This window comes from Paenalicyclobacillus macrosporangiidus (assembly GCF_900116805.1).
Classification (GTDB): domain Bacteria; phylum Bacillota; class Bacilli; order Alicyclobacillales; family Alicyclobacillaceae; genus Alicyclobacillus_H; species Alicyclobacillus_H macrosporangiidus.
In genome coordinates, this window is sequence record NZ_FPBV01000010.1 from 1 (window position 1) to 57671 (window position 57671).

At 58.9% G+C, this 57671-nt stretch carries 48 protein-coding genes, 1 pseudogene and 1 riboswitch (1 of these 50 running past the window's edge); of the genes and pseudogenes, 33 read left to right on the top strand and 16 right to left on the bottom strand.

Translation table 11 applies throughout. The features are described 5' to 3' along the window. Nucleotides 1–133: pseudogene (locus BM357_RS19315) on the top strand (IS256 family transposase); the annotation flags it as partial. A 197-nt stretch (nt 134–330) separates the two neighbouring features. Here the strand turns inward: BM357_RS19315 and BM357_RS09780 are convergent. Next, complete coding sequence (locus tag BM357_RS09780; RefSeq protein ID WP_245783932.1) at nt 331–846, bottom strand: ATP-binding protein; 516 nt, start codon at nt 844–846, stop codon at nt 331–333. Continuing rightward, nucleotides 843–2345 (bottom strand): IS21 family transposase, encoded by a 1503-nt coding sequence (gene istA, locus BM357_RS09785; protein WP_074952334.1) that lies wholly within the window; start codon nt 2343–2345, stop codon nt 843–845. Before istA ends, BM357_RS09780 begins: the two co-directional genes overlap by 4 nt. 315 nt (nt 2346–2660) lie before the next feature. On the opposite strand from istA, the gene BM357_RS09790 reads away from it, so the two are divergent. Further along, a complete protein-coding gene (locus BM357_RS09790; RefSeq protein WP_175511498.1) occupies nt 2661–4124 on the top strand; it encodes a tetratricopeptide repeat protein in 1464 nt (487 codons plus the stop codon). A gap of 210 nt (nt 4125–4334) precedes the next feature. On the opposite strand, the gene BM357_RS09795 is transcribed toward BM357_RS09790, so the two are convergent. The 4 genes from BM357_RS09795 to BM357_RS09810 form a co-directional block, all read right to left on the bottom strand. After that, the gene (locus BM357_RS09795) at nt 4335–5891 is read right to left on the bottom strand and encodes a DHA2 family efflux MFS transporter permease subunit (RefSeq protein ID WP_074952340.1); all 1557 of its coding nucleotides are present in this window, start codon (nt 5889–5891) and stop codon (nt 4335–4337) included. Between the two features lie 92 nt (nt 5892–5983). Beyond that, nucleotides 5984–6457: a MarR family winged helix-turn-helix transcriptional regulator gene (locus BM357_RS09800; protein ID WP_074952342.1), complete on the bottom strand. Its 474-nt coding sequence runs from the start codon at nt 6455–6457 to the stop codon at nt 5984–5986. 68 nt (nt 6458–6525) lie between these two features. Next, a complete protein-coding gene (locus tag BM357_RS09805) occupies nt 6526–8475 on the bottom strand; it encodes an HlyD family secretion protein (protein ID WP_074952345.1) in 1950 nt (649 codons plus the stop codon). A 39-nt stretch (nt 8476–8514) separates the two neighbouring features. Then, the gene (locus tag BM357_RS09810) at nt 8515–9171 is read right to left on the bottom strand and encodes an HlyD family efflux transporter periplasmic adaptor subunit (RefSeq protein WP_074952348.1); all 657 of its coding nucleotides are present in this window, start codon (nt 9169–9171) and stop codon (nt 8515–8517) included. A 363-nt stretch (nt 9172–9534) separates the two neighbouring features. Between BM357_RS09810 and BM357_RS09815 the strand changes: the two genes are divergently transcribed. From BM357_RS09815 to BM357_RS09825, 3 genes are all read left to right on the top strand, one after another. Continuing rightward, nucleotides 9535–10134 (top strand): tetratricopeptide repeat protein, encoded by a 600-nt coding sequence (locus BM357_RS09815; protein ID WP_074952351.1) that lies wholly within the window; start codon nt 9535–9537, stop codon nt 10132–10134. Nucleotides 10135–10543: 409 nt separating this feature from the next. Next, nucleotides 10544–12358 (top strand): efflux RND transporter periplasmic adaptor subunit, encoded by a 1815-nt coding sequence (locus BM357_RS09820; protein ID WP_074952353.1) that lies wholly within the window; start codon nt 10544–10546, stop codon nt 12356–12358. 11 nt (nt 12359–12369) lie between these two features. Continuing rightward, on the top strand, nt 12370–15504 hold the full coding sequence (locus BM357_RS09825) for an efflux RND transporter permease subunit (protein WP_074952356.1): 3135 nt from the start codon (nt 12370–12372) through the stop codon (nt 15502–15504). A 100-nt stretch (nt 15505–15604) separates the two neighbouring features. On the opposite strand, the gene BM357_RS09830 is transcribed toward BM357_RS09825, so the two are convergent. The 3 genes from BM357_RS09830 to BM357_RS09840 are packed head-to-tail and all read right to left on the bottom strand — an operon-like array spanning nt 15605 to nt 18356. Then, the gene (locus BM357_RS09830) at nt 15605–16378 is read right to left on the bottom strand and encodes an ABC transporter ATP-binding protein (protein WP_074952359.1); all 774 of its coding nucleotides are present in this window, start codon (nt 16376–16378) and stop codon (nt 15605–15607) included. Between the two features lie 5 nt (nt 16379–16383). Further along, nucleotides 16384–17400, bottom strand: coding sequence for a FecCD family ABC transporter permease (locus tag BM357_RS09835; RefSeq protein WP_074952363.1), 1017 nt, complete (start codon nt 17398–17400; stop codon nt 16384–16386). Next, nucleotides 17397–18356, bottom strand: coding sequence for an ABC transporter substrate-binding protein (locus BM357_RS09840; protein WP_074952366.1), 960 nt, complete (start codon nt 18354–18356; stop codon nt 17397–17399). The genes BM357_RS09835 and BM357_RS09840 overlap by 4 nt, the downstream gene beginning before the upstream one ends. 118 nt (nt 18357–18474) lie before the next feature. Then, a riboswitch (cobalamin riboswitch) is annotated at nt 18475–18654 on the bottom strand. A 232-nt stretch (nt 18655–18886) separates the two neighbouring features. Between BM357_RS09840 and cobT the strand changes: the two genes are divergently transcribed. The 10 genes from cobT to BM357_RS09890 all read left to right on the top strand — a co-directional run bounded on the left by cobT (nt 18887) and on the right by BM357_RS09890 (nt 29817). Continuing rightward, nucleotides 18887–20647: a nicotinate-nucleotide--dimethylbenzimidazole phosphoribosyltransferase gene (gene cobT / locus BM357_RS20260; RefSeq protein ID WP_074952369.1), complete on the top strand. Its 1761-nt coding sequence runs from the start codon at nt 18887–18889 to the stop codon at nt 20645–20647. Next, nucleotides 20648–21214 (top strand): cob(I)yrinic acid a,c-diamide adenosyltransferase, encoded by a 567-nt coding sequence (locus BM357_RS09850; protein WP_074952371.1) that lies wholly within the window; start codon nt 20648–20650, stop codon nt 21212–21214. It begins immediately after the preceding gene. A 151-nt stretch (nt 21215–21365) separates the two neighbouring features. Next, nucleotides 21366–21896 carry a bifunctional adenosylcobinamide kinase/adenosylcobinamide-phosphate guanylyltransferase gene (gene cobU / locus BM357_RS09855; protein WP_074952608.1) on the top strand — a complete coding sequence of 177 codons (531 nt, stop codon included), beginning with the start codon at nt 21366–21368 and terminating at the stop codon, nt 21894–21896. Nucleotides 21897–22045: 149 nt separating this feature from the next. Next, a complete protein-coding gene (cobS, locus tag BM357_RS09860; protein ID WP_074952374.1) occupies nt 22046–22792 on the top strand; it encodes an adenosylcobinamide-GDP ribazoletransferase in 747 nt (248 codons plus the stop codon). 146 nt (nt 22793–22938) lie between these two features. Continuing rightward, nucleotides 22939–25041 (top strand): cyclic di-GMP-binding domain-containing protein, MshE-related, encoded by a 2103-nt coding sequence (locus tag BM357_RS09865; protein ID WP_074952377.1) that lies wholly within the window; start codon nt 22939–22941, stop codon nt 25039–25041. Beyond that, on the top strand, nt 25025–26650 hold the full coding sequence (locus BM357_RS09870) for a glycosyltransferase family 39 protein (RefSeq protein ID WP_074952380.1): 1626 nt from the start codon (nt 25025–25027) through the stop codon (nt 26648–26650). Before BM357_RS09865 ends, BM357_RS09870 begins: the two co-directional genes overlap by 17 nt. Nucleotides 26651–26787: 137 nt before the next feature. Further along, the gene (locus BM357_RS09875) at nt 26788–27621 is read left to right on the top strand and encodes an N-acyl homoserine lactonase family protein (RefSeq protein ID WP_217647685.1); all 834 of its coding nucleotides are present in this window, start codon (nt 26788–26790) and stop codon (nt 27619–27621) included. Nucleotides 27622–27792: 171 nt separating this feature from the next. After that, on the top strand, nt 27793–27990 hold the full coding sequence (locus tag BM357_RS09880; protein WP_245783933.1) for a transposase: 198 nt from the start codon (nt 27793–27795) through the stop codon (nt 27988–27990). A 184-nt stretch (nt 27991–28174) separates the two neighbouring features. Beyond that, nucleotides 28175–29335 carry an ImmA/IrrE family metallo-endopeptidase gene (locus BM357_RS09885; protein ID WP_074952386.1) on the top strand — a complete coding sequence of 387 codons (1161 nt, stop codon included), beginning with the start codon at nt 28175–28177 and terminating at the stop codon, nt 29333–29335. Nucleotides 29336–29355: 20 nt separating this feature from the next. Further along, a complete protein-coding gene (locus BM357_RS09890) occupies nt 29356–29817 on the top strand; it encodes a DUF4411 family protein (protein WP_175511499.1) in 462 nt (153 codons plus the stop codon). Between the two features lie 150 nt (nt 29818–29967). On the opposite strand, the gene BM357_RS09895 is transcribed toward BM357_RS09890, so the two are convergent. Further along, nucleotides 29968–30966, bottom strand: a complete 999-nt coding sequence (locus BM357_RS09895) for an ABC transporter substrate-binding protein (RefSeq protein ID WP_083430374.1) — start codon at nt 30964–30966, stop codon at nt 29968–29970. Between the two features lie 267 nt (nt 30967–31233). On the opposite strand from BM357_RS09895, the gene BM357_RS09900 reads away from it, so the two are divergent. The 3 genes from BM357_RS09900 to BM357_RS09910 are packed head-to-tail and all read left to right on the top strand — an operon-like array spanning nt 31234 to nt 34149. After that, nucleotides 31234–32250, top strand: coding sequence for a FecCD family ABC transporter permease (locus BM357_RS09900; RefSeq protein ID WP_175511500.1), 1017 nt, complete (start codon nt 31234–31236; stop codon nt 32248–32250). Continuing rightward, complete coding sequence (locus tag BM357_RS09905) at nt 32247–33311, top strand: FecCD family ABC transporter permease (protein ID WP_083430375.1); 1065 nt, start codon at nt 32247–32249, stop codon at nt 33309–33311. The genes BM357_RS09900 and BM357_RS09905 overlap by 4 nt, the downstream gene beginning before the upstream one ends. Continuing rightward, nucleotides 33292–34149: an ABC transporter ATP-binding protein gene (locus BM357_RS09910; RefSeq protein ID WP_074952396.1), complete on the top strand. Its 858-nt coding sequence runs from the start codon at nt 33292–33294 to the stop codon at nt 34147–34149. Before BM357_RS09905 ends, BM357_RS09910 begins: the two co-directional genes overlap by 20 nt. Before the next feature lie 218 nt (nt 34150–34367). Here the strand turns inward: BM357_RS09910 and BM357_RS09915 are convergent, their stop codons facing one another. Then, entirely contained in the window at nt 34368–34583 is a 216-nt protein-coding gene (locus BM357_RS09915; protein WP_074952399.1) for a hypothetical protein, read from the bottom strand. Here BM357_RS09915 and BM357_RS09920 point away from each other — a divergent pair. From BM357_RS09920 to BM357_RS09930, 3 genes are all read left to right on the top strand, one after another. Then, nucleotides 34573–34824: a hypothetical protein gene (locus BM357_RS09920; RefSeq protein ID WP_074952402.1), complete on the top strand. Its 252-nt coding sequence runs from the start codon at nt 34573–34575 to the stop codon at nt 34822–34824. The genes BM357_RS09915 and BM357_RS09920 overlap by 11 nt on opposite strands. Nucleotides 34825–35170: 346 nt before the next feature. Then, the gene (locus BM357_RS20485; protein ID WP_074952405.1) at nt 35171–37654 is read left to right on the top strand and encodes a diguanylate cyclase; all 2484 of its coding nucleotides are present in this window, start codon (nt 35171–35173) and stop codon (nt 37652–37654) included. A gap of 10 nt (nt 37655–37664) precedes the next feature. Then, nucleotides 37665–39380, top strand: a complete 1716-nt coding sequence (locus tag BM357_RS09930; RefSeq protein ID WP_074952620.1) for a methyl-accepting chemotaxis protein — start codon at nt 37665–37667, stop codon at nt 39378–39380. Here the strand turns inward: BM357_RS09930 and BM357_RS09935 are convergent. Then, entirely contained in the window at nt 39355–40362 is a 1008-nt protein-coding gene (locus BM357_RS09935) for a substrate-binding domain-containing protein (RefSeq protein WP_074952407.1), read from the bottom strand. The genes BM357_RS09930 and BM357_RS09935 overlap by 26 nt on opposite strands. A gap of 309 nt (nt 40363–40671) precedes the next feature. On the opposite strand from BM357_RS09935, the gene BM357_RS09940 reads away from it, so the two are divergent. From BM357_RS09940 to rbsD, 7 genes are all read left to right on the top strand, one after another. Continuing rightward, the gene (locus tag BM357_RS09940) at nt 40672–42186 is read left to right on the top strand and encodes a sugar ABC transporter ATP-binding protein (protein ID WP_074952410.1); all 1515 of its coding nucleotides are present in this window, start codon (nt 40672–40674) and stop codon (nt 42184–42186) included. Nucleotides 42187–42193: 7 nt separating this feature from the next. Beyond that, nucleotides 42194–43183, top strand: coding sequence for an ABC transporter permease (locus BM357_RS09945; protein WP_217647686.1), 990 nt, complete (start codon nt 42194–42196; stop codon nt 43181–43183). Nucleotides 43184–43228: 45 nt separating this feature from the next. Beyond that, complete coding sequence (locus BM357_RS09950; protein WP_074952413.1) at nt 43229–44251, top strand: ABC transporter substrate-binding protein; 1023 nt, start codon at nt 43229–43231, stop codon at nt 44249–44251. A gap of 101 nt (nt 44252–44352) precedes the next feature. Further along, a complete protein-coding gene (locus BM357_RS09955; RefSeq protein ID WP_074952416.1) occupies nt 44353–45210 on the top strand; it encodes an SDR family NAD(P)-dependent oxidoreductase in 858 nt (285 codons plus the stop codon). After that, nucleotides 45207–46040 (top strand): amidohydrolase family protein, encoded by an 834-nt coding sequence (locus BM357_RS09960; protein ID WP_074952420.1) that lies wholly within the window; start codon nt 45207–45209, stop codon nt 46038–46040. The genes BM357_RS09955 and BM357_RS09960 overlap by 4 nt, the downstream gene beginning before the upstream one ends. Nucleotides 46041–46065: 25 nt before the next feature. Then, the gene (locus tag BM357_RS09965; RefSeq protein WP_074952423.1) at nt 46066–46260 is read left to right on the top strand and encodes a hypothetical protein; all 195 of its coding nucleotides are present in this window, start codon (nt 46066–46068) and stop codon (nt 46258–46260) included. Beyond that, entirely contained in the window at nt 46257–46643 is a 387-nt protein-coding gene (gene rbsD / locus BM357_RS09970; RefSeq protein WP_074952426.1) for a D-ribose pyranase, read from the top strand. Before BM357_RS09965 ends, rbsD begins: the two co-directional genes overlap by 4 nt. A 93-nt stretch (nt 46644–46736) precedes the next feature. On the opposite strand, the gene BM357_RS09975 is transcribed toward rbsD, so the two are convergent. After that, nucleotides 46737–47126, bottom strand: coding sequence for a VOC family protein (locus tag BM357_RS09975; protein ID WP_074952429.1), 390 nt, complete (start codon nt 47124–47126; stop codon nt 46737–46739). A gap of 281 nt (nt 47127–47407) precedes the next feature. Here BM357_RS09975 and BM357_RS09980 point away from each other — a divergent pair, with 281 nt between their 5' ends. Beyond that, nucleotides 47408–48793: an amino acid permease gene (locus tag BM357_RS09980; RefSeq protein WP_074952433.1), complete on the top strand. Its 1386-nt coding sequence runs from the start codon at nt 47408–47410 to the stop codon at nt 48791–48793. A gap of 1423 nt (nt 48794–50216) precedes the next feature. Here the strand turns inward: BM357_RS09980 and BM357_RS09990 are convergent. The 3 genes from BM357_RS09990 to BM357_RS10000 all read right to left on the bottom strand — a co-directional run bounded on the left by BM357_RS09990 (nt 50217) and on the right by BM357_RS10000 (nt 53110). Continuing rightward, nucleotides 50217–51068: a DUF3825 domain-containing protein gene (locus BM357_RS09990; protein ID WP_083430380.1), complete on the bottom strand. Its 852-nt coding sequence runs from the start codon at nt 51066–51068 to the stop codon at nt 50217–50219. 335 nt (nt 51069–51403) lie between these two features. Continuing rightward, complete coding sequence (locus tag BM357_RS09995) at nt 51404–52291, bottom strand: R2-like ligand-binding oxidase (protein ID WP_074952439.1); 888 nt, start codon at nt 52289–52291, stop codon at nt 51404–51406. 255 nt (nt 52292–52546) lie between these two features. After that, on the bottom strand, nt 52547–53110 hold the full coding sequence (locus tag BM357_RS10000; RefSeq protein ID WP_175511501.1) for a PilZ domain-containing protein: 564 nt from the start codon (nt 53108–53110) through the stop codon (nt 52547–52549). Between the two features lie 355 nt (nt 53111–53465). Here BM357_RS10000 and BM357_RS10005 point away from each other — a divergent pair, with 355 nt between their 5' ends. From BM357_RS10005 to BM357_RS10020, 4 genes are all read left to right on the top strand, one after another. Continuing rightward, nucleotides 53466–55625 (top strand): acyltransferase family protein, encoded by a 2160-nt coding sequence (locus BM357_RS10005; RefSeq protein ID WP_074952445.1) that lies wholly within the window; start codon nt 53466–53468, stop codon nt 55623–55625. 179 nt (nt 55626–55804) lie between these two features. After that, on the top strand, nt 55805–56233 hold the full coding sequence (locus BM357_RS10010) for a HEPN domain-containing protein (protein ID WP_074952448.1): 429 nt from the start codon (nt 55805–55807) through the stop codon (nt 56231–56233). Nucleotide 56234: 1 nt separating this feature from the next. Beyond that, on the top strand, nt 56235–57641 hold the full coding sequence (locus tag BM357_RS10015; protein ID WP_245783938.1) for a tyrosine-protein kinase family protein: 1407 nt from the start codon (nt 56235–56237) through the stop codon (nt 57639–57641). Beyond that, nucleotides 57631–57671 carry the start of a P-loop ATPase, Sll1717 family gene (locus BM357_RS10020; protein WP_074952454.1) on the top strand. It continues 1441 nt past the right edge of the window, so only the first 41 of its 1482 coding nucleotides appear in the window; the start codon lies at nt 57631–57633; its stop codon lies off the right edge, out of view. Before BM357_RS10015 ends, BM357_RS10020 begins: the two co-directional genes overlap by 11 nt.

The window sequence follows — 57671 nt, forward strand, 5'->3', positions numbered from 1 at the left end:
CCTAATGGGGGCCATATTGCAGGAGCAGCATGAGGAGTGGATGGTATCTCGACGCTACTTCAGCCTGGAGTCTATGGCGAGACTGAAGCCAGACCAAACGCTACTGGCCGCAGAGGCAGTGCTGCAGAAATAGCAACGAGGAGGTGGGCGTGTATGCCACACGCAAACCTTGGCTTTGTCCCCTAAGTGCTCAAATTCGACCGGCAGGGGCGACGTCAAGGGCGTCCGACAGGACGAGCGCAGCGCCCCTTGACGGAGCGACGACGGTCGATATAATCCCCCCAACGGGGCAAAGCCAGCGACGTCACAAATTAGACACAAACGGTGAAATTACACCACTTGACGGGACACTACCAAGCCCATTTCGTCCAGAATGAGCAGCTCTGCCTTTTGTAGCTCCCTCAGAAAGCGGCGCAGCGTGCCGGCTTGGTATTTCTCCTGCAGCGTGGCCACCAAATCATGTACCCGGAAGAACCTGACCTCATGGCCTCGCCGACAAGCCTCCATCCCCAGGGCAATCGCTAAGTGGGTCTTGCCGGTTCCCACCTTCCCCAGCATAAGGACGTTCTCTTTTCTCTCTAGAAACGCCAGGTCTGTGAGCAGTTCCTTACTGCAGTGCGGCGGGAACGTCACGGCCCGAAAGTCATATCCCTCCAGTGTCTTCGCTTGTGGAAACCGGGCCTTTTTCAGCAGCCTGCGGATGCGGGATAACTCCCGGCCTCGCAGTTCTGCGTCGAGTACCCCCAGGAGATACTCGGTCCGGTCGTTGAAAGGAATGTTCTCATACGCCTGCATCACGTACCCTAGATGCAAACTCTTGCATGCGTCCGCCAATGCCTGTTTCATGACCTGCTCACTCCCAGAATGGCGTCATACTGTCGCAAGTCGGGCATGTGCCCGTTAATCTCCACCGGGGTGTGTGACTCCACCAACGGTTCAGGCCGAAACTCGGGGTGTTTCATGGCGTATAGGGTGTGCTCGAGGACAGCCTCCGGGCTGAAATGGCCCGCCAGCGTATCGAGTGCAGCACCAATCTCGGACATCTGGTGCGTATCCAGCAGTCGACGAATCAGGGCAATGCGAGACTTCCTCAGCTCGACATCCTCCACCTGTACGAACGTGCGCACGGAAGCGGGCATGAATTTCGCCAGGTCCGAGTACATCACCGCCCTTGGCTTTCTCCGGTAGCCGTCGAACACGGCCGGCCACTCAATCGGAATTGCTTTCTCCGTATACGGCCGAGGCAGCGTCGCCAGGAGTCGATACTCCCCGTCGCTAGACAGAACCTCGATCTCGTCCCACTTCACTTTGAGCAACACAGTCTCCAGCGCACGACACTGCGGCAGCGGATACGTGGTCGTCTCGAACCGGAGTTCCCGGTATTTGTTCAAGCGGGCCGGTTCGAGACGGAAGACCTCAAATGGAACGGTCGGCAAGGTCAAGAGCTTCTTGCGTTCTGCCTCCCAGAGGTCAGCAATGCGCTCCTTCTTGGCATAATGAGGACGATCCATGTCCGCTTCTGCCATTTGGGCCAGGTATGTCTCGAGCCCAGCATCCGTGTCGCATACGGGTGGCGGGACGAGCCAGTTGCGCCGGCCGTATCCGACCTTGTTCTCCACATGCCCCTTTTCATGACCGCTGTATGGGTTGCAGAACTCCGGGGTGAACCGGTAGTGAGCTGCGAATCGCAGGAACTGGTCGGTAAACGTCCGTCCCCCATCCCTGTCAATCGAGACGACCGCCGCCGACAGATTGTCGAACCAGATCTTCCTCGGTACACCTCCTATCCGCTCGAAGATGCGTTTCATCGCCTCCAGGAAGCACTCCGTGTTCTCTGCACGGACCGGGAAGGCGAAGGCGGCATTGCTGAACGGAAACGACATCACCAGCACTTTCCGCTCCACAAACTGCCCAGCTTGTCCCACGTAGGCCGTCCCAAAGTCCACCTGCGCCTCGCCACCCGGGTGCTCCAGCCGCTCGTAGGATTCGGCACGCTCGAATTTGAGCTCCTTGCGACGTTGGGCCACGTACCTCTCGACGGTCCGACGGCTGCCCTCGAACCCGTGCTCCTCACACAGCCGGTCAAAGATTCGCTTGGCTGTGTACCGCTGCTTGCGGGGCAACGCCTGCTCCTCCGTCAGCCATGTATCGATGATGTCAAGGTACGGACCGAGAATGGGGTACCGTTTCCGGCGCTTCCTCAAGGGCTCATTCCAGTCGTCCTTGATAGCGTACTTCTTGGCGGTACGCCAGTTGATTCCCAGAGACTTGGCAATTTCGGAAATCGAACAGTCCCCATTCTCGTAGAGAAACTTGATATACTGCTGCTGTGGCACTTTCAACATCCTCTCTCATCCCCCCAGGTGTTCTTTGCCAAACCCTAGGGTAGAGTTGGAAGAGTGGTGTTGCAAGTGCCTATTCACTATCCGCAGGCACCGCACCGAGTCTGCATTTTTACGTTGCGGTGTTCTGCACTTTTATTATGCGCTATACAGATGACGGGATAGGGTTCGATCCAACAAATATTCCGCCTGGCCATTATGGCATAATTGGGATGAAGGAACACGCGGCATATCTTGGTGGTTCGTTAGAGATTGACTCTGTCGAGGGCAAGGGGAGTACGTTCACAATTCGCGTTCCTGTGTACCATGGGTGACATGATGGGTTGGACTGAGAGGCTGGAATGGGGAAAAAAGCTGATCTCTCAAGGTCTGTTTCATGCAGCATTGGATCACTTACATGAACTGGAGAGGGAGGCCAGTTCACCAGAGCCCGTTTGGATGGGTGAGTTGTACAACGAATTGGGGAAAGCGTACAGCTTTTTGACGGATTATCGGGAAGCGGTAAGCCAGTTTACCAAAGCCATATCACATGCACTGGATAGAGACGGCTGGGCAAAATATAATGTCAATCTAGCCTACGTATACAGGCGGATGTCTGAGTTTGACACCAGCTATCGCTATTTGTCCCTTGTATATGAGTTTGTGGAAGAACTTTCACCCCTGCAACAGGGGCACTTGTTATTGAATTTGTCTGCGATTCATGGCCTCAATGGCTTTTATGAACAAGCGATTGATTGTGCTCGAAGAAGCCTGGATGCGTATTCGGCGGCAAATACCCACCACTATGACGCCCGCCTCTATGGGAATCTGGGGCTGGCTTACCGAGAATTAGGGAACTATGACAAGGCTGAAAGATATTTGGAAATTGCGATGCAACTTTCGGGCGATAGGTGGATCGGTGTTTTTCCGGAACTTGGGTTTGTTTATTTGCTTCAAGGTGAGCTTGACAAAGGTCTTGCATGTGCTCAACGTGCATTGAGGATCGTTTGGTCATCTCTCATCAGTTATGATAAAGAAGACCTCGCTATTTTGTGCCGTTTTTTAGCTCAAATCGCGAAGCAGTCGAACAAAACCCAATTGGCCATTCGCCTTGCTGAGAAGGCCCAAGTATTTTATGGACAAATTGGAATGTGGCGGAAATGGCAAGATCTCGACTCCGAGATGACCGATTTGTTACAGAACTCTCCACCATCCAATCTCATTGACGGCAGTGCGCTCTCGTTTTCCGAAATATCTACGTTTCTGAACTGCCTTGATGTGGTAAACTCACAAGAGATTATTCACAAAAACATTTCAAATCTGCTCGATATGCGGGTTCACTATACAAAGCTTCTTGCGACTGCGTTGAGATTATCGGAACAAGACCAAAACGACCTGGTGTTGGCTGCACGATTCTCAGATTATGGTCTCACCGCTTTAGAGAGCGAGGTGGTTTTGAATCCCCACCGTTCTCCGCAGGCATTCGAACAATACAAACAGCACCCAAATTTGAGCGTACTCATGCTCAGGACGTTCAATTTACCTGAGCGCATCTTGGATATCGTTGCTGACCATCACGAGAATTACGACGGAACAGGCTTTCCAATGGGAAAGAAACAGGGTGAAATTCATTACCTTGCAAGAGTGCTGGCTGTTGTAGACAAATATGTCTCCCGAGTTGTAATGGACGAAATGAGACACTCTGAGATAGTAAAAGAAATCGTTGGACAAAGTGGAACGGTGTTCGATCCAACCGTTGTATCCGCCTTTCGAAAGCTGTTTGAGATAGATGGAATGCCATAATCGAGGGCATATCCATCCGGGAACTGGCTATCGCGTACTTCATGCCGGACGGATCGCCAACGTTGGACGTGTCCAAGCGAGTACCCCTCAGCCGTCCAATAACGCGGGCTGGGGGCTGCGGGGTACGATTTGAGTGTACGGAAAGTGGTGGGAGACACTTACCTGCTGGCGGGCCCATGAAGGCCCGCCTTCACCGTTCAGTTGCCGGGCTCACTGCCCCGCCTTGTTCGGCCGCCCGCGCAGCAATGCGGAGAGAACCAATGCAACGAGGGCAAGCAAGGTGGCCACTCGGAATGCGTCGTTAATCCCTTCAATGGTGGCGTTCATGGTGACGATTCGATTCCAGAGGGCACGTGCCACTTCTGTGCCCACGCCTAGCGGGGCGCGCATCTGATGCGCCATCCCGGCCGCCACCGAATTGAACCCGACGGAGAGCGACTGATTTCCGACGTTCATCATGTTGGCGTAGGCGTCAAAGTGCGCCGTGGTCTGAGTGGACATAATGGACACCAAAAGGGCCGTGCCCAGCGACGAAGCGACCATCCGGACGGTGTTGGAGGCGGCGGTGCCGTGACTCACCAAGTGCCGTGGCAGTGCGTTTAGGCCGGATGTCATGATGGTCATCGCGATAAACGACATGCCAAACATGCGGACGGTGTACAGAAGCATCACGTAGCTGTACGGGGTGTCCACGCCCAGCTTGGTATACATCCACGTCGTCACGGTGGTGATAGACAGACCGATTAACGCAAGCACCCGGACCCCGTATTTGTCCATCAGGATGCCTGAGATCGGGGACATGATGGCCATCACAATCGAACCTGGCAGCATCAACAGGCCGGATTGCAGGGCCGTGTAGCCGCGGATGTTTTGCATGTAAATCGGTATCAGCAGGGCCCCGCCGAAGATGGCCATATTGAGAACGGAGCTTACGACGGAAGTGATGGTGAACTGGGGCTCCGTAAACACCCGGAGATTCAGCATAGGTGCATCGTAAGTGAGTTCCTGAATGACGAACAGGATGAGAAAAAGCACGCCGCAGGCAATGGACAACTCGACGACCGGGTCGGTCCAGTGTTTGCTGCCCGCCTCACTGAACCCGTATAACAGCGTTCCGAAGCCCACCGTAGACGTGATGAACCCCACCGTGTCGAATCGCATTCGTCTCGGTTCCCCGACGTTGGTGAGAAACAGAAACGCCAAAATGAGATCGACGATTCCAATCGGAATGGTGACATAAAACAACAGGCGCCATGACCAGTTCTCAATCATCCATCCAGACAGTGTGGGACCGACCGCAGGGGCGAAAAACATCGAAATACCGATAACCCCCATCATCTTTCCCCGCGTCTCGGGAGGATAGATGGCCATAATGACCGTCATCATCAACGGCATCATCAATCCTGCGCCAATGGCCTGCACCACACGCCCGAACAGCATCACGGAAAACGTGGGAGAGATGCTGCAGATCACCGATCCAACGGTGAAGGTGAGCATGGCGCCGAGGAACAGTGTGCGCGTCGTCAGCGTGGCAATCAGAAACGCCGAGATGGGGACCACAATACCGTTCGTTAACATATATGCGGTCGATAGCCACTGCACGGTGTCGGCGTCGATCCCAAAGGCATTCATCAAGTGTGGAATTGCCACATTCAACAAGGTCTGATTCAGCAGGGCGACGAAAGCCCCCAAAACCATCACCGCGACAATTGTGCCGCGGTGGACGGTCACGTCCCCTCTTTTCGCCGCAAGGGCGATTGACGTCATACGTTTCACCTTTCTTCCGATCATCCGTTGTCTGCGAACGGAAGTGATGTGGCACCACGGACAGAGCGACTCGGTCCGTGGTGCGAAGAGATCTATCCTTGAAGCCCACTTATTGACTGAAACAAACCAAGTTCACGCTGCAGGTTACCGAGCATGCGTTCATTCAGTTGCATGAGAAATTGGGCTTCCGGTTCCGTCAAATCAAACACCTGCGATATGATCTCGTCAAACTGAGACCCTTCTCCCATGACATGGTGCAGGAATTGTGCACCCTCCGTTCGCAGCCGAAGGACCAGTCGGCGACGGTCTTCTGAAGACCGAACGCGATTGACCCAGCCACGGGTGACCAGTTCGTCCACGGCAATGCTGGCCATGCTTTCGGACACACCCGCCAGCTCCGCCAACTGCCTCAAGCTGATCTCCTGGTGGCAAATCAACATGGACAGCAGAAGCAGATGAATGTCCGCGCAGCCGTGTATCTCAGAAATCGACTTGATGAGCGCCTTAAACTGCAGTTGCAACCGCCTGTACGACATCATCAGTTCAATCCGCAAGTTCCGATCCAACGTCGGACCCCGTCCTTTCGCACGCAGCTCCGGGGAACCACCGCCTGTGCGGTCTGGGTGACTTGGCATCAGTCGTCTGCCTCCGGCGGCCGGGTGCCGTCCTGGCCGACGGTGAACCGGGCTGCGCCGAGAAGTACCTGGTCGCCAGGACGCAGACCGGCCGTGACCTGAACCTGCGCATTCCCCTGGTAGCCAATGCGAACAGGTTGAAAGTACACGCCGTCAGGCAACTGCGCATCAATTTTATTCAGCTCATTCTCTGGCACCGGCGGCACACCGGCGGCGGCGGCGTCCGTTCCGCGGTCAATCCGTTTGACGCCTTTGCGCGCCACTTCATACACGCCATAGTAACCATCCACATTCTGAAGTGACATCGCAGGGATCATCGTGCCTTGATGCTTGAGATTGGTATGAATGGTGACCGTACCGTTCATCCCCGGTTTCAGCTTGCCGTTGGCAGAGCGGTCGAGGGACGCTTTGACGCGGTACTCGGTCATGCCCGAGGCCCCATCGATGGGCTTCGGATCGATCTCGAACACGGCTCCCTTGAATGTTTGTCCCGGCAGGGCGGAGATGGTCATCTCAATCGGATCGCCCACTTCCACGTAGCGCAACTGCGCCTCCGAGACGGCGACGAACACGTGCAGTTCGTTCACATCCATGGTGAACACGGGCTGTCCGGGCTGCACGACGTCTCCTATAGAGACGTTTTTCGCCGTGATGACGCCGTCCACTGGCGCTTTGAGTTGAGTGAATCCATCCTGCACCTGCAGTTGTTGGAGCTGCGCCTGGGCAGCCTGCACGCCGGCCTGCGCGGTGCTCACGCCCGCCTGGGCAGAGTGAATATCCCCAGGGCTTTGCGGGTGCAGCACCTGTTCGAGTTGTGCCTTAGCCGTCTGTAACTGGGCTTGCGCCTGCTGGACCGCGTTGGCGGCTTGGTCGACGGCCGCTTGCTGCTGCGTCCGGTCGTCATACGCTTCCTGCGCCGTCTGCAGGGCGTTGAGGGCCGCCTGGTACTGCGCCTGGAGATTCGATACGCTCGACTGCGCCTGGGTCAGCGCCTGCTGCGCCTGGGCCACGGCGGCCTGGTCCGCCTTCACGGCGTTCTGGTCCGCCTGCAGCTTGTAGTACCCGGTGCTGTCACTCTGATACACCTGCTCTGCAGTCTGAAGTTCTTGCTGATACGGATTCGCTCCGCCGAATGCTCCGTGCTGCCAGGACTGGAAGTGAGACAATGCGGTCTGATACTCCTGGTATTCGCGCTGGACTTGTTCAAGCGTGATGTTGCCGTACAGGGCTTGGTCGGTTTGCAAATTTTGTTGGTCGATGGCGAGCTTGTTTTGAGCTGCTTCAAGCGCCTTCTGGGCCGACTCGATGGCGGACTGCTGGTTCTGTTGGGCCGTTTCCAGGGCGGTTTTCGCCTGGTTGACCGAGTTCTGAGCGGCGACCAGTTGTTGTTTCTGGGCCGTCCGGTCATTGTACTGATTCAACGCATCCTGGTACGCCTTTTGCGCGTTGGACAGCACCGTTTCAGCTGCCTTGACCTGCGCTTGGGCCACTTGCACGGTCTGGGGGGTTGGCCCATCCTGAACAATCTGCAGATGCGCCTGGGCCTGCGCCAGGTTCCCTTGCGCCACTGCGACGTTGGCCTTCGCCGCTTCCATCTGCGCCTGAATCGCCGAATCGTCGAGGACGGCCAGCACCTGACCAGCTTTGACGTGATCGCCGACGTCCACGTTTAATTTCTTCACGATGCCGCCGACGTTTTGGAACGCCAGTTGCGACTCCGACTTGGACTCCACCGTCCCGGTGGTCTGAATGGTTGTCACCTGTTGACCGGAGGCGACCGTGTAGATGTCTGCCGGCGGAATGACGGGGGCTGCTTGCACCGCGCGCAACGTGACGGCGGTCCCTGCGCCGAGTACCACCACCACGGCGATTCCTGCGGCCACCCAGCCCTTACGAGACAGGGTTCGCTTTCCGCCGGTGGACTCCATGTTCAATCCTGCTTCCGCCATCGTATATCCCTCCGATTTCATGAATTACGGTGCGACCGTTCACGCATGCTTGTGGATGCGGACTTCCACGCTCAGCCCGGGCACGAGGCCGAGACCCTGATATCCATAGAGGGCGATTTTGACGGGCACGACCTGCTGAACCTTTGTGAAGTTGGCGTTGGTGCTCTCCGTGGGCAGCAGAGCGAATGTGTTGGCCGTCGCCAAGCCGATGCGTACCACTTTGCCGTGCAGCACCAGGTGCGGGTACGCGTCCACCGTGATGTCCACCGGATCGCCCACGGCGACCGTATGTACCAGTTTTTCTTTGATGTTGGCGGTCACCCACAGGTCGTTCATGTTGTACGCGTACGCCAGCGGCGTCCCCACGGCGACGAATTCCCCGTTGACTGCGTCATTCTGTACGATGGTTGCATTTGCCGGGATCGGGACAGGCACGGATGAAGACGCATCTCCCGTGCGGGTCACCACTTGGCCGACGGTGCTACCTTGTTGGAATGTGTTTCCAACCTGTCCGGTCCATCCTTGCAATTGACCGGACGCTGGTGCGGCGACAACGATTTGTTGCCCGTCTACGTACGCATCGTCAGTGGACAGATAGAGTTGAGATTGACGGTAGAGCCAGGCGCCGATGCTCCCACCGACCACTATTACAACGGCGAGAATGGACAAGATAATTTTCCGCCCTTTGGGGCTCATTCATCTGACCTCCTCTAGTCTATAAGTCCTCCCTTAAACCGAACCAGCATGGGTGGCCCTCAGCGCGGCGAATGAGCTGGAGAAGCCGGAAAACATGGGCCGAAGCCGTTTGGCTGGGTGCGGTGGGTGATACGCGAATTCGATTATATCACGAACAATTTGCAGAAAAAACGTTTACTTTTCTAAGCCAAGTTTTGTACCCTCGCCGGCGGCATGTACTTCACGAGCCCGCAGGAGGCTAGGAGCTTTTGTGAATGGCCCAGAACTCCAGCACCTGGTGAACAAACACGGAATTGACTTTGCACCGTCTCAGTCTAGCAGGTATAGTGGGTGCGAAGGCTTCCACGAAAGGGATGATGTGTTTTGAAGAAAACCACGTGGATATCCTCCGTCGTCGCGCTCGCCATCATGGCCACAGGTTGTGGGGAGTCCAATACAACCGTGCCGGCTAACATAACGAATCAGACAACCAGCGCGAACGTTGCCGGTAAGGCCCCTTCGGTGTCATCGAACGGACACGGCGGGCTCATCGTCGGAGGGGAAGCCTATGGGGGCCAAGATAACCTTGCCAAATATGAAAAGGCTGCGGATGCCCATCCATCCGACGCGCATGCCCAGATCCAGGCAGGCATCAGCGCGTACGTAAACGGAGACATGCAAAAGGCCATCCGTTACTACAAAAAGGCGATATCCGATGATCCCAAGAACGTTATCCCGTATAACAACCTGGGCAACGTGTATTATCGGGGCCTGAAGCAGCCCAAGGAAGCCTTGCAGTACTATCAAAAGGCGACACAGGTTGATCCCTCTTATGGGTTTGGCTGGTTGAATCTCGGTCTTTGCGAACTTGACCTCGGGGACAAGTCGGCTGCGAAGGCTGCTTTCCAACAGGGGCTCAGCAAGGTTTCAAAGAGTGATCCGCTCTACAAATCATTTCAGGACAACTTGAAGAAGTTGAGCTGAACGCCGTCATCCACCCATTCTCGAATAGAGCCCCCCAAATGGGCCCCTGCTTTCGTCAGGGTCCCATTTGCTGATCAACCATCCAAGGTCATTAGACGATGTTCGGCCGGTACGTGAGACCAATGGTTCCGGGGCTATCCAAGATTCTTATGGACACCTGGGTATCATGGTGCTATCTTTATATCCTGAATTTGTGACAAGTAGGCGTGAAAACTTACTGAAGCACTTGTGATTTGTCGTGTAGAATTGGGATAGTTGGGATCTCCGTTCCCTTCAATCTTCTTTCCCGTTTGATTCAAACATAGACTCCGCTTGAGCGCTCGGGAGCTACCCTGTAGCCGAATCAGGGATGTCGGAATCTGCCTAAAAACGACAGTGTTCACCACCTTCTTGAAGGGGCAAGGTTGATATGTTCAAAACAAAACATCACAAAGCTGCGGCCATCGCTGCCGTCCTGGCGGCAGCGCCAATCATCTTTCTGCCGGGTTGCGGGTCGTCTCAGAAGCCGAACCTTCCGCCGCTCCCGCCCGCTCCCGTGAGCGTCATGACGGTGAAACCCTCGCCGATGACGATTGGGGATACATACCTCGGACAGGTGACGCCGTACATCCAGACCGTCCTGTCGCCCGCCGCCTCCGGGCTGTTGAGCGCCGTCAATGTGCGCCCCGGAGATGTCGTGAAGGCTGGCCAGGTGGTCGCAACTCTGGATAAATCTACGCTGGTTCCGCAACAAAATGCGGTCACTCAGGCCCAGGTCGCGTTGTCCAATGCCAAGCAGCAGTACGCGGACGCCCTCGCCATGTACAACGACCGTACCAGCGCGCAGCAGCAACTGCAAGCGGCGCAAAACGCGGTGGAACAGCAAAAGCTTGCTGTGCAGGCGGCGGAACAGAACTTGCAGAAGGCCCAGTTACAGGCGCAGGCGGCGCTCAAAGGAGGCGGGACTCCCCAGGACCTGTCCGCGCTGCAGGCGGTGGTTGCCGCGGACCAGCAGGCGGTCGACTCGGCCAAAAAACAGCTCGATCTGGCCAACAGCAACCTGCAGATCCTCCAGCAGAACCTGGACACCGCCAAGCGGCTGTACGGGGACATCACCCAGGAACAGGTGCAACAAGCGTATGAAAATTACGAAAAGGCGCTCGCGTCTTACAACAGTTGGCAACATGGCGCGTTCGGCGGCAACAATCCGTACGCCAACCAGGTGCAGGCCTACCAATCTATCTACAACGCGCTGAATACGGGTTACACCCAGTTGCAGCAGGCGCAGCAACAGTACAACCAGGGACTTGCCGCTGTGTCACAGGCGCAGACCGCCCTGAGTTCGGCCCAGTCGAACCTGGCCAACGCCCAGAAGAGCCTGGCAGACGCCACACCGGATGCGTCCACCAATTTGGCGCAACAGACCCAGCTCACCGTGCAGCAGGCCGAGACGTCCCTCGCTCAGGCCCAGGCGCAGTACCAAGCCGCGCAGAGCTCCTTGAAGCTGGCGCAGGCCATCTACGATGATCGCACGCAGGCCAAACAGGCGCTGGACAACGCACTGGCGCAGCTCAAGACGAGCACGGCCAATCTGCAAACCGCCCAGGCGACGCTGGAAATGCAGGTGAAAGACGGGCAGGTTACGACGCCCATCAGCGGCTATGTACAGGCCGTGAATGCGCAGGTGGGCCAGAACGTGGGACCGCAAACTCAGATGATCACGATTGCCTCCATGGACCCGGCGATGGCCACCGTCCAGGTGCCCGAGTTTGACATCGGCAAACTGAAGGTGGGCACCAAGATGAGCGTCTACGTGCCGACCTTGAATCAGACGGTGGAAGGTAAAGTGTTCGCCATCCATCCGCAGCTCGACAGCGCCACCAACCAGTACCCGGTGGACATTGAATTGGACGGAGGGGGCGCCAAATTGCTGCCTGGCATGCAGGTCGAGGCCCGCCAGGAGACAACCGGTTCGCAGACTGCCATCCTGGTTCCCGCCGACAGCGTCCTGAGTTTGCAGAGCGGCGCCCAGGAAGTCTTCGTCGTGCAAAACGGGGTGGCCCACAGCCGGATTGTCCAAGTGGGGGCCATGACTAGCAGTCAATACGAGATCACCAGCGGTTTGCAGACGGGCGATCAACTGGTCGTGAAAGGACAAAATCTGTTGTCCGACGGAGACAAGGTCACCATTGTCCCGGACACGGACAGCACCAAACAAACGGGTAGCGCCAAAACAGGGGAGTAAGGAGAGTTCTTATGAAAATCACCAATCTGTCCATTCGGCGCCCCGTAACCACGACCATGGTGATGGTCGCGACCCTCATGATTGGTATCTTTTCGTTGTTGCAGTTGCCGCTGGAACTGTATCCCACCCTGGACCTGCCGGTGGCGGCGGTGACCACGGCCTGGGCGGGGGCGTCCCCGCAGGAGGTGGACAAGCAGGTCACACAACCGATTGTGCAACAGTTGCAGAGCCTGTCCGGCGTATCGGAGATTGACTCCACCTCCACCCAAGGCTCCAGCCAGGTCGTCGTCCTCTTCAACTACGGGGTGGACATCCGGCAGCAGGTGGACCAGATGAGAACCCTGGTTAACCGGGTGCAGAACCAGCTCCCTTCGGATGCTTCTGCGCCCGTGGTCCAGCAGTTTGACCCGAGCAACCGTCCCATCTTGACCATCTCGCTGTCCGGCGACGAGCCGCTCAGCGCCCTCACGGACTCCGCCAACAACATCGTGCTCCCGGCGCTGCAGCACCTGAACGGCGTCGGCGCCGTCAACGTCGCCGGCGGCTTGGACCGGCAGATCAACGTGCTTGTCAATCCCGACCGCCTCAACTTTTACCACCTGTCCATCAGTCAGGTGGTGCAGGCGCTGACGGCGAACAACCTCTCCACCGACGCGGGCCAGGTGAGCAAAGGCTCCCTGCTGATTCCGCTGCACATCGCGGGTCAGGTCTCATCGCCGTCCGAAATCATGGACATTCCCATTCAGACCGGTCAGGGGACAATCACCGTCGGCGACGTGGCCCAGGTGCAGGACGGTTACGCCGACGTCTCCATGATTTCGACCCTCGACGGGAAGCCGTCTGTCAGCCTGAGCGTGGTGCAGGCGAGCGACGCCAACACGGTCAAGGTGTCCGACGAGGTGCTCCAGACCGTCGCCAGGCTTTCGCACCAACTGCCGAAGACCGAGAAGCTCACGGTCCTGAGCGACTCCGCCCAGACCATCCGCGACACCATCCACACCGTCGTAGATCACACCATCCTCGGCTTCATCCTCGGCGTCCTCGTGATGCTCTTGATTCTGCGCAGCATCCGGACGACGACGGTGATTGCCGTGGCCATTCCGATTGCGGTGTTGGCCACCTTCATCCCGATGTGGGCGGGGGGCATCACCATCAATTCAGTGACGCTGGGAAGCCTCGCCGTGGGCCTCGGTTCATTGGTCGACTTCTCCATTGTCGTGCTGGAAAGCATCTTTCGCGCCCGCCAGAGAGGGCTCGATCCGATGGAAGCGGCGCGCACGGGCACCGCGGAGGTCGGCCTGGCGGTATTGGTGGCGGCGATGGCCCAGGTGTGCGTGTTCGCGCCCGCCATCTTCACCCCCGGGATCGCGGGGCAGTTCTTCCGGCCGATTGCGCTGACGGTCAGCTTTTCACACGTCGCGGCGCTGGTGGTGGCCATCACCTTCACGCCGGTGCTGGCGTCCCGGCTGCTGAAGGGGCCGCGGTTCCAACAGGAGGACACCATTCCTGGCAAGACGGCACCGTTCCGAGCCTGGAATCCGTTTGACTGGTTTGCCCGCGGCATGTACGACTTGACGCGCGCATACCGACGCGTCCTGAACTGGGGACTGAATCACAGATTCACGGTCATCGCCGCCACGGTCGTCATGCTGTTGGCGAGCTACATGATGGTCCCGGTCATCGGTTTCGAACTGGTGCCGAGAGTCAATACCAACCAATTGGGCATCAGCATCAACTTGCCCAACGGCACCAGCCTGGACAGGGCCACCCAGGTCGCTAACCAAATTGCGGATCTGGCGAAACAGAAAATGCCGGGCGTGCAGTCCATTTTTGAACAGGTGGGCGGAGGAGCAGGGCTGGCGAGCGGGTCCACGAACACGGCCAGCATCACTGTCACGCTCCGCCCGGACATGCAGCAGACGGCTCTGCAGGTGGCGCACGACTTCCAAAAGTACGTGGCCAACATGCCCGGAATTCAGGTGACCGTGTCGCCGGTCTCGCCGGGTGCGGGGCCAGTGTCCGGCGGTGTAACGGTTACCATCGAGGGGCCGGATCCGAACACCTTGAAGATCCTCAGTGATCAGGTCGCCAGCATCATGAAGCGCACGCCGGGCCTGCAATACGTGCAAAACTCCCTGGAGCAGGGCACGCCAGACTATCAATTGAACCTCAACCCGGCCGCGTTGGCGCGGTACCATCTGACGGCCCAGCAAGTGGAGACGGCGCTGCGCCAGTCGTTTCAGGGCGTCAATACATCCACGTTCTACCAGAATGGCAAGGAGTATGACATCGTCGTCAAGCTCCCGGAGGACTTCTCCAGGAATATCGGGAACCTGTCGCAGATCTTGATTACGAACAGCCAGGGGCAAGCGGTTCCGCTGCAACAGGTGGGGACCTTGACGGTGTCGCAGGAACCTCCGCGGATTACCGACATCAACGGCGTTCAGTCCGTGACGGTGCAGGCGGATGTGTACGGCACGTCGCCCGGTCAGGTGCAACGCATGTTGAGCCAGCAGTTCAGCACGATGCGCATTCCGGAAGGTTACTCCGTCGGTTTTGGACAGCAGGGGCAATTCATGAACAGCGCCTTCATCAGCTTGGGCTTGGCGCTGCTGGCTTCGGTGGTGCTCCTGTACATGGTGATGGCGAGCCTGTTTGAGTCGTTCCTGACTCCGTTCGTCATCATGTTTTCACTGCCGCCGACCTTCATCGGGGCCGCGCTTGGCCTGTTGTTGACACACCGGTCCCTGAACATCAACTCCATCATCGGCGTGGTGATGGTGATGGGCCTCATCGCGAACAACGCGATTGTGCTGGTGGACTACACCAATCAGTTGCGCGCGAAGGGCCGCACGTTACGCGAGGCACTCCTGGAGGCGGGACCGATTCGCCTGCGTCCCATTTTGATGTCCACCTTGACGACGGTGCTCGCCATGTTCCCGCTGGTGCTCGGCTACGGGACGGGTGCGGAGTCACTCGCGTCCATGGCGACTGTGATTGCGTTCGGCCTGATGTTCTCCACATTGGTGACCTTGGTGCTGGTGCCAGTGATGTACGTGACCACGGAGAATGCGATTCAGAGGGTCAAGAAATGGTTTGTGCGGAGAGGGGTGTCGGCTCACACCACATCTTCGGCCGGTATGTAAAACGGATGCGGATGTGCAGGGGCTGTCCAACTGGGGGTTATGCCGAGGAGAACTCGAAGGGGGCAGCGAATTCGTCTTCACAGGGCCCCCCACCCCCGCTTCACGAGAGGTGGCTGACGCGCAAATAGCCTGCGTGCGGATCCGTGTATATCTTCACCGGAACGCGAAATACATCCAACAGGGCTTGCTCCGTCAGCACCTCCGGGGGGGAGCCGTGGGCATACACCTGCCCGTTGTGAAGGAGCACCAATGTGTCGCAGTAGCGGGCAGCCAGCTCCAGATTGTGTATCGCGACGACAATGAGATAACCCTGATGCGCCAGGAGTTGCAGGCGCTTGAGAATATCCACCTGGTAGTACAAATCCAAGTTGGATATCGGCTCATCTAACAGGATGATCCGACTTCCCTGGGCGATGCAGCGGGCAATGCCCGCTCGTTGCCGCTCACCGCCAGACAGGCGTTCCAGGCGCACATCGCGGTAACGAGACAAATTTAACGTGTTGAGAGCCTGACGCACCGCCTCCCTGCTCTCCCGGTCCAAACTGCCCCATGCTGTCCGGTAGGCAAAGCGCCCCATTTCCACGTACTGTTCGACGGTGAACATCACGTTCTCGGGGACGTGTTGCGGCAAGTAGGCCATCTCCTTGGCACGATGACGGGGCGGGATATCCCTCAGCAACTTGTCTCTCAGGTAGACGGCGCCCGAGGTCGGATGCGCAATCCCTGCGGCTATCCGCAATAAGGTCGACTTGCCCGCTCCGTTCGGTCCAATCAACCCGATGAGGTGACCGGGTGCCCATCCCAAACTGACATCGCGCAAAACTCCGCGAAACGAAACCTGCTCCAGGCGAAGCTCTGGGAAGCTCTTATCCATCCGTATCACCCCCGGTGGGAACGCAATTCCTGCCGTCGCAACAAGAACAGAAAGAATGGAGCCCCCAAACAGGATGTGACGATCCCGATATTCAACTCAACTGGGAGCAGGGCCATCCTGGCCACAAGATCGGACAACAGCATCAGCACCGCTCCACCCAGTGCCGATGCCGGGATGAGATTGCGATGACGGGGCCCCATCCACAACCGCAGCAGATGCGGTACGATGAGACCGACAAATCCAATCACACCGGTCGCGCTGACACAAGCGCCCACCACAAAGGCGGACGTGGCGAGTGTGACCTGTTTGGTAAACTGAAGAGACACGCCTACTCCCTCAGCGTGTTCCTCTCCGATGGAAATCAAATCGAGTGCATGCGCCTGGGACAGATAAATGAGAAAGCCCGCCGTTACGAGGCCGGCCAGAATCAAACATTCACTCCACGTGCTCCCGTCCAGCCCCCCCATCAACCAAAACATCATCTGTTGCATGGTTTGCAACGGGGCCAGGGACAGCACAAGGGTGACAATCGCGCTGCAAAAGGAGTTGACGGCGACTCCGGATAGAAGCAGAGAATAGATGGATGTCCTGCCCCAAGTGGTCGAGAGACGATAGACCACGAAGACGACGACCAGTCCGCTCGCAAACGCGCCCAGTGGCGTATACCACTGGGATGCTTGCGCCAAACCGAATTGAATGGTGAGGACCGCGCCGAGCGAACCGCCGCTTGACACCCCGATAATAGATGGATCTGCCATGGGATTCCGGAAAATGCCCTGCAGCACGGCACCTGTGCTGGCCAGCCCTGCCCCCACCAGCATCGCCACCAGGAGGCGTGGCAACCGAATCGCGCCCACGACGACTTCGTCCGTGCCGCGCGCCCCGTGCAAGTAGCTCCAGACAGCCGATGGGATGCTCGTGATGGGGATGGTCATCGGACCGAGCGACAGTTCCAGCGCGGCGGAGATACAGAGCGTTATACTCAAGAAGAGAAATACCCATCCAGTCCGCTTCGAAGTCATGGTGCGAAATCAACGTTCGGGTACAGTGCCTTGGCCACATCCTGCACCCCAAGAACGACGTATTGCGATACACTGGTCAGATGGGCCGAATTGATGCTGTAGACCCGATGATTTTTCACCGCCGGGACGGTCTTGAGTGCCGGATTCGCCAAGATTCTCTGAATGAATCCATGGTCATCGCTTGCCACGATGATGACATCCGGACTCAGCTTGACGACTTCCTCATCGCTGACTTTCTGCCATCCCTTCAGGTTCGCTGCCGCGTTGACGCCTCCCGCGTCGACAATGACGTCGTTGACGGTCGTCGACGAGCCTGCCACATATCCATAAGAACTGTAGTTCAGTACACGAACTTTCTTCTGGCCCTTGACCTTGTTCTGGATGGCTTGAATTTGCGTTTCCATATCGCGGACCATCTTATCGGCACCGCTTTCGTTTCCGACAAGTGTGCCGACAACCTCGATATTTCGTTCTATGTCGCCAATGGAGTTGAAATTATTGAATTCGTACGCAGGGATGTGCGCCTGCTCAATCTGGCTGACGACATTCTGGTTGGTGTATGAAGCCATGAGGACCAAGTCAGGATGTGCGGCGATGATCTGTTCAGCATCGGCACCTTGAATGGTAGGGATTCCCTTTACAAATGACGTGATATTGGAGTAGGACGGATCATTCGAGTATGTGGTGACGAGAACAATGTTTTTCTTCGGAACCAATCCAGACAGGATCTCGTCGGTACCTTCTGTCGTGGAAGCAATCCGCTCCGGGCGCTTGGCAACGGTTACCGTGTGACCGGCATCGTCTTTCAAGGTCACCGGAAACGCGGTCGGCGTGGAAGAATTTGCAGAACTGGTATGATTCGAGAGTGAGGTAGGATGGCTGGTTCCACAGCCCGCGACGCCCAACAACGCGAGAACGAGGGCGGCTGTATGGAAGGCGACTGCAACCTTTTTCATTGACATGCCTCCTAGTCTTCCGTCGGGCATCCCCTTCAAAAAAGAAATCTCTGCCTAGAGGCAGAGTTGGTCGTGTGCGGATTTTACCAATCCTCCAACGCAACCTCTCCTCGAAGGTTCCGCTCCATCTCTTCAGGCAGGTCTCCTGACTTACAGCACGGAATCATTAACGCCTTCCCACGCGAACGCAGTGACGTTAATGCAAATAATGCTGATTACAGTGGCGGGACCGTACCGGACTCTCACCGGTTTCCCTATTCTCTCTGCACAGCAGAGCACCTGAAGAGCTATTTGATTCGAGTACATCGTATTTGATGGATAGGAATGTGTCAATCACCGCCATGAACGGATTCAGATGGCCCTCAAGCAGATGTGCGCCAGGCCTGTACTGGGGTATCTTATAGAGGACAAATCCCTAGAGATTCTCAAACAGCCTTTCGGACCCGTTTCCCATGTGGAGCGGGGGGTATGGATCCACTCTTTCAGGTAACTCTTTCAGGCAGTGGCGGACGCCATCGAGGAGGTGCGTCATGAACCATCAGCTTGTACAGCGGGAGTGCGTGGCGGATTGGGCGGTCGCGCGGGCGCGTGTTCGCCTGCAAGACCTGACAAAGCCGCGCGGCAGCATGGGGCAACTGGAACCGCTGTTGGAGCGGCTTGCGGGCATCACCGGAAAGGTTGTCCCCAGGCTGGAGCGGCCCGCTCTGTTGTTGTTTGCGGCCGATCACGGTGTGACCGACGAAGGCGTTTCTGCCTACGGGCCGGAAGTGACCGAGGAAATGGTCGTAAATATTTGCATGGGCGGTGCGGTGAGCAGTGTGTTGGCCCGGGAACAAGGCATCCCCATCACGGTGGTGGACGTCGGCGTACGGGAGCGTGTGCGTCACCCCGCGGCTCTGGTGCACAAGGTCGGTCCCGGTACCCGGAATCTGGCTGTCGAACCGGCGATGACGCGGGACCAGGCAGAGCAAGCGGTGGCGATAGGCAAGGACATCGCGGAGCAACTCATCCACCAAGGCCATGACATTCTCATTCTTGGTGAGATGGGCATTGGCAATACCACGGCTTCAAGCGCGATGTGCGCTCATCTCCTGTCGTGTCCCATCGAAGACGTTCTAGGGCGCGGAACCGGCATCAACGATGCGGCATTGGAACGTAAAGCCAGCGTTGTCAAACACGCGCTTGCACTCCATCAACCGTACATTCAAAATGCCTGGGATGTGCTCGCTCGGCTGGGGGGATTTGAAATCGGGGCGCTCGCCGGAGCCTGCGTGGCGGCCTCCCGGCATGGCGTGCCTGTGCTTCTCGACGGATTCATCACATCTACGGCTGCACTCTGGGCTGCCAAAGTGGAACCGACGGTCGTCGATGTGTTGCTCGCTTCACATGTGTCGGCAGAACCCGGGCATCCCTTGACGTTGCGGGCGCTCGGATTGACACCGATACTGGACATGGGAATGCGCCTTGGGGAAGGCAGCGGTGCCTTGATGGCATATCCCTTAATCCGTCTTTGTTGCCGGGTTATGGCGGAAACCGCAACATTTGAGGACGCTCGCGTGACAAACCCCCACCGCGATCCGGAAAACGAAACGTTGTCCGCTCACCAAACTCCGCAGGATGCCGTGTCGACTCCTGTCGCTGTGGACTTTTCCGAAGCGGAACGAGCCGCCGTGTACAAAGCCATCCTGGCCAGGCGTGACATTCGCGTGTTCTTGCCAGACCCGATACCGGAGGACGTGCTGACCCGCATTCTGTTGGCCGCCCATCATGCCCCATCCGTCGGTTACATGCAACCGTGGAACTTCATCATCATCCGGGATCGGGATACGCTTGCGGCCATCCAACAGATTGTGGAACGGGAGCGGGTACGGGCCGCGGAGAACTACAGCGGCATCCGGCAAGCGCACTACCTGCGTCTGAAAGTCGAGGGCTTGCTTCAAGCGCCTGTGACCATCTGCGTCACCAACGATCCCACTCGAGGCGGACCCCATGTACTCGGGCGCAATACCATACCGGAGACGGATCTGATGTCCACCGCGTGCGCCATTGAAAATATGTGGCTGGCCGCGCGCGTGGAAGGCGTCGCAATGGGGTGGGTAAGCATCTACCAAAAGGCTGACATACGCAGGATTCTGGGGATTCCAGACCATGTTGATCCCGTTGCCCTGCTCAGTCTGGGATATACACCGCACTTTCCCGACATTCCAGTTTTGGAACGCGTCGGATGGGGCAAGCGCGTACCTTTGTCCGACATCGTGTTTGAAGGTAGATGGGGAAGGAGGAGAACGTGAATGCGCATTTATACACGCGGGGGAGATCACGGCAAGACCGGGCTCATTGGGGGAATTCGCCGATTCAAGGACGATGCCCGGGTGGAAGCGTATGGAGCCGTCGATGAGGCAGGAGCCTTTCTTGGTCTGGCCATCAGTCAACTGGAACAGGACGGTCACATGGACATCGCGTCCCTGCTCACGGAGGTACAGCAAACGCTGTGGGACGTGGGTGCAGACCTGGCGGCTGTGAAGACGGACAAGTATATCTTTCGGACTCCTGAGGATGCGGCCGCGGTGTTGGAGCCTTGGATTGACAAATATAAGGAAGAGGCGGAAGCTGTCAAGAAATTTGTGTTGCGTGGGGGCAGTCTTGGGGCTTCATACCTTCACGTCGCTTGCACGGTCGTCCGTCGCGCCGAACGTCGTGTCGTACGTCTGATGCAATTGGAAGAAATCCACATGCCCGCGCTCAGCTTTCTCAATCGGCTGTCTGATCTCCTTTTTTTACTTGCCCGCGCCGTCAATGCCCGCGGTGGGCGTAAGGACATCGAATACAGTCACAGCACGGAGGTTTTTCGTGGTTAACTCGCTCGACGGAGGTCTGCACATGACGGAACATCTATCCGATTCCGCCGGCATACATCCATCCCAGATGGAAGTGCTGAAGTTCCAGGAACGACGTGCGCAAGATGGTGGAAAGGTCGAAGGAGAGACACGTGGAGGATGCACGTTTGTCTTGGGGGGCGCGCGCAGTGGAAAGAGCACCTTTGCAGAACGGTGGGCTTCTCGCCTGTCAGAAATCCATGGCCTTCCTGTCACGTATGTGGCCACCGCACAGGCGAGCGACAGAGAAATGGAGGACCGGATTCTCCGTCATCGCATACGGCGGCCGGATGACTGGTTGACGGTGGAAGAACCGCTCGACGTAGCCAATTGGATCGCGAGGCAGACAGAACCCAAGGTCATCATTGTGGACTGCCTCACTCTCTTGTTGAACAACTGGATGTGGCTGGAACGGTGTTCAGAAAGCCAGTTCGTAGCAAGGATGGAGGAGTTGGTTACGGCCATCGCGCAATCCACCAGTCACATCGTGGTGGTGAGCAACGAGGCAGGACAAGGCATCGTTCCTGCGGATCCTTTGTCAAGACAATACCGGGACTGGCTGGGACTCCTGAATCAGGCCATTGCAAAACAGGCCGAAGTCGTCATTTGGATGGTGGCGGGCATTCCAATCGATCTCAAGAAATTCGAGGCACAATGGCCATGATTCTTTGGCGACCAAACGCTTCAGTGGATTTCTTGTGACCTTCAGCCGGATTTGCTTGACGAGAATGGTACCGGGGATTGCCCCTGTATTCTTCATGTGACCAGCTGAATTCTCTTGGGTGCGTTTGTGGCGGGGGGAGGACTTCAGGGATGGCACCAATCCGGTGGTTTCTGCTCGCCCTGCAATTGACGACAATCGTTCCGGTACCATCCATCCCCAGGGTGACAGAGCAACACATTCGACAATGTGTCGTTTTCTTTCCCGTGATTGGGATCTTCTTAGGCCTTTTACTGTGGATGGTCCAAGCAGCACTGTCTCCGCACATGTCTCGGTTTCCTGCAAGCGTGGTTTCTCTGTCGATCTACACCCTTGCCACCGGCGCGCTGCATCTCGATGGTCTCATGGACGTTGCGGATGCAATCGGAAGCCGACGCCCGCGCGAAGCGGCGCTCGAGATTATGAAAGACAGTCGCGTGGGGGCAATCGGCGTAATGGCTGGTGTTCTCACCATGATGGGCAAGCTCGCGGCGATTTCAAGTTTGTCACCTCACCGGTGGGTGCCCTTCGTGGTGGTCCCCATGATGTCGAGGCTTGGAATGGTATGGATGATGGCAATCGCCCCTTCGGCTCGGAATCATGGGCTCGGCGCCCTTTTCGCACAGAAGGTTCCTTGGTGGACAGTTGCTGTGTCAACCTGCATCGGCACAGGGGTCTGCCTGCTCGTGTTGCCCATTCGTGAATGTGTGTGGGTTTTGTTCTATTCCCTCGTCACGGTTCTCCTCTTCACCGGGTGGATGGTCCGGCGTTTTGGAGGAACGACCGGGGACACATACGGCGCGTTGAATGAGGGGATGGAATGGATTGGATGGTTGCTTTTCGTCTCGTTCCGTGATTAAAACATACCATGAGCGTTCCCTTTGGGACGCGCTGAATCTTGGCGTTCACGTTCCTTTATTCCGCTCATGTGTCTGAAAAGTGGTTTCCAGTCTAGCCCAGTGAGACGAGGACATAGACACAACCCTGCGAGAAGGGATCCTTCGGCATGAAATTACCAGACATCCAAGCCAACCTGTCGCTTTCCGACGTCCTCCTCGAACAGGGCCTCATCACGCACCAAGAACTCTCTCGAGCCTACGCTTATCAAGAGAAGTTTGGCGGCAATTTGAAGCACGTGCTGCGGCAGCTCGGGTACCTCCAACCGTACAAGTTAAAGCGAGCGATCGCACAAGGTGTGGGCCGAACGCCGCTCGGTGAACGATTGGTATCATCCGGCGTTCTCACGCGCGAGCAGTTGGAGTACGCTCTTGCAATCCAGCGGCGGAGCGGCGGCCGTTTGGGCGACATCCTCATTTCAAGCAACCTGGCTTCTCCGCGGGCCATTTACAACGCGTTGGCGGAGCAACTGAAAGAGGGCCGGGTGGACGAGCGGTTTGAGCTGAGGACTGCGAGAAAGCTGCCGGAGAAGGTCGCACGCGCCCTCAACGCCGTGGTGCTGGACGAGGATGAGCACGTATGCACCCTGGCCGTGGCGGAACTCTTGTCTCCAGAAGGCATGAACACAGTGCGTTCTTACATCGCCAAACCGGTTCGTCAGGTTTTGGCCACTCCGTATGAGTTGGAACAACTGTGGAAAATCGTGTACAGCGATGAGATGGTCTTTGAGAGCGTCGATCGACTGGCTGTGGAACAACCGGAGAACTCAGCGTCCCGGGTGCTGAGTCGCCGGCAACTGTTCTTCATTCTGGCGGTGCTGTGCATGCTGGCGTACGCCTTCATCCGCGCCCCACAGCAGGCGGCGATGTGGGTGAACGTCTTTTGTCAGTTCGTCTATGTCGGCATGGCCGTGTTCAAGGCGCGCATTCTGTACAACGGAGTGGCGCGCGGCGCGAAGATCGAGATTTCAGCAACGGAACTGGAGCAACTGAATGAACGGGAGTTGCCTGTGTATACGATTCTCGTTCCGCTGTACAAGGAAGCCAGCGTGCTGCCGACATTGGTGGAACACATCGAGGCGCTGGACTATCCCAAGCACAAGCTGGACGTTCGGCTGCTGCTGGAGGAAGACGACCAGGAGACGTTGCAAGCGGCGCGCGCCATGAAACTTCCGTACAACTACACGTTTGTCGTGGTCCCCAACATGCAACCCAAGACGAAACCCAAGGCATGCAACTATGGGTTAATTCGGGCACGCGGGGAGTACGTGGTGATTTACGACGCGGAGGACCGTCCGGAGCCGGATCAGTTAAAAAAGGCGGTTGTGGCCTTTCGCAAGCTGCCTGAGTCGTACGCGTGCGTGCAGGCCAAGCTGAACTATTACAACGGATCGCAGAACCTACTGACCCGGTGGTTCACGCAGGAGTACAGCACCTGGTTCGGGTTGCTGCTTCCGGGTGTCATGACGATGAACATTCCGCTTCCCCTCGGCGGAACGTCGAACCATTTCAAAGCGAACGTTCTGCGCCGGGTGGGGGCTTGGGACCCGTACAATGTGACGGAGGACGCCGATTTGGGGATCCGTCTGTACAAGCACGGATATCAGACCGCGGTGGTGGACTCCACCACGTGGGAAGAGGCCAACAGCCGGTTCAAAAACTGGATTCGCCAGCGATCCCGCTGGATCAAGGGATACCTGCAAACCTGGCTGGTCCATATGCGCCACCCGGTCCGGCTCTACAAGGAGCTGGGGCATCGCGGCTTTTGGGGATTCCAAGCCGTGGTGTTGGGCACGCCCCTGTTGGCCATCATGAATCCCTTCTTCTGGGGGCTGATGGGACTGTGGTATGTGGCCCGGGCGGATTGGATTCCCGCCCTGTTCCCGGGTGTGATCTATTACATGGCGGCGATCCTGTTGATCTTGGGCAACTTCTTCTTCGTGTACAGCCATGTGGTGGGCATGTACCAGGAAGTCGAACGTGACCACCGCCAGAAACGCTTCCGTCTCTCCTACGGGCTGGTGGTCTCCGCCGTATGGTCACCCCTGTACTGGGGGATGATGTCCTTGGCCGCCTACCGGGCCATCTGGCAGTTGATCCGGCGGCCGTTCTACTGGGATAAAACCGTCCACGGCTTGGTGAAGGAACCTTCTGTTCACGCCAAGGAAAGCGAGCGGAATGTGATTGGAGGAATCAGTGTCTCCGCGCAGTAACCGGCTCGTGGCATGGGTGTTCGTTGCCGTGTGGGCCGTGGAGTTGGCCTTCGGCTACTACCTGTGTGTCGTGAAAGACGACATTCAAAACGATGCCCTCAGCCGCGTGGCGAACGCGTTTTACGTGCTGTACAGCCGCATGCCGCACCTGGGGGCCATCGGTTTTGTGTGGAACCCCTTGCCGAGCCTGCTCGAACTGACGATGGTGCTGCTCTGGCCCGTGTTTCCGGCCATTGTTCAGACATCGCTGGCGGGCGTCGTGCTGTCCAGTCTGGCGGCGGCCGGGCAGGCAGCGCTCCTCTTGAAGGCGCTGCGCAAGCACGGCGTGCCGGTGGCTTGGAGTCTTTTGCTTTGCCTGCTGTTGGCCGCTCATCCGTTCGTGTTTTTGTACGGCGCGAACGGGATGAGTGAGATGGTGTTCAGCTTCTTCCTCGTGTGGACACTGCTTTCGTATCTGCAGTGGAAGAGGGAGCACACCGGATCGAACTTGATGATGGCCGGAGTGGGATTGGCACTGGCGTTCTTGACGCGGTACGAGGCCGTTGCGTTTGGAGCCGCGTTGGCGGCGGCGGTGTGCATCGACGGTCTCCGATCGCGGACGCCGCGCGTGCACAGAATCACGGACATGCCCAGGCGGCGGTATCTGCGGCTTTTGCGCCAGGAGCGCCGGAAGTATGTCGTCGCGTCACTGACCGTCCTGTTGTTGCCGAGCTTGTACGCTGGACTCGTGTGGATCGCGATGAACGCCATCATCATGGGAGACCCCCTGTATTTTTATCACTCCCAGTATTCCAACCTTGCGCAGTCCAGTGTTCTGACCTCCAACTCGGTGTTTGCGCAGATGGTCGGTCATCCGTGGCGGGTCGTGCAGTTCATGGCGCAACGGGTGTGGCTGTTCAGCCTCCCGATGGGGGTGGTGCTCCTTCATCGCGCGCGCAGAGGGCGGTTGGTTCGTTGGGACACGCTGATCTTCCTTCTGTTGTCGCTGTCCATCCCGGCGCTGCAGTTCTCCCTGCTTCTCCACGGTGCCTCTTACGGATGGCTGCGGTTTTTCTACTATCCGCTGCCGGTGGCCGCGGCCTGGTGGGTGTATGAACTGGGGCTCGACGCCGCCTCCGGCCATCGGAGGCGCCGCCGGGATGTGAACCTGCTCATGCCGGTTGCTCTCATTGCCTCGGCGATCAGCGTGGGGATGGCGATGAGAAATCCAACGATTGCCCCGGAGGAATACGATACCATCTATCAAAAGTGGAACATCAGCCGTCTGCAGGTGACTTCGGAAATCGCCACGTACATCAATACACGCCTGCCCGACGCCACCGTGCTGATGGATTCGTTTTCTGCGTTCAACGTGATCGTCCATTGCCGGTATCCGCAACACCTCATCATCACCAGCGACTACGACTTTCTCGACGCGTTGCGTCACCCGCAGGCCCATCACGTGCAGTACATCCTGGTGCCGAATCCCGACACCGTGTTCAAATTCGACGCGGTGAACCGGCAGTATCCCCATCTGTATGCAGAAGGTGCCGATTGGGTGACGTTGGAGAAACGCTTCGATGGTTGGAAACTGTATGCGGTGAAACCGGAGGTGCCGGCTCACTCCTAGGAATGCCAGAGTAGGGAACGTCATTGGCCTGTTTCTGACGCAGTTGCCGTTCTCGAGTGCACTCGCGAATGCTCGCCGGCAAGTCTATGATGGGAATCGGTGAATTCAAGCGACTACACGTCAGGGAGAATGTCAACATGATACGGATTCATGCCATCCAAACCGGCGGGGTTTGGATCCGTTCCCGGCAACGCGAGGGATTCGGACGAGGCACCATGCGGCGGGTCCACACGTTGTTGGACCGGCAGTGGACGGAACGATTGCCGATTTGGGCGTGGGTGATGGAACACCCCGAGGGGCTCATCGTGATCGATACGGGCGACACGGCGAAAACGGCAGAGCCTGATTACTTTCCAAGGTGGCATCCTTATTTTCGACTGGGTGTGCGGATGGACGTCAAACCGGAGGAAGAGATTGGCCCGCAACTCAAGGGACTCGGTCTTTCGCCGGATGACGTTCGGTGGGTGATTCTCACGCATCTGCACACGGACCACGCCGGCGGCCTGCATCACTTCCCGAAAGCGGAGATCCTCGTGTCGCGTTCCGAGTATCAGTCGGCGAGAGGGACCGGGGGCCTGTTGCGAGGGTACCTGCCTCACCGGTGGCCGGATTGGTTTGCTCCGCGGTTGGTGGATTTCTCAGACGGATCGTTCGGTCCGTTTTCCAAAAGCCACGTCTTGACCCGTGCGCAAGACGTGATTCTCGTTCCGACACCCGGGCATACCTACGGTCACCTGTCCGTCATCGTGCGGCAGGATGACCATGACGTCTTCATCGCGGGGGACACTTCGTACAACGAAGCATTGATGAAGGAAGGGAAGATAGACGGCGTGGCGCCCAGCGACGAACTCGCGGCGGATACGCTCCGCCGGATTGCCCAGCACTGTCGCACCCGGCCCACGATCTATTTGCCAAGCCACGACCCCGATGCCCAGAACCGGCTTGCCACGCGGCGTTATGTCCAGGATTGAAACGATTGTGGGGCCAGGGTGGGTCGACGAGGACGGTGACAAGGCGCAGTGTGTGTGATTGGCGCCGCTCTGCGTGTCTACGAGCAGAATTATTTGGCGGCGCTGATTCTTGGTTTCAGCGCGCGGATACTGGCGCCGGAACAAACGGAACGGCTGAGGAGGGCGTTGGAGATGACAGAGCTGTTGAGGGAATTGCAAGAAGAGTTTATGGCGAAGGGGCGGCAGCAGGGATTACAGCAAGGACGGAAAGAAGGCAAGCGGGAAGTCGCCGAGCGGATGTTCCGCAAAGGTGCATCCGTGTCCGACGTCGTTGAGCTAACGGGACTGTCTGAGGAAGAGGCGGAGGAGATTCGGAAGAAGGTCAACTGAGGCCGCAACATCCGCGGAACTCCGTGGTCTGTCCCCCATGACCGAGTGAGCGACGCGTTTCATTTTGGTTTGATCTGGACGTGTAGGCATGCTAAGAGGACATTCAAAGGTCTACGGTGTAAATTATAAACAAATACGGTTGCGCATTGTGTGGCGCGAAATGGGTGTCTGGGAGGTGAGGCGGATGACGAAAGTGGCAGTAAATCCAGACATCCTGCGTTGGGCAATGGGGCGCGCAGGTGAAAGTGAAGCGACCCTAAGCAAAAAGTTTCCGAAAATTTCGCAGTGGATCAGTGGTTCGGCGTTTCCGACCCTCAAACAACTAGAGGAGTTCGCCAAGTCTACGCACGTCCCCTTGGGGAGTTTGTTTCTGCATCAGCCTCCGGAGGAAACGTTGCCCGTTCCATTTTTCCGAACTGTGGAAGGCGATGCGCCACGACGTCCCAGTGCGGAATTGTTGGATACGATTCGGCAAATGAAACTCCGACAGAACTGGATGCAGGAGTACTTGCAACGTATTGACGCATCGCCGCTTGATTTTGTGGGCTATCATTCCGTCGAAGAGGAAACGCAGTCCATCGTTCAACACATGCGTGAAGTCTTAAGGATGGATGATCAATGGGCTAAGTCTTTCCGTACATGGGAAGAGGCGTTACGCCGGCTCCGCCATCGTATTGAAGATACCGGCGTCTTGGTGGTTGTCAATAGCGTGGTTGGGAACAACACGCATCGCGAACTGGATCTCTCCGAATTTCGCGGATTTGTGCTCATTGATTCCTTTGCACCTCTGATCTTTGTGAATGGGCAGGATGGCAAAGCCGCGCAGATGTTTACGCTTGCCCACGAGTTCGCACATGTGTTGTTTGGCAAAGGGGCCATTTTCGACTTGCCGGAAATGATGCCTGCGCAGGACGAGCTCGAAATAAAATGCAACGAGGTGGCTGCCGAATTCCTGGTTCCCAAGAATCGCCTGTTGTCTCAATGGGATAAGCGGGCAGAGGATTCTGAGGAAATCGCCCGATTGGCTCGCCAGTACAAGGTGAGTCAATTGGTTGTCGCTCGCCGCGCGCTGGATCTTGGGCTTATGACAAAGGAGCGGTACTTTGGTTTCTACAGGGAGTATCAGAAAAGTGTTCTTGGGGCTCAAGAACGTAAAGAGGATAAAGAGAACGGTGGAAATTTCTATTTCACCACCCATCTGCGTGTTGGGGATCGCTTTGCGCGAGCGCTCATTACAGCACTTCTGGAGGGAGAGGTATCGTACACGGAGGCTTACCGCTTGACAGGACTTTTTGGTAAGACATTTGACAAATACGTGGAATGGGTAGAGGGCGTTGGACGATGACTACACACACGAGGGAATATGTGGTAGATGCCAACGTGTTGATTACTGCTTATCAAAATTACTATGCGCACGATCTGCTACCGAGATTTTGGGATGTCCTTCCGAATGAAAGTCGAGTGTGCAGCATTGATAGAGTATTGAGGGAACTTCGCCGCGGCAATGACTGGCTTTCAAGTTGGGCGCAACAGCATAGGGATTGGTTTCTGTCCACGGATGAGATTTCGGTGCTGGAACGATACAGAGACGTCGTCAATTGGGTAGCCTCTGTTTCTCGATACAAAGAGGAGAACAAGATGGCGTTTTATGAAGGGGCGGATCCATGGTTGGTTGCGTACGCATCGGTACATCATTTGACGGTGGTGACATTGGAACGTCCGGAGCCGAATTCACGGAAAGTGAAAGTTCCTGATGTATGTAACCAATTTGGGGTTCCTGTTGTGAACACATTCAGGATGTTACGGTCATTAGGCATTGTGTTCTGATTTTCATGGCGAACTTTCCGCTAAAAACCACAAAGATTTTGGCGCAAGCACGCCAAAATCTTTGCAATCCGCTTTATGGAAAACATATGGGAAAGGTAGCTATCCAGTTCGCTGGTCGTTCACCATGTGTCTTAGAGGTTCGGCATCCCATTACAGCTTGTTGAGATAGTCCACCAGTTGGTCCAGCATCAAGTTCGCGGAGAGGATGCCGCCGGACGTGTTCCACACACTGTCGTCCACAGTGAACACATGGTTCTTCTTGACAGCGGACAATTGCTTCCAGAGCGGGTCCTGCGTCCAGTCGTCCGCCACGGCTTTGCCCTTTCCGTCGCCGGTGTCATAGATGTAGTAGAAGATGACGTCTCCGTCCATGTCCGGAATCCGTTCCTTCGTCACGTTGTCCGCGAAGCCGTGCTTCTGCTGCGCCTTCGGCCGCTTCAGGCCGACTTCATTCAGGATGGTTCCGGCAAACGTGTCGTCGTAGTAGATTCGGGCGGTGCCGGGCATGAAGCGGACCAGGGACACCTGGGTGGACAGCTTGTCGCCCAGTTTGTCGCGCACCTGTGCCACGTGCTGATTGAACTCCGCGATCTTCTGCGCGCCTTCCTGCTCCTTATGTAACGCCTTCGCATAGAGTTGGAAGTTTTGTTTCCAGTCGCCGCGCAAGTCCTCCGAAAACACGGTCGGCGCGATCTTCGAGAGCTGGCTGTACACCTTCTCCTGCCTCATCTTGTTGCCGAGAATCAGGTCCGGCTTCAGCGCGGCAATCTTTTCGATGTTCGGCTGGTTCTCATCGCCGACAACCTCGACGCCCTGCATTTCATTGGCGATATGCGGGTACCAGGGGTTCCCTTCCCACGACTTGACTGCGCCCACCGGTTTGATCCCGAGCGCCAATACGGCCTCCGTGCCCTCGTTGGTCAACACCACGATCCGCTTGGGAATGCCATGGATGGTGGTGCTGCCCATCGCGTGCTGCACCGTGTACACCACCTGGTCGGCGTTGCCTTCCGACGAATTGGCCGTGCCCTGGGCGGCGGTTTGGTTTGTCGTTTGGCCGCACCCAGTGACCACTACCATCAAGGTGGCGAACAGGGCCAACAACATTCCGAACAGGTGTCGCCGTCTTGCGAGCGAACCCGACAGCATGAAAGACTCCTCCTTCCGAATTGGCTTCTGCGCGTACCTCTGTAAGTACACGGATGTAGAAACGACTTGCGCGCAGCGCCTCTTTCATCTAAAGTTGACTTGTAAAGTCATGTTTCAATATACTTAACTCGCTTCGTTTGTCAATACTAATTCGCGAATGGGTTTGATTTCATTCAAGCTTTCCTGTTTGTCACTCAAGCTTTCCTGCTTGGCCGATGTCGGGTGAATCGCGCAAGCGCGCAGCTTCGGATGAACTCAGTCAGGACGGTGAACGAGGGCGTGTTGACCAACCGCTTGTGGGGAAAGGTTTGGATTCTCCTGTTGCTTTTCATAGGTGTACTATTCAGCGCGTTGTTCAGTGTCTGTGAGGGGCTCGGCAATTCTTCCATTTCTGCGATCCTCGCGGCCGCCCTGCACCCTTCCGGAAGCCAGCTCGGCACCGTCCTCCAGGAGGTGCGGATTCCGAGAGCGCTCATCGGCGTGATCGTCGGCGCTTGCCTCGGCCTGTCGGGCGTGCTGCTGCAGACCATGACGCGCAATCGGCTGGCCGACGTCGGGATCTTCGGCCTCAACGCCGGCGCATCGTTCGCCGTCGTGCTCGGCATCTCGCTGTTCGGCATGACCTCCGTCAGCGCCCTCACGTGGATGGGGCTGCTCGGGAGCCTCGCGGCGGGTGCGTGCGTGTACCTGATGGCCGTCTCCGCCCCCGGACGCGCTTCACCGACCACCATCACCTTGGCCGGCGCCGCCCTGACGATGCTGCTGTCGTCGTTGACGCACGCCCTGCTCGTCCTCGACCAGCCGATGTTGAGTCAGGTTTTGTTTTGGATCTCGGGTTCCCTCGCGGGGCGATCCATGCACGCGCTCCTTGTCACGCTTCCCTTCCTCGCCGCCGGTGCGCTGATTGCCGTTGGAATGGTGCGCGCACTCGCCCTCATGGAATTCGAGGATGACGTGGCGGAGGGACTCGGCCAGCGGGTGTTGTGGATGAGGTTGGCCGCCGGGCTGGCCGTCATCCTGTTGGCGGGCGGATGTGTTGCCCTGGCGGGGCCCGTCGGGTTCCTGGGGTTGATGACGCCGCACCTCGGGCGCTGGCTGGTCGGTTCGTCCATGCCCTGGCTGCTGAGCTACAGTGCCTGCTTGGGCGCTCTGGTGTTGGTGTGGGCGGATGTGGCCGCGCGCACCGTGCTGCAACCCAGTGAGCTGCCGATTGGCGTCTTGACGGCCCTGATTGGCGCCCCGTTCCTGATCCACGTCGCGCGCAGAGGAGGCATCCGGTCGTGAAGCACGGGAACCCCCCGTCCGCTCGCACCCACATCCGGCCAGCTTACCGATGGCATCGGTTCACCGTCGTCACTGCGGTGTTGGTTTTGATGATGATCCTCCTTTTCATCGTGAGCCTGAGCGTCGGTGAAACGTTCCTCGATCCGCTGGAGCTGACGCAAACACTGTTCGGATCGACAACCCCTTACAATCAACTCATGCTGAATCTGCGCGCGCCGCGCATCCTGGCGGCGTTGCTCGCCGGATGCGCGCTCGGCGGCGCCGGTGCCATTCTGCAGGCCATCATCCGCAACCCGCTTGCTTCCCCGGACCTGCTCGGGATCTCGGGCGGATCGTCCGCCGCCATCGTCGGACTGTTGCTGCTGTTTCCGAACGTCAGCGTGCATTGGCATCCTCCAGCCGCCTTGCTCGGCGCGCTGGTGGCCGCCATCCTGATCTACGGATTGGCCTGGCGGAAAGGGCTGAGCCCCACACGGCTCGTCTTGGTCGGCATTGCCATCGGCGCCATGGCGGCCGCCCTGACCACCTTTCTGCTGGTGGCCAGCGCGCCGGAGGTGCAGAGCCGGGCGTATGTCTGGTTGGTCGGATCGGTCTACGGCAGCGACTGGCCGGACGTGGCCGCCGGTCTGCCCTGGGTGCTGGGCTTCGGTCTGGCGAGCTGGTTGTTCGCACAGCACATTCACATCCTGCAATTCTCCGATGATGTCAGCGCCGCCCTGGGCGCGCGATTGACCCCGTACCGGGTGATTGGATTTGCGCTTTGCGTCGGCCTCACCGGGGGTGCGTTGGCGCTCGGCGGCGCCATCGGCTTCGTCGGCCTGCTGGCGCCACACATCGCCCGGATGCTGGTCGGCACGGAATTTGGAAAGTGGTTTGTCACCTCGGCCCTGCTGGGGGGCATCATCGTGATGGTGGCGGACACCGTCGGGCGCACCGCGTTCAGTCCGCTGGATGTGCCGGTCGGCATCTTCACGTCCGCCGTCGGCGCGCCGTTCTTCATCTTCCTGTTGCTGAGGGGCAAGCGCATTGAAGGAAGGAGTGGTGAGCATGCTGCTCGCTGAAAACATCCAGGTGGGGTACGGATCGAAGATCGTCATTCAGGAACTGAATCTGACCATCGCGCCGGGCCAGATCACTACCTTTATCGGTGCCAACGGCTGCGGGAAATCCACCCTGTTGCGGACGCTGGCTCGTTTGTTGAAGCCAACGGCCGGCACCGTCCTGCTCGACGGGCGTGACATCTTCAAGCGATCGACGCGGGAAGTGGCCAAGCAATTGGCACTCCTGCCACAGACCCCGTACGCGCCGCCCGAAGTCACCGTCCGTCAACTCGTCCGGCTGGGGCGCTATCCGCACGGGCGGTGGCTCGGCGGATGGAGCGACCGGGACGAGCAGGCTGTGCAGGAAGCCTTGGCGGCCATGAAGTTGACGGACCTCGCGGATCAACCGGTCGACACGCTGTCGGGGGGCCAGCGGCAGCGCGCCTGGATTGCCATGACGCTTGCGCAGGAGACGGACTTGTTGCTGCTGGATGAGCCCACCACCTACCTGGACCTGTCGCACCAGTTGGACATCCTGGATATCCTGCGGGAGCTCAATCGACGGCATCACAAGACCATCGTCATGGTCCTGCACGACTTGAACCTGGCTGCGCGCTATTCGGATGTCATGGTCGCGGTTCACCAGGGAACCGTGTACACGCAGGGGAAGCCGGAGAAAGTGATGACGCCGGAAACCATCCGGGCGATCTTCGACGTGGAGTGCGTGGTGATTCCGGATCCGGTCGCCGGGACGCCGCTGTGCATCCCCATCGCGACGCGAAACCACGAGGTGGGTGAGGATGCGGGACGGACACAGGAACCGGCGCAGGCCCGGCATGCGTTGGAACTGGCCCGTTGAGGGCGGAGGGCGGTGTCGGTGCGTTTTGGTAATGGAACTGATGTTTGTGGTACCTCATCACTCCCTTCAACAAAGGGGAAACGGGATATGAGGCTCCCTTCTGCAGGGAGCCTCATGCTCGTGATGGGTCCGTTGCGGATGACAGAAACTGTATGACATGCATGTGGTATGAAGGACGCCGACTCCCAGTGGCAGGGCGGCATCCCGGCAGATGGATTTTACTGCGTCGCATCAAAGGTGACGTTCTGCCGGTCCGTCGAGTAGCCCTCCGTCAGTTGGAAGTACAACGTGAACTGCTTGACGTCCGAGGGCAGGGCCTCAAGGGTGACGTTGCCCGTCACCGAGGTCCCGGGACCAATCTGACCGGTGAACTGCGGGTCCTGCGCCACCAGCCCGACGAACTGGTTGTCCGCCAGGATAAAGGTGGACAGCATCGAGGCATCTCCTGCAACCTTGCCGTTGTTGCTGAGCGTAACGTTGACTACGGTCCCGCTCGCATCATGTGCAATGCTGTTGATGGTCAGCCGCATGCCGTTGCTGCTGGTATGGTTGTACGGCAAATGGGACAGGGGCACTGCGGCAGGTGTGGCGGAATTCGAGTCGCCGGTCCCAGTTGTCGCCGACGTCAATAATGAACGGATTTTGTTTTATGCGATCGCGATCGCAGCTCCGTAGCGACGGATTTGCATTTACCTGACTCGGGCGGGGTGCGGATTGTGACCGTTTTGCATTTACGCATGGTTCCCGGGTGGTTCCCGGGCGGTCGACGGTGCAGATAAGTCAATCCATCCACTTAATTTCACCGCTCGCGTCCGACATAACGTCAAAACTGCAATTCTGATGTCCCCCTCCCGGCACGAAAACATCAAATTGTTCCTTATGGTTGCGGGCATGGCTTCCGGCCGTGCACATTGGGGTCAATCCCCCATCGTCCGAATGAACTACGGAAAATTGCTCCATGCGTGCCTCCTCTTTCATTTTAGACAGTCGTAATTTTGAGGCGTGTGGGAGGGGGTACGTCATGGGGCTCATCAGCGTCATTGCACATGCGGGCTGGCTCGCTCTGGGCACCATCAGCATCCTGGAATTCTTGCAGATGCGGGGACAATCGGTGGAAGGAATCTGGCGCAAGGTGCTCTGCGCAGCCTACGAGTGGGTGCCCGCCATTGGACTGGTCATCTGGATATTCCTCATGGACGGCGTGGACTTTGCCGTATTCCCGCTCTACGTCTTGCTGATGATGTCTTTCGGCCGGCTTTCCCGGACAAGAATCATCAACCTGTTCTTCATCCTGTGTTCGCAGGTCCTGCTGATGTTGGCGTTGCCAGGCGTGCGGGATCGCTGGCTCGAATGGGCCTGCAGCCTGGTCGCCCTTCTGTCCTTGATGTGGCATCTGGTCCGCATTCGGATCCGGTTTCATCCCATCCTCGCATTCGGCTTGGTGGCACTCGTCGCGTTCACCGCGTGGGTCCTGCACCCCGACATCGCCCGGCTGCACTCAGTCGTGGAGATCCTCGTGATCTCGATGGTGTTTCTGTTCTACGTCCATGATGCGCGCGTTCGCCGAACGATTCAAAGGGAACGGGAACGCGATCCGCTCACCAACCTGCTGAACCGCAGAGGCGGCGAGGAATGGCTTCGCAGGCAAACGGGGTCGGAGGGCGTGGCGGTCCTCGTGGATCTGGATGACTTCAAATTCATCAACGACTCCTTCGGCCACGACGCGGGGGACGCGGTCCTCCGGGAGGTGGCGCGGCGGCTGCAGAGCGCTGCACCGGAGGGATCGGCGTGCATCCGGTGGGGAGGGGACGAATTTCTCATTCTGATTTCGCAACCGTGGTCTTCCGCGTGGAGGCCGCGCATTGAGCGGATGTACAACGCCGTGACGCAAATCCCCGTTCAACTGCCCGGAGGAACCGAACTGACCATCCTCTGCAGCATGGGCGTGGCATGGGGGAGGATGAGCCATCAGCTCATCATCGACGCCGACCGGTGTTTACTGAGTGCCAAACAGACGGGCAAGGACAGGATTGGGTGGGTGGACGCGGACACCGCGGTCCGGCAGGTTTGGTCGAACGCCAGCGTGTACCGCTTCGCGCGGGCCTTCGATCAATTGACCCGCCACACCGCGGTGGCGTGCATCGCAACGGATGTCCATTACAACATCGTGGATGTCAACCCCGCCTTCGAAGCGTTGAGTGGATACACCCGTGAACAGCTGATTGGTAAAAAGCCGAGCATGCTGGCCGCGCGTGGAGACTTCAACCGCAGGCGTTACCCTGACATCTGGGCGTCCCTGGAACAGCACGGGCGCTGGGAAGGAAAGCTGTGCAATCAACATCCGGATGGGACCGTGTGGTGGGCCGACACGCGGATGTCCGCGGTGCGCGTCGGGGGCGTGGTCGTCGGGTATTGGTCCATTGTTCACAAGGCCGAGGAAGGCACCGTCGACGTCGCGGCGAGACTTTCGACCTTCGCCGACCAAAACCGCCTTCCCGTCCTCGTGGTGAACCGGGAGGGGCGGATCAAAGCCGTGAACAGCGCGTTCAGGGACCTGTATGGCACGAACTTGCACGAATGCGTGGAGAAGAGGGTGGACGACATCCGTTCCGCTGCCATGAAACCCGCCAGCTTGAACGATATCCGCACGAGTGCGGAACGGATTGGCGTGTGGTTCGGCGTCACGGTCAACGAGGGAATCCACCGGGAAGGCGCGATCCCGGCGGTGAGCGCCATCTTCAAGTGCCCGGTCGACTCCGGGGTGGTCCAGCCGGGAGAGGACGTTCATGTCGAACTCCAGGTTCCCCTTTCGCGCATCTTACAGGAGTGGGAACAGATCACGGGCAGGTCGTATTCCATCGAGGCCATCTTTCTCCAAACCCTGGCGAAGGTGGCGGAGTGGGGGGACCCCGACTTGTTGGCTCACGTCACGCGCGTGAGCACCTACGTGCGTTGGCTCGGCAAGTGGATGGCGGATAACAACCTGCTCACGATGGACCAGGTGGAGACGATTGCGGTCGCGAGCATCACGCATGACATCGGAAAAGTCGCGATTGCGCGCGAGGTGTTGCTGAAGCCCCATTCTCTGGGGTTGGAGGAGTACGGATACGTGAAGGCGCACGCGTTGATCGGCGAAAACATCCTGCAGACGGTGTTGGAAAACATGCGCCTGTTCGACGGACGGTCGCGGGCTCTGATTGACTGTGCGCGCGTGATCGCCGGCACTCACCACGAATGGTGGGACGGAAGCGGTTATCCGCGGGGTCTGCGGGAGACGGCCATTCCGCTGCCGGGGCGGATGGTCGCCGTGGCGGACGTCTTGGACGCGCTGTTGAGCCGACGGCCTTACAAGCAGCCCTGGCCCAAGGAACGAGTGCGGCGTTACATGCTGGAGCATCGCGGCACGCAATTCGATCCGCAGATCATCGATGTCCTGGACGCCGCATGGGATTTCTTGCCGCATCTTCACGAAGGCTCAGAGATGGGGCTTCTGAAGGAGGGATGAATTCGTGTCCATGGAGACGAGGATGCCGGAGCCCATTAGCCCGACTGATGTGCCGGTCCGGGACGAGATGGCGGAGAAGCTGATGTATCTCCAAATTTTTCTCAGGGATTTGGGGCTGAGGCACGAAATTGCTGCCATGATCGCCCCGTATCTTGAACAGATTGCCAAGCGCCATTACGACGTGCTGGAGCTCTATCCGCACCTGCAACAGATCATCGATGGGCACAGCCGGCGGGATCGGCTGGAGAAGACGTTCGTGAGATATTTTCGCGATCTGTTTCTCACCGACCTGACGACGGCGGAGTTTTACGAATGGAGAAAGAAAATCGGCAAGCGGCACAGCCGGATTCGTGTGACTTCGGAATGGTATGCGGGATCGTACGTGCGCCTGTTTGAATTTCTGATCCCCGTGGCCGTTCAGACCTATCGTCGCAATCCGCGGAAGCTGGCGGATCTCCTGCTGGCGAGCATTCGGATGGCGCTCCTGGACATGCAGCTCATCTTGGAGGCGTACGAGGAGGCGACTCAATTCCGGGAAACGGAGAAGGTATCCGAGGTGTTGGAGGCCGTCATCGCCATGGATGCCATCGCACCGGCGAAGGCGTGCGCCTTCACGGTGTCGGAGGAGGCCGAGAGCATCGCCGCCGCCACGCAGCAGTTGAGTGCCTCCGTACAGGATATGGCTCAGTCTTCGATCCAATTGGCCGAGTACGCGCATCGCGTGCTCGAGGAGGCAAACGAGGGCGGTCATATGGCGCAGACCGCCATGGAAGGCATTTTACGGCTGAACGATTCTTTTGGGTATCTGCAGACGAAGTTCGGCGCGCTCGAAGAAGCGGCCTCAAGAATCTCCGGCATGTCCGACGTCATCCGCCGGGTGGCGGATCAAACGCACCTGCTGTCGCTGAACGCTGCCATCGAAGCCGCGCACGCGGGCGAACACGGGCGCGGATTTCGGGTGGTCGCATCCGAAGTTCGCTCACTCGCCACGCAGACAAAGGAACAGGTGGCGGAGATGGAGAAGGTCGTCAAGCACGTACAAACGGCGTTCCGGGAAATGGCGGAGGGGATTGCGAAGACCGCGCAAGAGATTCGTCAGCACGTCGAGACGGCGCAGACGGCCAGTGGCGCCCTGCAGTCCGTCATCGAGCATATGCACAGGATGAACGACTTCACGGCCAGCGTGGCGGCCAACACCCAGCAACAGGCTGCGGCGACGGAGGACATCGCCCGCCGCACCGCCAATGTCCTCGAAAACACCATGGCGATCCGGGAGAAGGTCGACGCCTTGGGGGCGCAAATCTACGAAACGAGCGTCAGGTCAAACGACCTGCGGGAAGGTCTTCTCGGAAACCTGCACACCCTGGACGACGACGAACGGATCCGTCTTGCGCAGCTCGAGCCCCTGTTGTTGAAGTGGTGGTTGCACAATGCCCGGATGGGATACCATGCGGTGGATCCGAGCAGACTGGCCGACCCTCGCCGCTGCCAGCTCGGCCAGTGGCTCGAACGCAGGAGAGAAAGCGGATGTTCTGCCGACCCTTCCGCATGGCGGACGGCGAAAGCGCTGCATGATCAGCTTCATGAAGTGGCGGCGGAGATCCTCGGGATCTGGGCGAGCCATCCGGAGGCCGACGTCCGCGACCGGATGGACGCCTTGGACAGGTTATCCCGCGATGTGGTTCAGGCGTTGGAGGCGTTCAGTGCCCGGACGACTTCCGGATGATGACCTCCGGCTGCAGCACGATGCTGCGCGGGGACGGCGCAGGTCCTTCGCCGTGTTCAATCCGCTCAATCAACAGTTGCGTGGCGATGGTTCCGAAATTGTACGCGGGCTGACTGGCCACCGTGAGAAACGGTTCCACCAGGGAGTATGGATCCACATCGTCAAAGCACACCACGGCCATGTCTTCGGGGACCCGTAGTCCGCGGTGGCGCAGCCCCCGGATCACCTGCACCGCGAGAAAGTTGTTGGCCGCGAAGATGGCCGTCGGGCGCGGTGTACAGTCGAGCAACTGCTCGACCAGGGTGAAGTCCATGTTGCGCATGTACGACGTCTCCTTCACCCATGCCTCCCGAAACGGGATGCCGTGTTCCTCCAGTGCGCGGCGATAACCGTCTCGCCGTTCGCGCGCCGTCGATGTCGTGAGAAATCCCGTGATCATCGCGATGTCCCGGTGCCCGAGGTCGATGAGGTGTTTCACCAGTTGAAACGCGCCCATGCGGCTGTCTCCTGTGACGACGTCGGCCTGTACGCCGTCCACCTTGCGGTCGACGAGCACGTACGGGATCTCGAACGAGTCGAGCAGCTCCAGGTTCTTGCGTGATCCGTCTCCGGCCGCCGCGATGATCACGCCGTCGACGCGGATGGAGACGCACATCCGAATGTACTCCAGCTCCTTGGCCGGATCCTCGTCGCTGTTGCACAACACGACGCGGAAATCGTTCTTGCGCGCGGTGTCCTCCGTCCCGCGCGCCACCGTGGTGAAAAACGGGTTGGTGATGTCCGGGACAATCAAGGCGAGGGTGTCCGTGCGCCTGCGCACCAGACTTCGGGCAAGGTCATTCGGGACATAATTCAGTTCTTTCATCGCGCGCAGGACGCGCAGGCGTGTCTCTTCCTTCACATGGCCGCTGTGATTGATGACCCTCGACACGGTCATGGGGGAGACGCCAGCGAGCCTGGCGACATCGGAGATGTTTGCCACGACACGAACCTCCACTCGGGAAACACGAGACTTCAAACTGGATATGTTAATGATAACATAAATTCATGCCGGTGGGGCCTTGGGATGATTTCGGGTACGCTGCACGCTCGTACCATCCGGAAGTCCGCATTGCACATGACACCGTGAGTTTTCTATCCGCGAGCATCTGAAACATACAACGAAATGTTCAATCAACGCTTGAATGTCCATGAGGGTCGTGTTATATCTGAAATCACAAATGTTATCGGTAACATGATCGATTCAACGTTCGTCGTCGTGACCGCCCAAATTTGGTGTGGAGGGACGCGGATGAGACCTCTGGTGAAGATGTCCGGGATCACGGTCCAGTTCGGTGGCGTGTCCATCCTGCGCCATGCGAATCTGGAGGTGCAGGCGGGCGAAATCCATGCCCTGCTGGGAGAGAACGGGGCCGGCAAATCGTCCTTGATGAAAGTGCTCGCCGGGGATTATCCAAAGACGGCGGGGACGATTGAGATCGATGGCGAACGGGTTGAATACAACACCCCGCACGGCGCCATCGCGCACGGGATCAGCATGATTCATCAGGAACTCCAATTGGCGCCTCATCTGACGGTGGCTGAAAACGTATTCCTGGGCCGGGAGGTTCCGAGCGGCCGTCTCGGTTGGCTGCCCAACAAACGGGAGATGCGACAGCGGACAGCGGCGTTCTTACGGGATCTGGCGCCGGACATCGGGCCCGATGAACGGGTCGGTCAACTGGGAATCGCCAAGCAACAAATGGTCGCCATCGTGAAAGCGTTGTCGGCGGGCGCCCGCGTCCTGATCATGGACGAGTCCACGACGGCCTTGACCGACGCGGAGGTCAAGCGGCTGTTTCAGGCGCTGAACGACCTCAAGGCGCGCGGGGTCGCGGTGATCTTCATCACGCACCGCCTGGAAGAGGTCTTGGAGATGGCGGATCGGGCGACGGTGATGCGCGATGGTGAAACCGTGGCGACCGTGCCGGTGAAAGACGTCGATATGGACCGGTTGATTCAGTTGATGGTGGGGCGGCAAGTGCACGACGTCTTTCCCAAGGCCAAGACCACCCGGGGGGCGGAGGGGTTGCGGGTGGAGCATTTGACGCGGCACGGCGTGTTGGACGACATCAGCTTCACGGCGTACCGCGGCGAGGTGCTCGGCCTGGCCGGGTTGATGGGGGCTGGGAGAACCGAACTTATGCGCGCCATCTTCGGTGCCGATCCGATGGACGGCGGGCAGGTGTACGTCAACGGGAACCGGGTGTCGATTCGCCATTGCGGCGACGCCATCTCGGCGGGCATCGCCTATCTGACGGAAGACCGGAAAGGCAACGGTCTGGCCGTCGGGTTGGATGTCACCACCAATCTCACGCTCCCCGTCTTGCACCGGATCGCTCGTTTCGGTGTGCCGAACCTGGGGAAGGCCGAGCAGATCACCCGGCAGTACGTGGACGAACTGTCCATCAAGGTCCACCGCTTGACGGACCGCGTCAACATCCTCAGCGGAGGGAATCAACAGAAGATCATGCTGGCCAAGTGGCTCGCCACGGGCGCTGAGGTGTACCTGCTCGACGAGCCCACCCGAGGCATCGACGTGCAGACGAAGGTGGAAGTCTACGAGCTCATCAATCAACTGACGGCGGCCGGAAAGACCGTCATCATGACGTCCTCCTATCTGCCGGAGCTCCTGGCCATGAGCGACCGGTTCATCGTCTTGTGCGAAGGGCGCGTCACCGCCGAGCTGTCTCGCGAGGAAGCCACGCCCGAGAAACTCATCTACCACGCCTCTCAATATAGAGCCACTCAGACGACAGGGAGATGATGATGTCTTGGAACCGCAAGCAGTCACACAACCGGTTCGGGTGAAACCGTATTCACGGACGATCCGCAGAGCCGCCGAACGGCTGGCGCCGTTCCTGTTTCTCATCGTGATTGGCATCGTGCTGTCGATTCTATCCCCGTACTTCCTGACGGTGCGAAACCTGCTGACCGTCCTGTTGCAGATGAGCATCATCGGCATCATCGCCGTGGGCGAGACGTTTGTGATGCTGACCGCCGGCATCGATCTGTCGGTCGGATCCGTCGTGGGCCTGGCCGGGGTGTTGAGCACCCTGCTGATGGTGCAACTGCATTGGCCCGTCTGGCCGGCCGTGTTCGCCGGGATCCTCGCGGGGGCAGTCGTCGGCTGCCTCAACGGTGTGCTCATCACCACCACCAAATTGCCCCCGTTCATCGCGACGCTCGGCATGATGAGCGTCGCCCGCGGGTTGGCGTTGATTTTGACCGGCGGCGTCGCCATCTTCAACGTGCCGGAAGGCTTCAATTGGCTGGGGGGCGGCCACGTGCTCGGCATCCCCGTGCCCGTCTACTTCCTGGCGGCGGTCACCGTGTTCGGGGCGTTTGTCTTGAACCGCACGCTCCTCGGTCAGTATGCGTTCGCCATTGGCAGCAACCCGGAAACGGCAAGACTGTCGGGCATCCGGATTGCCAAATACCTCGTGTGCATCTACACCATACAAGGGTTGCTTGCGGGCCTTGGGGGGGTGATTCAAGCATCCCGCATCGTCACCGGACAGCCGACCGCGGGGCTTGGCTACGAGCTCGACGTGATTGCGGCGTGCGTGATTGGCGGAACCAGCCTGTTTGGCGGGGAGGGCACCGTGCTGGGGGCCATCATCGGCGCAGCGCTGATGGAACTGATCCGCAACGGGGCCGACCTGCTGAACATCTCCGCGTTCTGGCAGGACGTCATCATCGGCATCATCATCTGGGTGGCGGTGGCCTGGGATGGCTACCGGCGCCGTGTACTCAACCGATAGGGGAGATCGTGACCTTTCTAATCCAGAACATGGGGGGACGGTTGCATGAAGAGAATGGGCATTGCGATGGCGGCTTTCGCCGTGATAGGGGTGATGACGGGGTGCGGAACGACCTCGGGATCGCCCTCCAACTCGACGTCCGCCACCAACTCCGGCACCAACGCCACGGCCGTGTCGGGGGGCAAGACGTATCGGATTGCCGTCATTCCCAAGGCGGTTGGGTTCGACTACTGGGAGACGGTACACGCGGGTGCTGAAGCCGCCGCGAAGGACCTGGGCAACGTCAGCATCGTGTGGAAGGGCACTTCGGCGGAGACGGACATCAATGGCCAGATCAGCATGATTGAGGACTTCATCAACCAGCACGTCGATGCGCTGGTGGTGGCCGCCACCGACGCCAAGGCGCTCGTGCCCGTGCTGCAACAGGCCCAGAAGAGCGGCATCAAGGTGATCACGATTGACTCGGGGACGGATCCCCAGGTGTCGGATTCGTTCGTCGCGACCGACAACGTGCACGCGGCCGCAGAGGCGGCCGACGAGATGAACAAACTGCTCGGCGGCAAGGGGGATGTCGCGTTGATCCCGTTCGTCCCCGGTGCCTCGACGTCCAACCAGCGTGAACAAGGGTTCAAGGATGAACTCGGCAAGTACCCGGGTCTTCATTTGGTGGCCACGCAGTATTCCCAGAGCGATTACAACAAAGCGTTGTCGGTGACCGAAGACATTCTGACCAGTCACCCCAATCTCGCGGGCATCTTCGCCGCGAACGAGCCGGGAGCGCTGGGGGCGGCGCAGGCCGTGAAAGAGCGGGGGCTGCAGGGGAAGGTCCAGATCATCGGTTTCGACGCGGCGCCCAAGGAAATTCAAGCCCTGCAGGAAGGAACCATCCAGGCCCTGATTGTGCAGAATCCTTACAAGATTGGGTATGACGGCGTGCAGGAGGCCGTCGCGGACCTGGAGGGGAAGAAGGTGGATCCGCGCGTCGACACCGGTGCCACCGTGGTGACCAAAGACAACATGAACGACCCGGAGATTCAAAAGTTGCTGTATCCGCTCGGCAAGAAATGACTCCTTCCAGCGCCTGTGCCTGAGCGCTTTCGACGGGGATCGGGTCGCGATGAGAGGTTTTTCAGCCTGCTGAGACACGCAGACCAGTGGAGGCGATCACGTTGGACAGATTGAAGGATCAGGTTGCCATTGTCACCGGTGGCGGGAGTGGAATTGGGAGGGCCACTGCCAGGATGTTCGCCGACGAGGGCGCTTCGGTGGCGGTGGTCGACATCGATGCATCGGCCGCGCGGGAGACGGCGGATCGAATCCTCGAACTGGGTGGCCAGGCGATCCCGGTCCAAGCGGACGTGGCTCAGGAGGCGGACGTCGAACGGGCCATCCACACCGCGGTGCAGCGGTTCGGCCGGTTGGACATCCTGTTCAACAATGCGGGCGTCATTCTTCCCAAGGCGATGGAAGACGTTCAGGTGGAAGAGTGGGACCGGCTGATGAACATCAACGCGCGGGGCGTGTTTCTCTTCATGAAATATGCCTTGCCCCATCTGCGGAAGACGCGCGGCAAGATCATCAACATGGGCTCCATGACCGGGCTCGCGGGCCAGAAGCGCAACGTCGTCTACAGTGCCACCAAAGGCGCTGTGATTGCGATGACGCGCTCCGCCGCGGTGGACCTTGCGCCCGAGGGGATACGCGTCAATGCCATCTGTCCCGCTGGCGTCTTGACCCCGTTGTTGGAGCGCTGGTTCGCGCAACATCCCAATCCGGTGCGTGTGCGGGAGAGCCAAGACAAGTCTCATCTCCTGGGCCGGACGGCCCTGCCGGAGGAGATTGCCAGCGTGGCGGTCTTCTTGGCCAGCGACGAGTCGTCGTTCATCACGGGCCAAGCCATCCAGGTGGAGGGCGGGGCGACCATCGGTTATGGCGTGGGCCCCAAGGCGGAGTGGGGGGCGGACGAGACGGCCCATGAGTTTCTGGATCACCATACGCGTTTCGGTGAGGCAGGCGGTGCGGTATGAAGGTGGACGCGCATCAGCATTACTGGAAGGTGGAGCGTGGGGATTACGGTTGGCTGACGCCCGACGCCACCGTCCTCTACCGTGATTACCTGCCAGAGCATCTCCAGCCGCACCTGCGCGCTCGAGGAATTGAGCGAACGGTGGTGGTTCAGGCGGCTCCCACGGTCGAGGAGACCGAGTTCTTGCTGAATTTGGCGCAGCACGAACCGACCATCGCCGGGGTGGTGGGATGGTTGGACCTCGACCGTGCGGACTTCCCGCAACAACTGTCCCAATGGGTAAGTCATCCGAAATGGGTCGGGCTGCGGCCCATGTTGCAGGACTTGCCGGAGGACGATTGGATCCTCCGTGATCGGGTGATGAAAAACATCGGCCACCTGTGCGAGGCGGGCGTTCCGTTGGACATCCTGGTGTTCCCGAGGCATCTGCCGTACGTGATGGAGGCGCTCAGGAGGTGGCCGAACCTGCGCGCCGTGGTGGACCACCTCGCGAAGCCGCCCATCCGCACTGGCGAAATGGAACCCTGGCGGTCTTGGATGGACGAGGTGGCCCGGTTTCCCAACGTGATGTGCAAGTTGTCCGGCATGGTCACCGAGGCGGACTGGCGATTGTGGACAATCGACGACCTTCGGCCGTACGTCGAACACGTGGTGAACACGTTCGGGCCGGACCGCGTGATGTTCGGCAGCGACTGGCCGGTCTGCCTGCAGGCAGCCAGTTATGAACAGGTGCACGACGCCCTGCACGAATTGCTGGCACCGGTCTTGGGTTCGGCGGCGCTTGAGCAGGTGTTCGGCGGGAACGCGGTTCGGTTTTACGGCCTGGAGTGACAGACGGAGCGGAGTGGAGAGCCTGATGCATAGGTGGCAGTACCGCTGCGAGACGGACCCGGCGCTGCTGGACCGGCTGGGAGATGAGGGGTGGGAATTGGTCAGCGTGATCGTTCTCCGTGAAATTCCCCACTTCTATTTCAAACGTCCGCAGCCTTCTTTCACAGAGCGAGTCACGCTGGAGCAACGGCGGCGACTGGGAGACGACGACAGACAATGAAGAAGAGCGGCATTCTGAATCCGGCGCTGATGCATCTGTTGACCAGTATGGGGCACACGGATTACATCACCGTATGCGATCAAGGGTTTCCTGTCCCGCAGGAACAGACCCGCGTGGATCTGGCGTTGGTGAGCGGGATTCCGACGGTGCTCGACGTGCTTTGCGCCATCGCCGGGGAATTCATCATCGACCGTGTGGTGATCACGCAGGAGATGCGCGAGGTCAGCCCGGGCCGCGTGCGAGAGATCGAGGCCCTGCTGCCGGGGATCCTGTTGGAGACCGTGTCCCATCTGGAGTTGAAGTCTTTGTCCAGGTCGGGCAAGGGGGTGGTGCGCACCGCGGACACGTGTCCGTACGCCAACATCCTGGTGGTGTCGGGGTGATGGCAGGTGGCTGGCGTACACACCAGGCACCTCTCGATGGGGAGGTGCCTGGTGCGTGGGCGCTCCTTTGTGGACGATACCCACATGCAACCATTACCTTCGAAACACCCTTGCCATACTCTTGGCTTCTTCGGCTTTATTGATGTACTCAAAGAATCCAAGAAGGTTTCCCCACGGGTCAGAAAAAGTCCCCCACTTTACGGGAACTTCCTCCCGTGAATACACCTCAAAGGGTTCAACGCCTAATTCATTCACAACCCGGTTTCGTTCTGATTCAATATCCGTGACCCCCAACCGGAAAGGTCCACTTCGCTCGGCAGGTGTCCCTTCGCCGACCTGCAACCAACATCCGGGGATGATTTCCCATTCGGCAAATCCCTCATGGGGGACAAAATCAGGTTCTCTTTGGAAGAGGTTTTTGTACCAGATCAATCCTCTCTCAAAATCCGGCACTCGAACCTGATAGGTGACTTCAAATATCATGAGCGATCCTCCTCCGAAAGACTGTTGATGGAATGATAACAAAACCATCGATATTCCTCGAAACCGTTCGCAGAATATCTCCCGCTGCGGCTGCATATGTGGAATGATTTATCTATAAAGTATTTCATTTTACATTTAATAAAACAAAAAGAATGATTACGATGAAGGCGGAGAAAGCGTATTCACATCCATGCACAATGCCAATACTACGCGTGGATCGACGAACGGGCCGTTTGTCCGTATTCGGCCGCTTTCCACCTTGAACACCGGGGGGAACCTGGATGCAGAAGCAGAGGACGCAGGAAGAATTCCTGCACAGAGGCTTGCGAATGCGCCATATGACCATGATCTCGCTGGGCGGCGTCATTGGCGCGGGGTTGTTCGTCGGCAGTGGGGCGGTCATCCAGTCGGCGGGGCCGGCGGCGGTTTTGTCGTACGCGATCGCTGGTGTGTTGGTCATCCTGATCATGCGCATGCTGGGAGAAATGGCGGTGGCCCACCCGTCCGTGGGATCGTTCGCGGAGTATGGCCGGATTGCGGTCGGGAATTGGGCCGGTTTTTTGATCGGTTGGCTGTATTGGTATTTTTGGGTGATCGTCGTGGCGGTGGAGGCAACCGCAGGGGCACTGACGCTGCACAACTGGTTGCTCCCACAGGTCCCGCTGTGGCTGCTGTCCCTGATCTTGCTGGTGTTGCTGACGCTCACCAATGTGTTCTCTGTTCGCATGTACGGTGAATTCGAGTACTGGTTCGCGTCCATCAAGGTCGGGGCCATCGTCGCCTTTATCCTCCTGGGCTCGCTGTATGTGCTCGGACTGTGGCCGCGCGCCACGCTGAATTTCTCAAACCTCACGGCCCACGGGGGCTGGTCGCCATTCGGCATACTGGCGTTGTTTGCGAGTGTAACGACGCTGATCTTCTCTTTCTTTGGGTCTGAGATTGTGACGATCGCGGCGGCGGAGTCCGCCGAACCCAGCCGGGCGGTGGCGAGAGCCACCAACTCGGTGGTCTGGCGAGTGCTTGTGTTTTACGTGTTGTCGATCTTTCTCGTCGTGACCATTCTTCCGTGGAACGATTCGAAAGCGATGGTCAGTCCCTTTGTCAGTGCCCTGAAGGTACTCGGCATTCCGGGGGCGGCGACCATCATGAATCTGGTGGTGGTGACGGCCGTCCTGTCGTGCCTGAATTCAGGGCTGTACACGGCGTCGCGGATGCTGTTTGCGTTGGCGCGCCAGGGCAACGCGCCGCGCCGCCTGCTGAAACTCAATCGCCGCGGTGTTCCGGTGCTGGCCATCCTGACCTGCACCGTGGTCGGTTACCTGTCTGTCATCATGGACTACGTCTCACCGCAACACGTTTTCATGTTTCTGCTCAACTCGTCCGGTGCGGTTGGGCTGTTCATCTATCTGTTGATTGCGGTATCGGAACTTCGGATGCGCCGGCAGCTGGAGCGGGAGGCACCGGAGCAACTGCAGGTCCGGATGTGGGCATATCCGTACCTCACCTACGTGTGCATTTTGGGCATGCTCGCGGTCATCGTGTCGATGGCCTTCAATCCGGCAGACCGGTCCCAACTCGTCCTTAGCTTGGTAAGCGTAGTGGTGCTGCTGGTGCTGTATGCCCTGAAACCGTGGCTTTCGCGCCAACGAGAGACCACGGCCCAGTGAGGGTCTGCAGTGAAGGTCACACAAAAAGACCGCCAACCTGTGCGGATGGCGGTGCCATAAGGGACGAATGGTCTAGCAGGCTGCGCTTATAGGCTCAAGCGCCGACGTTTCTTCTTCCGGGCCTCGACCAACACCTTTTGGCCGGGAAAGAGGATGATTTTGATGACCTTGCGCCTCTTTTTCATGGGATCATCACCTTCTGTGTTCACCATATGCAGCTTGAACAAGAACTGCCTGGACAATCGAAACGCCTGAGTCCTCTCTTCAAGGAGATTTCGATAAAACCTTGCTACACTCACTCCGTCGCACCCGACTACCCTTCCGAACCCATGTTTCACGTTCACGGCAACAGCGATCTGCTGTTGCCGCCTTTTTATCACGCCCGGCTCCGTCTCGCGCCACGCTTCGTTTGCCTCAACCGTCGCAATAACGGCAGCGCATCACGCATGTGTTGGCCGAGGCAACAAATGAAAATGGCACCCGCGCAAACAGGTGCCAGACGTATGGGATCGGAGGTTGACGAGGCGCCCAAGAACGGTTCTGTGACCCCTCGATCCTCGTGGCAGTGGTTGCCGCCAAGGTTGCATGAAGGGTGCTGTGGTGCGTGGGTGAGGATTTGCACCTCACATGAGGGCTGTCTCGCTTGGATCTCGGTTCTAGCAGGACTTCCACCTGCGTTATCCCTTACCGCGCCCATTGCCGCCTTATTTTGGGCGTGGACAGCGCCGCGTGCTCACTGGCATCCGTAGGTTCTTTAAGCCGAATTCCACGGCCCCTACTGGGTGTTTATTCACCTCGTACTGGCCGGCCCAGTCTTTGCCCTCTCACGTTTAGCGTCTACCTATTCCGCCACCACGCATATACAGTATACCGCCATTTTGCGCTCCGTCACATCTCCCGGAGTCTACGGTCCGTAGCGGACGATTTGTCGCCATATCCATCTCACCCTATGGAAATCGCCTCGAAACCCCAACTCCATTCTTGCGGGTGTCCCGGGGCCCTGATTCAGCGAGGAGCTGCGACGAACCTCCGCGCGGGATGGTTGACTCCGCCGTGTATCCGTCAGATGCGCTTCTTGCAGACGCACACCATGAGAGGGCTGTCCGGACCCTATAGGCGAGCTCCAGAACGGGCCCCCCCGTTTCACGGGCCAATCCTTCAAAGAAGGGCAACTCCAACCCTACGTTGCCATACTCGGAGTCGTAGGTGACAGGGTCCTGATACTCCTCGAGATTGTCGTGTGCTTCCATCGGCGTCTCCTCGCTTGTCCGTATATGGCATCCTGTTGAACTGGTTCGAATCCAACGCCTGCCGCGGCCTTCCGGGGGGTTCGCCGGGGCGCCTCGGAAACGGGGCGTACGAGCATCTGTGTGGTGCGGCCCATACTCCGAGCCCGGCAGGCGAGGGCGGCGCGAAGAGCGCGTCATGCGGGCTGCAGCCAGTCGCTCTGAGGTTTGACAATCAACCGGGCATTGTTGTAGGCCATGTCAATGGTCAAACAGGTGCGCGCCTGATAGACGTCGCCGTCGCGTTCAATCGCCAACGCGAGATCCGGCTGGCGGTTTCCGGTCAGATAGAGGGGGACGAGCAGTTGAATGCGGCCTCGGTAATATTGCGGGACGGCGAGTTTGAAGTTCTCCGAGAGACGCCGCTGTGCATTGTTGACCGCCCCTTCGAAGTGTTGCACAAGCCACGCGTATTTGTCGGGCGCCTGGTACTCCTGAGGCAGCCGGTCCTTGTTGTCCACTAAAATATGTCTCTTGTTGGGGCGGATCTCCAGGCGATAATCGAATATCAAGCTCCCAGGGTCCTCGAAGTAATTGGCGCGCTCCGGAAGAGGGGAAAACCTGGATAATTGCCGGTCGCTTTCGGGGACAAAACCCAGGAAGTACCACGGCTGCCGGTCAGGGACGCGATTTTGTTCGAACAGAGCGAAGATGCGTTCAAACTCTTCCGTGAAGAGACCGGTATTGAAGCACGCGAAACCATCCCTCATCGGGATTTTCTTTGCGCGTTCTTCCGGGGTTACCGCATCATTGTATTCCTCCGCGATTCGCATGTAGGTGTGCCAAATGTAATTGTGTAAGACGGGGTACTTTTGATGGCCCTGTGGGGTTCCCCAGTTTTCTTTAATCGCGAGTTGCTGCAGGTCTTCGATGTACTCCTTGAATTCTTTGTTTAGTTCTGGAGCCTTCTTATTGAGGCGCCTGCAAAATGCAAAATCGAAAAGCTCCAGCGGTACCGTGGTGACGTCGTGGTTTGTAAGTTCGTCCAAAGACCCGTGCCTCCTTCAAACACGTGCCAGAAGCCAAAACCAACGAAAATTATAAACGGACTGGCCATGACCCGGCCAGCCCGTTCCTGCGAAAAACACTCTTTTTGGAAAAGGAATTTTTTCAAAACGGAATCAAATCGGGTAAAGGCTTCATATGTGTCCAAGTTTGCAACATGAACATCTCATTTTGACCTAAACACGAGTGACCCGAACGTTCGTATTTTCAGAAGGATAATCTGAGCCGATTATACATCAGGTCTCCAACGCTGTACACCCCGAAATTCAGCGGATTGCACGGTCTCATCGCTGCAGGGACTTCGACGTTCACTCCCTGTTCAGGTCTCCTCGATCCCCAGTTCGGCCTCGGTCACCGCCACCGCCTCCTCCGGCGATCGTGTCAGCGCCCGCGCCAACACCTGGAGCCGGTTGTGGATGCGGGAGGCAGCGTAGTCGTGGATCAGCGGGATTGGCACGCCAAACGCGTTCACGTCGCGCGGCGGCAGCCCCTCGTTGAGGGGATACTGGCTGAGTTCGTCCATGGTGGCACGGACGAGATCGAACAGCGCCGGATCCTGGCTGATGAGCCGATGCAGGAGGTAGGTTCCGTAACCGATGTGGCGCGACTCGTCGCGGGCGATGGACTCGACGCCCTGCAGGAGCCCGGGCATCTTCCCGATGCGCCCGAGGCCGGTCCGAAAGGAGAAATACCCGGTCTCGGCGAGCACGCCTTCGACGTACATGTTGTACACGGTGGCGGCGCGGGCTTGGGCGGCGGGGGAAGGATCGTGAATCAGGCGCTGCATGGCATCCGGCAGAATCTCATAGAAGATGCGGCGGTAGTTGGGCGTGTGGTAGACGGTGAGATCGTCCGTCTCGCCGACGGCGTCGAGGAACAGGCGGAAGAACTCGGTGTGCTTCGCTTCTTCGAAGAGGAAGGTAGTGAGGAACATCTCCTCCTCCAAGCGTCCTTCGCGGGCGATGGTCAGGATGAGCGGGAGGAGATCAAGCGTGACCGCCTCCTCGCCCGCCTGGAACTGTGCGAGATGGCGCAGGGTCTCCTCCCGCTGCTCGGCGGTCAGGGACCGCCAATCCTCCACGTCTTGGGAGAAGTCGATCCCGCGGGGATCCCACACCCCCAGCCGCTTCGCCTTCTGGAACAAGCGATACGGCAGGCTCCCGGAGTCGATCCCGCGTGCGCTGGTGCTGGCGAAATCGCGTGCCATGGCGCGCCCTCCTCGTTTGGGTTCCCGGTCCGGAGCAGGGCGGTCGTGAGCGGGGGACGCTGTTGTGCGGTGTGTCCGTGCCCACCTGCGGCACGGCAGCGGCGTGTGGTGGGAGGCCCTCGACCGGGATTTGAATTATCGGTATTTTCTATAAACTAACAGAGGCTTGGTAAGCGCGTCAAGCGGAAGACCGGCCGGTCGGTCCATGGGGTGCGGGCTTTGGCGGCCGGGGATGGGACACGGTCTGCCGCTGGGTCACCGCCTCATCCGGCGGCGGTTCACGGCAATGCGCAGGACCTCCAGCATCAATCGCTCCTCGTCCGCCTCATTGGGCTGTACCCACTGCACACCGAGGATGCGCCGGGCATCGACGACTTGAACCCATATCACCTGGGCGGTGAGCTGGTGGGTCGTACCCAACCGGAAGCGCACGGTGAGGAGGGTGCCGGTGTCAGGCGGGGTGCGTGACTCAACGCCGGCCGGGCAGGGGACATCGGCGATTCCTTGCGGGGGCAGCTGCCGAGACATGGCTTTAGCAATGTTCCCGGGATTCCGGGTCCGGGGCGCGCCTTCGGTGATGATGCGGGCACCGCCGGGGGAGATGTCGGTGATCAGGCAGGGGAACCAGGCGGATGCGGACGGGGCCTGGTTGGCCTGTGGGGATTGCCCGGTCGGATCCACCGTGGCCGGGTCCACCAGGGGCAGGTGGGGTTGCGGCGGCTGGGTACCGTCGTGCGCAGGCGTGGGGCAGGCATGGGGATGGACGCAGTACGCGCCCTCGACATGCACCGGGACACGAATGTGCTGCCGCCTATCCATTGAAGGAGAGGAAACCGCCGGACGTTTGGGCCGATTTCGCCGCTCACCCATGGGGACCACCTTGCCTGCGATCACGATGTGCTCCGTGAAGAGAATTCTCAGGCTGGGGAGAAATTTCCTCTATTCAATGCAGTGCGGGACCCGTCCAGTGCGGCGCCACCACCGGCTCGCCCTCACCGCCCCGTCCATCCCTCCACGGGTGCTCTGGAAAGCCTCGGGCCGGTCTACTCCCATCCCTATCTTCTCTCCTTCTCCGGGCGTCGATTTTTGTCACACTTTTGCACCCGCGATCGTCAGACTGGGCGTCATCCTCTTTGTCACCAACACACCAATGCAGTGAGAAAGGACGTTCATCATGCCGAAACCCATGCGCAGCGGCGGTCGTTACATGCCTGGTCTGGATGGTCTGCGGGCTCTGGCGGTCGTGGCGGTGGTGGTCTACCACCTTCACGCCGCCTGGGCGCCGGGCGGTTTGTTGGGTGTGGGGGTCTTCTTCGTGTTGTCGGGGTATCTCATCACCGACCTCCTGGTCGCCGAGTGGCGCCGCACGGGCCGCCTGGATCTGCGCGGCTTCTGGATGCGCCGGTTCCGCCGGTTGATTCCGGCGCTGTGGCTGATGATCGGGGGGGTCTGCGCCTGGTTGGCCGCGTCGGATCCGGGACGGCTCGAGAAACTGCGGGGGGACATCGGGGCGGCGTTCCTGTACGTGAGCAACTGGTGGTATGTGTTTCACCAGGTTTCGTACTTCGATCGCTTCGGTCCACCGAGCCCCTTCGGCCACCTGTGGTCCTTGGCCGTCGAGGAGCAGTTCTACCTGGTGTGGCCGCTGCTCTTGGGTGTGGGCCTGCGCCGGCTGCGCCGCGGAACACTGCTGGGCTGGACGTTGATCGGGGCGGCGGTGTCCGCCCTCTCGATGGCTCTGCTCTTTCAACCCGGCACGGATCCGAGCCGCATCTACTACGGCACGGACACGCGCGCCTTCGCGCTGCTGCTGGGGGCCGCCCTCGCGCTGGTGTGGCCCAGCGAGCAGTTGCCGCGATGGCGGACGAGGCGGAGCCGCTTCGCCGCGGATGGGATGGGCGTCGCTGGGTTGGCTGTCATTTTGGTGATGTTTTTCACCACCGACGAGTACGGGGCCTTTCTGTACCGGGGCGGCATGGTGCTGCTGTCGCTGGCCACGGCGGCGGTGGTGGCGGCCGCCGCGCACCCGGACAGCCGCTTGGGGAGGGCGCTGGGCTGGGGACCGCTGCGCTGGCTGGGGATGCGCAGCTACGGCATCTACCTGTGGCATTACCCGGTGCTGGCGTTGTCCACCCCGCTGAACACCGCGGGGGACATCGACTGGGTGCGGATGTTGCTGCAGGTCTTGGCCAGCGTCGGCCTTGCGGCCCTGTCGTGGCGGTATGTGGAGCAGCCCATCCTCCGGATGGGCAAGGCACCGGGCTCCGCGCCGGCTTCAGGGGCATTGGACGCCCCGCGCCGCCACGGGCAGGGGACATCCCGGCGGGGGCGTACGCACCGAAATCGCCGAACGCATCGACACCGCCGCAGTGCGGTGGCCGCCATGTGGGCCGCGTCGGCCGCCGTCTTAGCAATTGCGGCCGCGATGTGGTTCAGCCCGAATGCCGGCGCGAGCCTGCTGCAATGGACCGGTGGCGGAGAGATGAGGGCCCATTTGGCGCGTCCGGTAAGTGGCGCCTCCGCAGCCTCCCAGACGACCGGGGACGCGGCGCCGTCATCCGGGAAGACGGGGCACGCCGGCACGGGGGCCCAGGGGGACGGGCAGGCACAAGGTGGCGGACAGGCACCGGGGGACGGGGAGACGGCGGGATGGAACGGACAGATGAACGGCGCGGGCTCGCCGCCGCAAAAGACCGGGGCCGGGACCACCGCTTCCGGGCCCTCCGCCAGCCAGGACGGGGGGACGTCCGGAGGCACGGCGGGGAACGGGTCCGGCCAGGCCGGCGGATCGAATGCGCCGGGACGGACGGAGACGGCGCATCCGGTGAATCCCGGTCCGCTGGGGGCGGGCATCACCGCCATCGGCGACTCGGTGCTCGAGGACGCCAAGCCGTACCTGGAGAAACTGCTTCCGGGGATTGTCGTCGATGCCCAGGTGGGAAGGCAGTTCACCGAGGCGGCACAGGTCATCGGTCGTTTGCAGCAGCAGCGACGGTTGGGAGATACGGTGATCATCGAGCTCGGCAACAACGGGCCGTTCACCGAGCAACAGATGGATGACCTGTTGGCGCAACTGGGCTCACGCCGGGTGGTGTTGGTGAATGTGCGGGTGCCGCGGCCCTGGCAGGACGTGGTGAACCGGACACTGGCTGCGGTGGCCGCGGACCATCCCGGTCTCACCCTGGTGGACTGGTGCAGCGCCAGCGCGGGCAAGACCCAGTGGTTCTACGCGGACGGCGTGCACCTCAATCCGGCCGGTTCCCAGGCGTACGCGCAATTGTTGGCGGGGGCGGTTCGGCCGGGGGACGAGGCCGCCCGGACGAATCGCGATTGAATGCGGGGGCGACGGTTCCATGGCTGGCTGTTGAGGCACAATGGTCCGCGTATCCTCTGCATGCTACAATGACTTTACTGAAATCGGATCGACGGGTAACGGCAAATCTGGGGGCAGCGTTCGCATAAGCGCTTTTGGAACGGACACAATGATGAATAGATGGAAGCAGGTTGATAGGGATGCAAGATCGTTATGGACAGGCCGCAAGTCGTCACCTGCGGGACGCCGGCCTCCTCCTGCAGAACGGGCGGTTTGATAATGCCGTCTATCTGGCGGGGTACGTTGCAGAGTGTTGCCTGAAATCGGTGATTGAGGTTTTCACGACTTACTTACATGCGCGATCGTATGGTCACAATCTCTCCAAATTGGAAGGTGTGGGCTTGCAACGGGCCATCAGAGTCTGCCCTCAAGCACAATCTTACGTTCCTAGCGTCGCGCTGACGCACACGCCTCTGGCACATGCCCATCCCGTTCGAAGGTATTGGAAGAATGGGGTTTGGACACAGCAATGCGCCGATGCCGTCGTGAAACTCGCGAAAGAAATCTATCGGGAGACCATCATCCGACTGGTACTGGATGGGAAGTTGAGGAGGGAGGAACTTGAGTGACGTGCGCTTTGATGACGTCCTGAAACGGACGTGGGAGGCGCTCTCGTCCTGTGAACCTTTGATGCAGTCCTGTGACGCCATCACCATCATTCGAGACCTGCAGGGTCGCATCACGGTGTACTTGGAATGCACGAACCGGTCGTCATTGGGCGACACGCTCCTGGAGACGGTTCGTGAGATCCTGATGTCCAGATTGGACGTGTATTTCTCAGGGGATCTGTGGGTTTCCGATCCCCGTGACGATGTATTCGCTTCTTTGGAAGACGTGATTCACTCCGAGCGGATTCCGTTGCAGTGGGCGCTTCGCCATGAAGACCATGAAGCCTCGGGTGGGAGCCAGCCGGAATTTTATGTGTTGGAACGTCGCGTGGCGAAGGAATACTGGAACGAGCGGGTCGACAGCGAATCCACGCTTCCTTGGCCTGTGTGCGACGTCGATGCACGCAAGAGGCCTGCAGTGGTCACTTTCTACTCGTTTAAGGGCGGGCTCGGGCGCACGACCAGTCTGGCGGGGGTTAGCCTGGTTCTGGCACGCTTGGGTTTCCATGTGGCGATGATCGACTTGGATTTGGAAGCGCCCGGTCTTGCCACACTGTTTTTCAAGGACACGGGTTCACAAACAGGGGTCGTTGACTACTTGATTGAGAAACCCCTTCATCAGGACGACTACACCGTGAGAGAAAACGTGTTGACCGTGGCTGATCCTGTCTTGGTGGCGGGTGGAAACCCGATCCGCTTGCTCCCCGCCGGCAGTGTAAACCAGAATTACCTAGAGAAATTGGCGAGGCTTGACTTTCAGCACCAAACATCAACGCAGATCCAACAAACGCTGAAGAGACTTCTCATCGAGATTTCCGATACATATAGGTCGCTGGACTTCATTTTCTTAGACTCCAGAGCGGGATTTCATGACCTGGGGGGACTTGCCGTAACCAGGATGTCCCACGCCGTCGTCATGTTGGGGAATCATTCTCGCCAGACTTGGGCTGGCCTCACATCCGTGATCGATACCTTGTCCGGGCACGGTGTGCGCGAACCGGTTCCCGTGGTGTTGGTGCACGCGATGGCACCCGGCCCTACGCACCCGAACGCGAGCGTTGAGCAACGCCTGTTTCGGGAAACCGCCTACGACGTGTTTCAGAAACATTACTATGCCGATCAAGGGGATATCTCTGTACCGAACGAGAACGATCCCGATGCACCCTTTCACCCGGTGGTCATACCGTGGCATGAGATCCTGCGGGGAGACATTCACCTTTCGCATGTCTCGGACGATGAACGACGCCGGACAGAAGCGCTCGTGCGTGTCTTGACGGGTGAACCTTATGATGACCTGGCAAGACGTCTTGCGCTGTTGTTCGGAAGAGATTTCCCTGCCGGAGGAGGGGGGAAGGATCATGTGGGATAAGCGGAAGCTGCTTGAGCAAATGAAGTTTCT

Bases quoted from the DNA above. Each gene is read 5' to 3' on its own strand.
- BM357_RS09915 (WP_074952399.1), bottom strand. From the start codon at position 34,583: ATGCTGTCCACCTTTATCCTGGCGGACAACCAGTTCGTCGGGCTGGTG.
- BM357_RS09840 (WP_074952366.1), bottom strand. From the start codon at position 18,356: ATGAAAAAGGTTGCAGTCGCCTTCCATACAGCCGCCCTCGTTCTCGCG.
- BM357_RS09975 (WP_074952429.1), bottom strand. From the start codon at position 47,126: ATGATATTTGAAGTCACCTATCAGGTTCGAGTGCCGGATTTTGAGAGA.
- BM357_RS09780 (WP_245783932.1), bottom strand. From the start codon at position 846: ATGAAACAGGCATTGGCGGACGCATGCAAGAGTTTGCATCTAGGGTAC.
- BM357_RS09965 (WP_074952423.1), top strand. From the start codon at position 46,066: ATGCATAGGTGGCAGTACCGCTGCGAGACGGACCCGGCGCTGCTGGAC.
- BM357_RS09885 (WP_074952386.1), top strand. From the start codon at position 28,175: ATGACGAAAGTGGCAGTAAATCCAGACATCCTGCGTTGGGCAATGGGG.
- BM357_RS09940 (WP_074952410.1), top strand. From the start codon at position 40,672: ATGAGACCTCTGGTGAAGATGTCCGGGATCACGGTCCAGTTCGGTGGC.
- BM357_RS20485 (WP_074952405.1), top strand. From the start codon at position 35,171: ATGGGGCTCATCAGCGTCATTGCACATGCGGGCTGGCTCGCTCTGGGC.
- BM357_RS09825 (WP_074952356.1), top strand. From the start codon at position 12,370: ATGAAAATCACCAATCTGTCCATTCGGCGCCCCGTAACCACGACCATG.
- BM357_RS09895 (WP_083430374.1), bottom strand. From the start codon at position 30,966: ATGCTGTCGGGTTCGCTCGCAAGACGGCGACACCTGTTCGGAATGTTG.
- BM357_RS09810 (WP_074952348.1), bottom strand. From the start codon at position 9,171: ATGAGCCCCAAAGGGCGGAAAATTATCTTGTCCATTCTCGCCGTTGTA.
- BM357_RS09835 (WP_074952363.1), bottom strand. From the start codon at position 17,400: ATGACTTCGAAGCGGACTGGATGGGTATTTCTCTTCTTGAGTATAACG.
- rbsD (WP_074952426.1), top strand. From the start codon at position 46,257: ATGAAGAAGAGCGGCATTCTGAATCCGGCGCTGATGCATCTGTTGACC.
- istA (WP_074952334.1), bottom strand. From the start codon at position 2,345: ATGTTGAAAGTGCCACAGCAGCAGTATATCAAGTTTCTCTACGAGAAT.
- BM357_RS09930 (WP_074952620.1), top strand. From the start codon at position 37,665: ATGGAGACGAGGATGCCGGAGCCCATTAGCCCGACTGATGTGCCGGTC.
- BM357_RS09805 (WP_074952345.1), bottom strand. From the start codon at position 8,475: ATGGCGGAAGCAGGATTGAACATGGAGTCCACCGGCGGAAAGCGAACC.
- BM357_RS10010 (WP_074952448.1), top strand. From the start codon at position 55,805: ATGCAAGATCGTTATGGACAGGCCGCAAGTCGTCACCTGCGGGACGCC.
- BM357_RS09950 (WP_074952413.1), top strand. From the start codon at position 43,229: ATGAAGAGAATGGGCATTGCGATGGCGGCTTTCGCCGTGATAGGGGTG.
- BM357_RS09795 (WP_074952340.1), bottom strand. From the start codon at position 5,891: ATGACGTCAATCGCCCTTGCGGCGAAAAGAGGGGACGTGACCGTCCAC.
- BM357_RS09865 (WP_074952377.1), top strand. From the start codon at position 22,939: ATGAAATTACCAGACATCCAAGCCAACCTGTCGCTTTCCGACGTCCTC.
- BM357_RS09980 (WP_074952433.1), top strand. From the start codon at position 47,408: ATGCAGAAGCAGAGGACGCAGGAAGAATTCCTGCACAGAGGCTTGCGA.
- BM357_RS09830 (WP_074952359.1), bottom strand. From the start codon at position 16,378: ATGGATAAGAGCTTCCCAGAGCTTCGCCTGGAGCAGGTTTCGTTTCGC.
- BM357_RS09995 (WP_074952439.1), bottom strand. From the start codon at position 52,291: ATGGCACGCGATTTCGCCAGCACCAGCGCACGCGGGATCGACTCCGGG.
- BM357_RS09850 (WP_074952371.1), top strand. From the start codon at position 20,648: ATGCGCATTTATACACGCGGGGGAGATCACGGCAAGACCGGGCTCATT.
- BM357_RS10000 (WP_175511501.1), bottom strand. From the start codon at position 53,110: ATGGATAGGCGGCAGCACATTCGTGTCCCGGTGCATGTCGAGGGCGCG.
- BM357_RS09790 (WP_175511498.1), top strand. From the start codon at position 2,661: ATGGGTTGGACTGAGAGGCTGGAATGGGGAAAAAAGCTGATCTCTCAA.
- BM357_RS09880 (WP_245783933.1), top strand. From the start codon at position 27,793: ATGACAGAGCTGTTGAGGGAATTGCAAGAAGAGTTTATGGCGAAGGGG.
- cobS (WP_074952374.1), top strand. From the start codon at position 22,046: ATGGCACCAATCCGGTGGTTTCTGCTCGCCCTGCAATTGACGACAATC.
- cobT (WP_074952369.1), top strand. From the start codon at position 18,887: ATGAACCATCAGCTTGTACAGCGGGAGTGCGTGGCGGATTGGGCGGTC.
- BM357_RS10005 (WP_074952445.1), top strand. From the start codon at position 53,466: ATGCCGAAACCCATGCGCAGCGGCGGTCGTTACATGCCTGGTCTGGAT.
- BM357_RS09960 (WP_074952420.1), top strand. From the start codon at position 45,207: ATGAAGGTGGACGCGCATCAGCATTACTGGAAGGTGGAGCGTGGGGAT.
- BM357_RS09820 (WP_074952353.1), top strand. From the start codon at position 10,544: ATGTTCAAAACAAAACATCACAAAGCTGCGGCCATCGCTGCCGTCCTG.
- BM357_RS09875 (WP_217647685.1), top strand. From the start codon at position 26,788: ATGATACGGATTCATGCCATCCAAACCGGCGGGGTTTGGATCCGTTCC.